Origin of the sequence: Tautonia sociabilis (assembly GCF_003977685.1) — a bacterium.
GTDB lineage: Bacteria > Planctomycetota > Planctomycetia > Isosphaerales > Isosphaeraceae > Tautonia > Tautonia sociabilis.
The window spans coordinates 1-57,671 of the sequence record NZ_RYZH01000021.1; the positions used below are offsets into that span (position 1 = coordinate 1).

A 57,671-nucleotide genomic window follows, 5' to 3' on the forward strand; every position below is an offset into this window, starting at 1 on the left:
GGCCACCCTTCTTCGGGGCCGGGATGACGCGGGCGACCTGGGCCCACTCGGCGTTGGTCAGGTCGGTCGGGTAGCGCTTGGTGGTGTCCATGCCAGAAGGCTAGGTCACCCTTTCTAGACTCGCTGTCAGGAGCGATTCAGCATGTTTTTGCTCAAGAAGACTGGACTGCCCGCCCTGTACTGGCACGGCATGCTCAAGGGCCGGGTCTGACCCTCTCCGGCCGGTCGGCCGGAGGAGGGAGGGGGCGGACGAGGAGGGCGGCGGGCTCGGAGCGGGGCATCGCGGCGATCGCCCCGGGGACCGGCTCCCGCTGGCGCTCCGCCCTCTGGGCTTCGCTTCTCAAGCTCCGCCGACCGATGGGCACGCATCGCCTTCCGAGTCGGCCCTTCGGCTTCCATCCCCCGCGCCCCTGCGGGGCAAGGAGTTCCCCCGTGATCGCCTTGCGGTCGATGGTCCTCGCCGCCGCCCTGCTCGCCGCCTCGCCGGGGATCGTCCCGGAGGGCCTGGACCCGGCTCGGGTGGCCTTGAGCCTGTTGTTCGGCACGATTGTTGGCTTCTCCCTGGGCCTGACGGGAGGCGGGGGGTCGATCTTCGCGGTGCCGCTGCTGGTTTATGGCCTGGGAGTGGTGCCGAACGAGGCGGTGGGCGTCTCGCTGGCGGCGGTCGGGGCGACGGCGCTGTTCGGCTGCCTGCACCGGCTGAGGGCCGGCGAGGTGGAGGTCGGCACCGGCCTGATCTTCGCCGGGGCGGGCATGGTCGGCGCTCCGATCGGCTCCTGGATCGGCGCGAAGCTGCCGGGGACGCTCCTGCTGCTGCTGTTCTCGGGCCTGATGCTCGTCGTCGCCGCCCGGATGTGGCGGAAGGCGACGACCTCCCCGGATGAGTCTCGAGCCATCCGGGCCCGGACCGGCCCGCTCCCCAGCGGAGAGCCCGGCCCCACCTGCCGCCGAGATCCCTCCGGGAGGCTCACCCTCTCCACGCCGTGCGCCGTGTTGCTCTCGGGGGTCGGGCTGATCACGGGGATCCTTTCCGGGCTGTTCGGCGTGGGAGGCGGGTTCGTGATCGTGCCGGCCCTGGTCTTCTTCAGCGGGATGGGAGTGCATCGGGCGGTGGCCACGTCGTTGCTGGTGATCGCGTTGATCGGAGCCTCGGGGGTGTTCTCCTCGCTGGCCGCCGGGCGTCCGCTCGCGATCGACCTGACGGTGCGGTTCGTCCTCGGCGGCCTGCTCGGCATGGGGCTGGGCACCCGGGTCGGCCGCCGCCTCTCCGGGCCGAAGCTCCAGAAGCTGTTCGCCGTCGCGATCCTGCTCGTGGCCGTTTACGTCGTCGCGCGCAGCCTGAGCGGGGCCTGATCGGGGGCTGTTGCGTCGCGTCCGGATCGCCGAGAGCCGCACGTTGGGGAGGAAGGCGTCGGCGTCAGACGGCCTCGCCGGAGTACAGGGCCTCGATCGGCTCCCCGGTGACCAGTCGGATCGGCCGGTTGAACAGGTCGATCACCTCGGCCTCGCCGTCGATCCCGAGCGCCCGGTAGACGGTCGCGGCCAGGTCGGCGGGGGAGAAGGCCTTGGTGGCCGGGTAGGCGCCCGACTTGTCCGACCGGCCGATCACCTGGCCGCCGCGGACGCCCGCCCCGGCGAAGGCGGCCGAGAAGACCTGAGGCCAGTGGTCGCGGCCCACGATCGTCTGCCCGGGCAACAGCGACAGCTTCGGGGTCCGGCCGAACTCGCCGGCCAGCACCACGAGCACCTCGTCGAGCAGGCCCCTCGCCTCCAGGTCGTCCAGCAGGGCCGAGACGCCCCGATCCGTCGGCGGCAGAAGATCCTCGCGCAACCGGCGGAAGATATCCGCATGCGAGTCCCACGTCTGCACGCGCCCCAGGTTCACCTGGACGATCGGGATGCCCGCCTCGATCAGCCGACGGGCCAGCAGCAGCGACTGGCCGAACATGTGCCGGCCGTAGCGGTCGCGCAGGTGGTCCGGCTCCTCGGCCAGGTCGAACGCTCGGCCGACCTGGCCGCTCGCCAGCATCGAGTACGCCTGCTGCCGCTGCTGGGAGAACGACTCCGCCTCCGCCCTCGCGTGCCAGGAGTCGGCGTTCGAGGCCAGCGCCTCGGCCAGTGCCCGGCGGTCCCCCAGGCGCTCGACGCTGAACCCCTCGGGCAGCCGGAGGTTCTCGACCTTGAAGTCCTTGCCGTTCGGGTCCTGGGTGAGCTGCCACGGGTCGTACTTCGGCCCCAGGAACCCCGAGTGCTGCCCCGGCCAGGTGAGGGGGCCTTCCATCAGGTAGGTCGGCAGCATGACGCCTCCCGGCAGGCCGTCCTCCCGGGGGCGCAGGTAGGTCATCGCCGAGGCGTAGCAGGGGTAATCCGTCCGGGAGGCCACCTTGTCGAAGAACGCCCCCGGCTGCTCGTGGCCGGTGAGCACCCAGTGCGTGGCGTTGAGGTGGTTGTTGTGCGAGTGCGACATCGTCCGGACGACGGCGAGCTTCTCCGCCTGCTCGGCCAGCAGTGGCAGGTGCTCGGCGAAGTGGATGCCCGGCACGCTCGAGGCGATCGTCCCGAACGCTCCCCGGATCTCCGCCGGCGCCTCCGGCTTCGGGTCGAACGTCTCGAGGTGGCTCGGCCCCCCGGTCTGGAAGACGAGGATCACCCCCCGAGCCCGCTTCGGGCCGCCGGTCCTCGGGCCCGATCCGGCCCCGTCGGCCCGGGCCCTCCCGGCCAGCAGGCCCGACAGCCCCAGGCCGATGAACCCCGAGAACCCCACCTGCAAAACCTCCCGGCGGACGACCCCGAACGGGTGCTGATGCCCGAAGCGCATGGCGACTCCCCTCCGATCACCGTCCCGGCCCGACCCCAAGGTTTAACCGAGGTTGAGCGTAGCCCGGCCGGACGGCCCGGGCAAGGTGAATCCCCCCCGCCTCAGGATGGAGGGCCGGGGGCCGGTCCTCGTCGGCGACCGAGACGTCGCCAGGACCGGAGGGGACGGGCGAACCGGGCTGGCCCGTGCTGAAGCCGGGCGGCTCGAGGCCCGGCCGATCAGCGGAGCCGGCCTCCCCGGTCGGCCTGCCAGAGGGCGCCGGAGCCCAGGTCGATCAGGGTGAGCCAGCCGCCGCCGTAGCAGTAGGTGTCGAGGCAGAGCACGTGATCCCGGTCGAGGATCTCGCCATTCTTCTGGGAGGTATGGCCGACGACGACCGGCTTGCCCGAGCGGTGCGGCCCCGGCTCGAACTCGCGGAGGGAGGTCCAGAGGAGGAGGTCCTCGGGCTGGCCGTCGAGGGGGGAGTCGGGGTCGTAGTTGGCGTGGACGAACAGGAAGCGGTCGGTTTCGTGCCAGTTTCGCAGGCGGCCGAGGAAGGCGGCGTGCTCGGGGGGGACGGCGTCGAGGCCGCCGTAGGACTCGATCGTCTCGAACCCGCCGCACTCCAGCCAGGTCATCAGGATGGGGGAGGACCAGGGCTCGGCGAAGCGGTCGGGGTCTCGGCAGAAGGTGGCCAGGCCGTCGGCGAACATCAGGTCGTGGTTGCCCCGGAGGGGGACGAGCCGGCAGCGCGACTCCAGGGCGATCAGGCGGTCGATCACCCCTCGGCTGTCGGGGCCGCGGTCGACGTAGTCTCCCAGGGTGACCAGCGTGTCGTCGGGGCCGATGCGGGCGGCATCGAGGACCGCGTCGAGCGCGGCGAGGCAGCCGTGGATGTCGCCGAGGGCAAGAAGGCGTCCGGTTCCGGGCATGGCGGTCTCGGGGATCGTCCCTGGGGTCGGAGGGCGAGGCGGCCCCTCCCCACTTACCCTACGCCTCGAACCGCCGGGGGTGACCGGATTCGCCCTGGAATGGCCGCCGCCGTTGCCATAGCCTAGACGGCCCCGACCCTCGGCGAACTCCCGCCGCCGCGCCAATCGAACGCTCGAACGCTCGAACGCCCGGAGCCGGACCGATGGCCCGCAGCCGACCCAGCGACCCGACCCCCGAGCCCCCGGCTTCGCCTTCTCCCCGGCGGGCTCGGACCGACATGGCCCCCACGCCCCCGGTCGCCGCCCCGAAGGGGAACGAGGAGGTGAACGTGGCCGTCGCCGCCTCGGCCGAATCCGGAGGCGGCACGATCACCGCCCGCAAGGCCGGCGGCCTGCGCGACGTGGGCATGAACGTCGACCCGCTCATCGTCGGCCTGCCGGCGGCGCTGCAGCACCTGGCCAAGGGGGTGAACATCGCCTTCCAGACCGACTACGGCGAGAACTTCCTGGAGGCCGTCTATCAGGCCGCCGTCGTCTTCGACGACGAGATCCGGATCGTCCACAAGGAGTATTTCGGCTTCGGCCAGTCCTGGTTCAGCCAGTTCGGCAAGCTGGTCCGCTCCATGCAGTTGACCTTCGATGGCCCCGACCCCGCCAGCCCCGAGGGCCAGCGCCGCATCCGGGAGCACGGCCCGGCCACCCTCCGGGGCATACTGAACCTGATCGGCCGCAAGCTCGACCTGGTCGCCGAGTACGAGGACCGCGTGCCGGCCTACGTCGAGCAGATGTTCGACCGCCTGGAGGCCTCCGGCATCATCGACGGCTGGAACCGGGAAGACTGGCGGATCCGCACCACCCGGATCGGGCTGGACATCCGGATCACCCCGTCGGAGCACGTCCTCGACGAGCTGGCCGCCCGAGCCAAGGCCGAGGCCGAGGCCCGCCGCGCCGAGGCCGAAGCCCGCCGCGCCGAGGCCGAAGCCAAGCGAGCCGAGGCCCGCGCCCTGACCGTCCAGGCCCGATCGAACGACGAGGAGCAGCGCCCGAGGCCGAAGCGATCCTCGAAGCCGACGCCGAAGTCGAAATCGAAGCCGAAGGGGAAGTAAGCCGGCGAGGGGGAAGAGGGCGGAGGAGGGAATCCGGCGGGCGGATGCCCCTGGCCTTCGGCTCCCGTCGGGCGGTGCCCGGCCTGAGGCATCCGGCCGCTTCCGACGGCCGTCAGCCGTCCCCCTGGATCGCTCGGATCCGTTGCCTCGCGGTGTCGGCCTCGGGGGTGTCGGGGGCCTCGGAGAGCACTCGGCGGTAGAAGTTGAGGGCGCCGTCGGGCTTGCCCTGCTTCTCGAGGGCCTGGCCGATCCGGAGCAGCGAGGCCCCCCGCCGGCGGAGCCCGGCATCGGAGGGAGACGGGGAGGGCTCGGGGTCGTCGGAGGGCTCGGTTCGGGGAGTCGGGGACGGGGAGGGGGACGGCTCGGGAGGATCGGCCCCGGGCCCGGGGTCGGCCGAGGGACGATCGAAGGAGCCGTCGCCGGGGCCCGTCGGGATGGCGACAGGGCGGCCGGAGGGGCGGGAGGCCAGCGCGGCCTTCAGCTTGGCGGCGTACTTCTCCGGGTTGGCGAGCACCTCGTCCCGGCAACCGGAACAGCAGACCGAGAAGGTGGAGCCGCCGGCCGAGACGGTGATCGCGGCGGCTCCGCCGGTGACGATGCACCGCGGCCCGATCGAGGAGGCCCCGCCGGCGGCGAAGTTCTCGCCAGCCCGGCCGAGGTTGGCCCGGACCAGACGGGCATATTGCGGAGAGCCGGGAGCCTTGCGGTCGAACCAGAAGTCGGAGCGGATGCCGTTGGAATTGGGCCGGATCGTCAGGCGGTCATCCCCCTCGGGGCCGGAGCGATCCAGGGTCAGCGCCTTGGTCCTCGGGTCGAGCGTGCCGACGAAGGCCATCGGCTCTCCCCGAGGATCGGTTCCCTCCAGGCGGTAGACCTTCGCGTCGGGGTCGAAGGAGAGTCGGGCGGAGGCAAGGATCGTGCCGCCCTCGATCGAGAGCGTCAGGCCGACGGGCTCGCCGCCCTCGAAGGCCCAGGCCCAATCGTGCGTCTCTCGCCAGCCGCGGAGGGGGTTGTCGGCCGGCACGGCCTGGCCGGTCCAGCGGCCGACCAGCGTCGCGATCGGCTCGAGCTCGGGCGGGACCGAGCCCGACGACTCCTCCCCAGCCGTTTTCTCCTGGGCCCGGGAGGCGAAGGTCAACCCGATCGGGACGAGAACCAGCGCGGCGACGATCGGGAGGCGAGCGATCATGGGACGTCTCCCTCGAAGCGAGCCGAGGCCGCTGAGGCCGTCGCCCTGGCCCGGCTCCCTGGCCAGATGGTCTTCCACAAGGACATCCTACGGCGCTCCGTTCCCTGGGGACAGGACGAAGCCGGCCGGCCGCTCCCCCCTTCGCCAGCGGGGGGGGGAGCGGCCGGCCGGTGGATTGCATCGGAATCGCCCCGGGGGCGAGGGGGTTCATTCGGCCTCGCCGACGGCGTCGGGGGGGCCGAGCCGGGGGCGATCGCCGGGGGGGAGGGGGAAGGAGACGTCGATGTAGCCGATCATCATCTCCTCCCAGGTCTGGTCCCCCCAGGAGACGGGGCTCGAGGGATCGGGGTTGACGGGGTTGTTTGGAGAGTTGTCGAAGTGGGCCAGGCAGTCGAGCCGCTCGCCGGCGCGGAAGGAGATGGGCTGGGCGAGGTAGTAATAGCTCTGCCAGTTGAAGTCGTAGGCCGGCACGTCGAGCAGGATTTCGCTGGTGCCGTCGGCGTAGGTGGCCTCGTAGCGGAAGGACTTGCCGCGCAGGTGCATGTGGGGCATGAAGGCGATCAGCTCGGCGTCTCGGGGGAAGACGAACCGGGAGCGGACGGGATAGTTGGCGGCCTCGTCCCGGGCGTCGGGGCCGGCGCCGGGGGGGATCTGGAACCGGCCGTTGGCGATGCCGATGGTGACGGCCTCGCGCTCGACGGGGTGTCGGGCCAGGACGAGGCCGATCTTTGAACGGTCGACCTTCACCTTGCCGACGGGGGTGTAGTGCAGCTCGAAGAGCAGCTCGGACCCGGCCGGGATGCGTTTGGCGGTGCCGGGGGGGTAGACCGTGGGCATGTCGCCGGGGGCGTAGCCGCAGAGGTGGATGCGATCCCGTCCGCCCCGCTCGCCGCCGGGGGGGATGATGTAGCCGATGATGTGGTGGACGACCGAGCGGTCGGTCGGCCGGGCCTCGGCGGCCTGGACCCAGACGTCTCGGTCGAAGTTCAGGGGGACGCGGAACCGCTGGTAGCGCTCGACCCCCTCGGCCTTGACCGTGTACGGGGCGGGCATCTCGATCACCAGGTCGGGCTCGCCGATGGTCCAGCCGTCGGGGTAGGAGGCCGGGGGGGGCAGGTCGGCCGGATCCCCCTCGGGGGCACCCTGCTCGATCCAGGAGAGCAGGATGGCCCGCTCGGTGGGGGTCAGGCTGCGGTCGTTGGCGAAGTGGCGGCCCTCGGGGAACCGGGGGTCGGCGTGCCAGGGGGGCATGCGGCGGAGGTCGACAACCTCCTGGATGCCGGCGGTGCGTCGGCTGACCTCCTCGTAATTGGTGAGCGGGAAGGGGCCGACCTCTCCGGGGCGGTGGCAGGACTCACACCGGGCCCGGAGGATCGGGGCGACCTCCTTGGCGTAGGTCACCGGGCCGACCTGGTCGATCAGGGCGTCGGCATCGGGGGCGACCTCGGCCCAGGCGGCCTCGAGCTGGGGGCCGGGGGCTCGAATGCGGTCGGCGGCGGCGATCAGGCGGTTGACCCGGGCGTCGATGTCAAGATCCATCAGGTCGGTCACGGACCGGCGGGCCTGATCGCGCTCAATCGGGCAGCCGACGACCGAGGAGGCGGTCGTCTCAGGGGAGCGGCCGGCGAGGACGGCCTCGATCGCGTCGGCCAGGAAGTGCCGTTCCGGGGCGTCCTTGGCAAAGCCGAGGCCGTACTGATCGTCGATCGCTCCCCGGTAGCGGAGCACCGCCTTGGCGTCGAGCACGAGGACCTCGCAGGTGCGCTCGGCCAGCAACTGATCGGCCACGGCGTTCCCCTCGTCCTTCAGGACCGGGAAGGGGAGGCCGAACTCCTCGGCCTGAGCGGCGATCTCGCCGGCCGACTGGTTGCGGTTGGAGTTGATCGCCAGGAAGACGACCCCCTCGGACTCGAACCGATCGGCCAGGCGGACCAGGCGGGGCATGTAGAGGTCGCCGATCGGGCAGTCGATGCCGGTGAAGACGATCACGGCGGCCTTCTTGCCCCGGAACTGATACAGAGAGACCTCCTCTCCGGTGCGGGCGTCGGGGAGCCGGAAGTCGGCGACGCGGTCGCCGATGCCTCGGCCGAGCACCTCGTCGTCGGCCGTCGCGGTCGGGAGGGTGGCGGGGGCCAGGATCGGGGCGATCGCCAGGGCCGACAGGGCCCATCGAAGCAGGCGAAGGGTCACGGGAGGCTCCAGGATCGGGACGGGGGAAGGCGGGACTCGGAACGCCGGACGCCGGATGACATTGACCGAAAAGAACTTCGGGAATCCGGCCGCTCGAACCGGGATGCGGCATCCGATCGTCGAGACGGGAGCGGGTCGACGGGGGCCGCCGACCAGAGGCGTCGGAGCTGGGCTTCTCCCGGGACGCCGGACGCCTCGGGACTACCCCGGAGCAGGGGGGTCCGGTTTCGCCGAGGGGGGAGGTTCCGTCGGCGTCCCGGGGTCGGGAGGGGGGCGGCGCCGGCAGAGGGTACCATCGCGGCGAATCCGGGGGAAGTCGATCGGTGGGGAGCGTCGGCGGTTGAGAACCGCGTTCCGGGGGCGGTCCCGGTCGCGGGGGGCGGGAGGCGGTCGGGCGTCCCGAGGGGGGGATGGCGGGCCGGCGGGCCGGAGACGTCTGGTCAGGCGAGGCAGACAGGGGTATAGTCGAGCTTATCTGTCGAACCCCGGGCCAGGTGATCGGACCCCGGTCGCCTCCCCGGGGACGATCCGAAACGGCCGTCAGCCAGGGTTCGCCATGCGCCTGGAGGCAGTGGTCCTGCCCGAGCTGGGGACCGACCCGGACGAACCGATCGTCATCAGTCATTGGTTCGCGAGGCGGGGCGACGAGGTCTGGGAGGGCGACCGGCTGGTCGAAGTCCTGGTCGGCCCGGCGACCTTCGACGTCCCGTCCCCCCGCTCCGGCCGCTTGGCGGAGATCCGGAGCCGGGAGGACGATCGGATCTGGCCGGGGACGGTCCTCGCGCTGCTGGCCGTGCCGGACGACGCCCCCGACGGCGGGCAGCCGCCGCCGGACGACGACCCCGGACGCCCCCGATGATGAGTCCCTACTTCGAGCGATCCGCCGGCGTCATCCCGTACCGGATCGCCGAGGGCGGGGAGCCGCTGTACCTTGTGCTGCACTCGGCCACGGTGCGCAACCCCCGCGCCCGCTGGGAGTTCCCCAAGGGAGGCATGGACCCCGGCGAGAACACCAGGCAGACCGCCGCCCGAGAGTTCCAGGAAGAAACCTCCCTGGTGCACTGGTCGTTCCGCGAGGGGTTCGAGCGCAGCCTCTCCTACACCTACCTCCGCCAGGGGAGGAAGGTGCTCAAGACCGTGGTCTACTATATCGTCGAGGTCCACGACCCCTCCCCCCTGGCCTGCTCGGCCGAGCACATGCCCGACCCGACCGGCCACTGGCACCACTGGGGAACCTTTGAGCAGATCTCCCGGCTCCTCTATCACGCCAAGATCCGCCAGCTCTTCGCCGAGGCGCACGAGTGGATCACCGGATCGCTCCCGCCGGGGTACGAACGCTGAGGCCGATTCGATTGGCTGGCTCGGTTGGCTGGCTGGCTGGCTGGGGGAGGTTCAGGTCGACTTCCGCGCCGATCGCCGCTCGGCTAGAGTGGGGCCATGAGCACGACGCCCCCGCCGATCGCCGGCCGTCCCGGCCGGTTTGTTTGCCTCGAAGGGCCCGACGGCGCGGGCAAGTCGACCCAGGCCTCCCGGCTGGCCGAGACGCTCCGGGACCGAGGAATCGAGGTCGTCTCGTGCCGGGATCCCGGAGGCACGCCCCTGGGAGACCGCCTCCGGGCGCTGGTCAAGGAGCATGGGGACGTGGCGATCGGCCTGAGGGCCGAGATGCTCCTGTTCATGGCGAGCCGGGCGCAACTGGTGGAGGAGGTGATCCTCCCGGCTCTGGAGGCGGGCCAGGTGGTCGTCTGCGATCGCTTCTTGCTCAGCAATGTGGTGTACCAGGGGTACGCCGGCGGCCTGGAGGTGGAGGAGATCTGGCGGGTCGGCCGCGCGGCGACCGGGGGCCTGATGCCGGACCTGACCCTGCTGATCGATGTGCCGCCGGCGGTCGCCCGATCGCGGACGGGAGGCCCCCGGGACCGGATCGAGGACCGGGGGGAGGCGTACCGGGCTCGGGTCCGGGAAGGGTTCCTCCAGGCTTCGGCGACGTACCCGGCGCCGATCGTCGTGGTGGACGGAGCGGCGGGGGTCGACGAGGTGGCCCGTCGGATCGAGAGCGAGGTGGGGCGTGTCCTGGGGTCCGATCCGAGGTCATGATCGGGTGGTCGAGGGGCTGAGAAAGGCCGCCTCGGGGGGCCGGTTCCCGCATGCGCTGCTGTTCGTGGGGCCGGAGGGGATTGGCAAGCGGACCTTCGCCCGCCGGCTGGCCCAGGCCTTGTTGTGCGAGCGTCGGCCCGAGGCCGAGCTGGACCCCTGCGGCGAGTGCCCAAGCTGCCGGCAGGCCGCCTCGGGGGACCACCCGGACTTGTACGAGGTGGCCCGGCCCGAGGAGAAGCACGAGCTGCCGATCGCCGTCATCCGGGCGCTCGGGCACGACCTGAGCCTGAAGCCGATGCGGGGGTCGCGGAAGGTCGCCATCGTCGACGACGCCGACGCGATGAACGAGGAGGCCGCCAACGCCTTCCTCAAAACACTGGAGGAGCCCCCGGAAGGAGCGGTGCTCATCCTGGTCGGGACGTCGGCCGAGCTGCAACTGGACACGATCGTCTCGCGCTGCCGGGTCGTCCGGTTTGAACCGCTGCCGGAGGAGGACCTGGCCGCGATCCTGGTCGATCTCGGGAGGGCGGACAGCGCCGACGAGGCGGCGAGGCTGGCCCGGCTGGGGGAGGGGAGCGTCTCCCGGGCCGTCGGGCTAGCCGACCCGGCCTTGATCGACTTCCGGCGCCGGCTGGTGGACGAGCTGGCGGCGCCGGGGCCGCTGGACGCGCCGGACCTGGCCCGGAGGCTGGAGGAGTTCATCAAGGAGGCCGGCAAGGAGAGCCTCCCCCAGCGGACCCGAGCCGGGGCGATCTTCCAGGAGCTGGCCCGCTTCTACCGGGCCGTGCTCTGGCAGGCCGCCGGCCTGGAGCCCCCCGCGCCGGATCCGATCGACCGGAGGGCGGCCGAGGCGGTCGCCTCCCGGCTGGAGCCGGAGGATGTCTTCCTGCTCGCCGAGCGCTGCCTGGAGGCCGAATATCATCTGAGGCGCCGCGTCTATCTCCCGCTGCTGCTCGACGCCTTCACCCGGGATCTCGGCCGGTTGGGCTCGGGGAGGCGTTGACCGGGAGAAACAGACGGCCTCGGGACGGGCCTCGCCAGGCATGGTCGGGCGAACCGCCCGGGGAGTCCCGTCGTACCGACCAGCGGCTTCGGGATCGAGCGAGGAATGTGACGCGGGATCGCGTCCCATTCCGATTGACCGGGAGGGGGGACGGAACGGCCCCGGGGATCGACCGCGATCGTCGAGGCGCAACCCGTCTCCCGGCTCAATGTTCCACACCGTGATCGGGCGTTTCGGGAAATCGACCACAAGAATCGCCCCTCCCGGACGTATACATTGTTGATGCCCAGCCGCGACCGATCGTCACCAGGCCGAGAACCTCCCGAGGAGTCGCGGTGTCATTCAGAGACGAGCCGAGCGGCCCACCCCGCGTGGGGATGGGATCGTTGCGGCCGCACCGTGTGAAGGACCATTCCCATGTCACCGAATCTCCCCCGATCGAGCCGGGCCGACTCGCCGGCCGCCGCCCTGCAAGGCCTCGCCTCGCGGGCGTACCGGCTGCTGAGGCAGGGCCGCCCGGAGGACCGGGACGAGCTTCGCGACCTGCTCGACGAAATCGGCCGATCGCGCCGGCTGTTCGAAGGCATCGCCAGCGAGGATCTCCGGCACTGGTTCGACCGGCTTGAGGCCGAGGTCGCCGGGTCGCTGGAGCCGATCGACGAATTCCGCCCGAGGATCGAGCCCTCGAATCGGGCTCGAGTCGGCGTCGCCTGACGCCCAGCTCGCCCCGGACCTCCCTCCGGAGCGGTGGGACACCCGTCCCGCCACCTTGCTTGCCCTCGCTCCTCGCCCCGCCCGCCTCCCCCCCCCCCGACTGATGGCCTCTCCCGAGGCCGAACGCCCCGGCCCGGACAACCGGCCGGCCGATCAGAAGGTTCCGCTCGACCGCTCCCCGAGCGCAACGCCCCGGGTACGAGCAAGGTCGAGGGAGGCGAGCAAGACCGCGACGGGCGGGCTCGGATTCTCGATCGACGCCTCGGCGGCCGGCTCAACCCGACCGCCGAGGCGTTGTTCGTTTTCCCGGACGCGGCCCTCGATCCCGGATCAGGGCGCGGGGGAGCGTTGCGCCGCGAGGTAGGAGAGCAGGTCGGCCACCTCCCGCTCCGTCAGCGAGGAGAGCAGCCGCTCGGGCATCAGGGAGCGGGGCTGAGGAGCCAGCAGCTCGATCTGGGAGGCGTCGACCCGAATCGTCTGGTTCTCGGCATCCCGGAGGACGACGACCTCGTCGGTCTGCTCGAGGACGACGCCGGAATGGATCACCCCCTCGACCGTCTCCAGGATGTAGGAGACGTAGGCCGGATCGATCACCTTGGACGGGTCGACGATGTGGTCGAGGAGTTGGCGGCGGTCGGGGTACTTGGCGCCGATGCCGTCGAGGTCGGGGCCGACGGCCTTGCCCCGGCCTCCGATGCGGTGGCAGTTGGTGCACTGGGAGGCGTTGCTCTCGAAGACGAGGCGGCCGCGGTCGGGGTCGCCGGCCAGGGCGAGCAGGGCGTCGGGATCGAAGTGATCGCCGAGGCGTCGGACGCGGTCGGACTCGGGGACGAGGCGCTCGAAGAGGTCGCGGACCTCGGCGATCGGGTGCTCCCGGGTGAGGGCGACGATCTGGTCGACGACCGGGTCGGGCACGGCCCCCTCGTCGATCCGGCGGAGCAGGGCCATCGCGCCCCGGATCTCGGTCGTGGCTCGGCGGCAGGCGTCGAGGCGTTCCTCGGGAGAGGCGGAAGCGCCGAGGCAAAGAAGCTCGATCGCATCGGCGATCTCCGAAGGGAGCTGGGCGAAGGGGTCGGCGGGGGCCGAGGGACGGCCGTCGTCGCCAAGGTGGCTGATCCAGCGGTAGATGAGGTCGATCCCGAGGGGGTCGACCTGGCTCGGGCCGACTCTCGGCATCCGGCCGGCGCCGAGCTTGGCCATGCGGAAGTACAGGACGGAGCGGAAGGGGTCGCCGGGGTCGATGATCCGAGCGTCGGCGATGCCGAACGAGCCCTGCATGGGGAGGGCCGCGATCGTCCCCGTCTCGCCGATCTCGCGGTCGGCGGTGAGCCAGATGGCGGCCGATCCGCCGGCGCCGAAGCGGTGGCAGTGGGCGCAGTTGACCTGAAGGTAGGAGCGGGCTCGGGCGTCGAGGTCGGCGGCCTCGTCGGCGGGGTTGGCCAGCCGAGGGAGGGCCTCGGGAGGTTCGGGGAGGGGGTCGGCGAAGTAGCCGAGGCGTTCGAGCCTGCGAAGCTGATGGGCGGATCGGCAGTCCGGGCCGCCGGCGACGTTCATCTGGAGCGTGTTCGCCGTCAGCGGAGTGGCCGACTGCCGACCGAAGAGCAGCCCCTCACCCGCCCAGGGGTTGTGGCAGAGAGCGCACTCGGATCGGGGGGCGATCCGCCTCGTGATCGTCCGGGAGCCGCCGGGAGAGGAGGGGTCGGCGACGGCGATCGAAACGGTCTCCCCCTCGGGGGGGACAAGCGTGGCGTCGGTCTGCTCGTCGTTCCAGCGGTAGGAATAAGCGCGCCAGGAGCCGTCCTCCAGGTGGAGCACCTGCGTCTCGACACGGCGGCGATTGCCGGGGGAGAGGTCGACGGAGACGGTGCGGGCGAAGACGGAGCCCTCGGGGAACGTCCAGAGGCGGTCGCGATCGAAGCCGATGCGGTCACGCCCAGGCACGGCCATCAGGCGATCGGCCATCGTGCCGTCGTCCCAGAAGGGGGCGTTGATCTCGTAGGCCAGAACGCCGGGGGCGGGCTCGTGGTCGGCGACGGAGGAGAAGAGGCCGGTCTCGCTCAGCAGGAGGGGGAACCGGCGGTTGGCTCGGCCGGCGTCGGGGTTGGGAACGAAGCGATAAATCATATTGGTCTGCTCATAATCGAGCAGGAGCAGCTCCCCGTCCCGGTCCTCGCCGAAGGCGACGAGGCGGAGCGGCGTCTCGGCGAGGACCTCGTGGCGGGTGACGGAGCGGCCGTCGGCCCAGAGGCCCCAGATGGTGCCGGTCTGGAAGTCGCCGTAGACGTAGGCGCCTTCCAGCTCGGGGAAGCGGGAGCCTCGATAGACGAAGCCTCCGGTGACGGAGGCGGCCTCGGAATGCGGATGCTCGACGACCGGAGGGGTGATGGGGGCGGGGCCCTTCGGGCCGTCGGGCAGGACCGGCTGGGAGCCTTCCCTCAGGCTCCAGCCGTAGTTGCCGCCGCGCTCGATGAGGTGGACCAGCTCCCAGAGCTCCCAGCCGACGTCGCCGAGCCAGAGGGCGCCGGTCTGGCGGTCGAAGCTCATCCGCCAGGGGTTGCGGAAGCCGAAGGCCCAGATCTCGGGGCGGGCGCCCTCCAGGGTGACATACGGGTTGTCGGGAGGGATGCGGTAGGGGAGGCCGGGGTCTTGACCGTCGACGTCGATGCGCAGGACCTTGGAGAGCAAGGTCGTCATGTCCTGGCCGGCGAGGAAAGGATCGGGAGGGGAGGGGGCGGCCCCGTCTCCGGAGGAGATGTAGAGAAAGCCGTCCTCCGGGCCGAACTTGAGCGCGCCGCCGTTGTGGCCGCCGGAGTACCAGGTCAGCAGCACCCGCTCGCTCGACGGGTCGGCTCGGGGAGGGTCGCGGCGGTCGACGCGGAACTCGGAGACTCTCGTGCCGTCGTCGAGCTCGTTGCCGACGGTGTAGCAGACGAAGACGCGGCCGTTCCGCTCGAAGTCGGGGTGGAAGGCGAGGCCGTAGAGGGCCCCGAACCGGGGATGGAGCGCCCCGAGGTCGAGCATCAACGCGGCGGCCTCCGCCCCCGGATCGTTCGGGAAGGTGAGGACCTTGCCGTCGATCTGGGCGACGGCCAGGAGGTCGGTCTCCGGGACGAAGACGAGATCCAGGGGCCGGTCGAAGGTCAGCCCCGGGAAGGCGGCCTCGACGACATAAGGCCGGGGAGGCTCGGGGGAACCGACGACCCGGGAGGTCGTCCAGGGGGTCCGGCTGGAGGGGATCGGGGAGGCGGGAGTCGCCCCGGCGTCGTCGCCAACCGGAGCCGGGCCGGCGATCAGGGCGGCGGCGAGGAGCCAGGGGGAGGACCCGATCGGCCAGATCAACCAACGCATGATGGCGGCCTCGCTCGTCGGAGACGATCGGAACCAGGGAGGGGAGGGGAAGCGGTCGCCCCCGAAGGATCGGGCGGCCGTCGTCGGGGGCGACGGGAGCGGGGGGGACGGACACCGGGGACCGTCGACGGATGATGCCGGATGCGAGCGGCTGACGCCAGGTGATGCAGTCGAGTCGACCGACAACCGGCGGCGCCTCGAGGTCCGAGCATCCGGAGGGAAGGGGGACGGGACGAGGGATCGACGAGGGTTCCCCCCCTCGGGGACCGGACCGGGGACGGACGGCGGAGCGGCCGGGGATGCGGGAGGAAGCGAGGAGGAGGGAGGAGGCGGCGAGGCTCCTCCCCATCGAGCCTCGGGGAGCGGGATGCGGACGGGTCGGACGCCGGGTGGCGGCTCATTCGAGTCCCTCGACCAGAGGGGAGAGACGGGAGACGGCGGCGAGGCTCTCGGGATCCTCGGGGGAGGCCTCGAGGATGAGGCGGTGCCAGGCGATCGCCTCGCGGAGGCGGAGGAATCGCTCGCGCTGGTCGGCGATGCGGCGGTAGAGGGGGACGAGGGACGGGTCGGCGAGGTCGGAAACGGCGTTGGCCTCGTCGTAGAGGGCGCGGACCTCGTCTCGGGCCTGCTCGGCGGCCTCGATGCGGGCGTCGAGCCGGGAGGCCTCGTCGAGCTGGCCGGCATTGCGGAGGGCCCGGGCCAGGCGGTAGAGGAGCCGGGGGTCCTCGGGGTCGGCCCCGACGGCGACGCGATAGGAGGCGATGGCCGACTCCCAATCGCCGAGCTCCTGGGCCACTCGGCCGAAGTGGCGGGCAAAGCGGGGGGAGCCGGCGATCGGGGGAGGGAGCAGCTCGATGGTGCGGGCCATCAGGTCGATCTCGCCGGAGTCGTCGAGGCCGGTGAGCAGGGCGTCCCAGGAGTCGGGGTCGTCGGGGTGGCGCCGGACCTCGTCTCGGAGGAGCGAAAGGCCCTCGGGGGCCCTGCTGTCGCGGACGAGGCCGAGCCCCAGGGCGAGAGCGGCGTGCAGGTCGTCGGGGTGTCGGCGGACGACCGGCTCGAACTGGGAGACGACGGCGCCGGGGGCCAGAGGCATGGCGTCTTGCCGGACGAGTTCGAGGAGCAACTGCACGCGGTCGATCGGATCGGGCTCGACCTGGTGCAGTTGCAGGGCGAGCCGGCGTCCCTCCCGGGTGCGGCCCTGAAGGTAGTAGAGGTCGAGCAGGGCCCAGCCGGCCTCGGGGACGCGGGGGTCGATCCGGAGGGCCTCGAGCCAGGAGGCCTCGGCGGCCTGGGTGTTGTAGCGGAAGTAGTCGGCCTTGCCGCGGTAGAGCTGGACGAGGGCGGCGGTGCGGTCGTCGGCGGGGCGGACGCGGTCGAGGTGCTCGGCGGCGCGATCGGCGCGTGCTTCGAGGAGGGCCTCGGCCCCGTCCCCCTCGGGAGCGGGGCGATAGAGCAGCAACTGGGCGGCCCGCAGGTGGGCCTCGGAGCTGGAGGGGCGGGCCCGGAGGTGGGCCTCGAGCAGGGCCTCGGCCTCGTCGAAGCGGCCGGCGGAGGCGAGGGCGTCGGCCTCGTCGAGCGACGGGGCGGGCCGGATCATCATCCAGCCGGCCCAGGAGATGCCGGCGGCCAGGGCGGTCCAGCCGAGGGCGGATCCGATCAGAGAGAGGGTGCTCCGCCGGCTCATCCGGCCCGCTCCTCTCCGGCGACGACCGGGGTGGGGTCGTCTTGGGGGACGCGGTGGGAGCGGCCGAGTTCGGGCTCGAGCAGCTCGGACCTCCCGCCTCCCGGCCATCGGACGACGACGCGGTCCACGCGGTCGAGGTCGCCAAGGCCGACGAGGATCCTCGGGTCGCTGGAGGAGAGGTAGCTGCCGCCCCCCTTGATGAGCCTCCGGATGACCCGGCCGCCGGCGTGGACTTCGACCGAGCCGCCAATGGCGGAGCGGTGCCCCGAGGGGACGGGCTCGATCCGGATCCAGTTCCCCCCCTCGGATTCGTTGAGCAGGAGGGCAGGGGGGCTGTCCATCCGGCTGACGACGATGTCGAGGTCGCCGTCGTCGTCCAGGTCGCCGAAGGCGGCGCCCCGGCAGGCGTGGGCGCCGGCGAAGAAGGGGCCGGCGTCGCCGACGAGGCGGTAGCGGCCGTCGCCGAGGTTCCGCCAGAGCTTGGCGGGCTCGGCGTAGGGGGCGTCCTGGCCGAGCAGGGGGAGGTTGTCGTCGACGTGGCCGTTGAAGGCGACCATGTCGGGCCAGGAGTCGTTGTCGAAGTCGGCCAGGGCACAGGCCCAGCCGACTTCGGGCATGCTGTCGTTGACGATGCCGGCCCAGGCGGAGACGTCGTGGAAGATGGCTCGACCGAGGTTCCGGTAAAGCGTGTTGTAGTCGCCCCGGAAGTTGGTCACGAGCAGCTCGGGCAGGCCGTCGCCGGTGACGTCCTCGGCGTCGACTCCCATGCCGGCCTGGTCGAAGCCCGATTCGGACCGCGAGGCGCCGGAGAGTTCGGAGGCGTCCTCGAAGGTGCCGTCTCCACGATTGAGGAATAAGAAGTTCGGGCAGAGATCGTTGGCAACGTACAGGTCGGGCAGGTCGTCGCCGTTCAGGTCGGCGGCGACGACGCCCAGGCCCCGGCCGTCGTCTCGGAGGATGCCGGCCGATTCGGAGGCGTCCTCGAAGGTGCCGTCCCCCCGGTTGCGGAGCAAGAAGTCTCGGGAGGGGGAGATGGAGAGGGGGGAGCAGTAGGTGCGGACCCCCAGGGCTCGGTCGCCGCAGTAGCGCTCGGCGTCGGCCTCGGTCCAGCGGCCGTAGCAGGTGACGTAGAGGTCGAGGAGGCCGTCGCCGTCGAAGTCGATCGGGGAGGCTCCGGAGGACCAGGCGTCGAGGTCGGCCCCGGAGCCGGCGGGGGAGGCTCGGAAGGTGCCGTCGCCGTTGTTGAGGTAAAGCACGTTGGGGCCGAAGTTGGCCAGGTACAGGTCGGGGGTGCCGTCGCCGTCGAAATCGCCGGAGCAGACGCCGTGGTTGAAGCCGTGGTAGCCGACGCCGGCGGACTCGGTGACGTCCTCGAATCGGCCGCCGCCCAGGTTGCGGTAAAGGCGATTGCCCTTGGAGGAGGAAGGAGCGTCGAGGGGCAACTCCCGGGTGGTGGCGAAGTAGACGTCGAGCCGGCCGTCGCCGTCGAAGTCGAGCAGGGCGACGCCGGAGCCGTTGGCGGTGGGGAAGTACTTCTCGGGCGAATTGCCGCTGCGGTGCTCGAAGTCGATGCCGGAGCCGTCGGTGGCGTCCCGGAAGCGGATGGTGCTGGACTGCTCGGGAGGGGGCTCGAACTCGGGCAGTTCCGGCAGGTCGACGGCCATTGATCCCATGCCCGAGCCGAGAGCGGCGGGGTGCGGTCGGGGGCCGGTCGCCGCAGGCAGGTCGAGCGAGCCGTCGGCGACGGTCGAGGAGGAGGAGAGGTCGCTCGACGGGTCGGGCGAGCACGCCGGACCGAGGACCAGCAGCGCCACTGCCGAGACGATCGCTCGGGACCGGAGCCAGGCCCGGCAGGGGGGGCGGGGGGATCGGTGCATGGTCGGCATCGTCGCGGGCGTCAGGGGATCGGGGAGGCGTCCGGGGCCTTGAGCCGGTCGGCGAGGAGCCGGTGGCGCTCGGCCTCCTCGAGGTGGCCAAGGCGGCGGTGGGCGAGGGCCAGGCTATGGTGCGGCTCCGGGGCGCCCGGGGCGAGCTCGGCGGCGCGGTCGAGCAGGCGGACGGCCTCGGCGGGGTCGCCCTCGATCAGGGCCAGCCGGCCCAGGTTGAGCCACGGGCTGGGCATGGTCGGATCCCACTCGGCCGCCGTCCTCCAGCAGCGAGCGGCCTGGTCGAGCATGCCGTCCTGTTCATAGGAGCGGGCCATGAGATCCATGAGTCCTGCGTCCCGGGGGTGCTCGCTGAGCGCTCGGCCGAGATGGCGCCGGGCGTCGGCCGCTCGGCCGAGCCGGATGAGGTCGCGGCCCAGGTAGCCCCAGAACATCTCCCGGGGATTGAGCGGCATTTGCTCCAGCCCGGGGTCGAGCTGCAGGACGCGCTCGAACGCGGCGACCGACTGCTCCGGAACGCCCCCATTGTAGGCGATGACCCCTTTGAGCGTGTAGCCGATGACGGCGCCGTCGGGGATCTCGATCAGGCGGTCGGCCAGCCGGGAGGCCTCCCGAACGCGGTCGAGGGTGATCTCCAGGGCGGCCAGGCGGCGGAGGGCGAGCACATCGTCGGGGGAGCGGGCGAGCAGCGCCCGATAGGCCTCGGCGGCCTCGGCGTTCCGGCCGGAGGAGACGAGGGCGTCGGCCCGGGCGTGGAGATCCTCGACCGAGAAGGGGGGGCCGGCGCGCTGGTAGAGGGCCTCGGCGCGATCGACCTGACGCATCCGGCTGAGGCTCCGGGCGGCCAGCAGCAGGGCGGGGCGGTCGTCGGGCCAGCGGCGGAGGTGGTCGAGGGCGAGGCGGTGAGCCAGGGCGAAGCGCCGATCGTCGTAGGCGGCGCCGCCGAGGCGGAGCGACCGGGCTCGCTGGATCCGGTCCTGGATCAGCAGGCCCGAGGCCGCCGCCAGGGCGATCCCGGCGAGGGCGAGCAGGGCGATGACGGCTCGTCTGCGCATGGGGGTCGGGGCCTGGCCTCGGCGGCGGTGTCGACGCCCCCGACTCCTGCCCCGCTCCACTCCCAGCGGGGCGGGGCAGGGCAGGCCGAGAGCGGGGCGATCGATCAGAACTGGTCGGCGCTGATCACCTCGCCCCGGTTGATGGTGCCGAGGGCCGCCCAGGTGATCGGGTTGACCGTCGACTTGACGAAGCGGACCGTGCCGTCCATGAACAGAACGTTCACGCCGCCGGGGTGCTGCGAGCTGGCCGCGAGGGCGTTGACGGCCGCGGCCGTCGGCTGGCCGATGCCGGGATAGTAGCAGGCACGGCGGTTGGGGGTCTGGGTGTGCGAGTAGGTGCACGACTGGCCCGACGGCCACCAGTCTCCCTTCCACGTCCAGTTCCGGGCCGGCAGGCCGTTGGCGCCGGTCTGGGGCTGGTTGTTGCAGACCTGGCCGTGGAGGAGGTCCTGGTTGAGCTGGCCGGCGTACTGGTTGGCCTGGGCGCTGGTGGTGTAGGTCTGGCCGAGGCCATCGGACGAGGAGTCCGGCGGCAGGCCGTCCCCCTTGACCCACTCGCTGAAGATGGCCGTGTTGCTCGTGCCGTCGCGGAAGGAGGCGATGGTGACGACCCGCTCGGCGTTCAGGGCGCTGGCCACGGTCGAGTCGATCTGGCCGACGGCCCCGGCGGCCTTCCAGGCGGGGAAGTAGGCCGGGCCGTTGAGCGAACCGGCGCTGGGGCCGGTGTAGGGGTTGGTGCCAACGTTGTACGGGTAGCTGTGGCCGCCGATCAGTTGCAGCGGCCCTCCCGGGTAGAACTGGATGCCGGTGAGGTTGCCCACCCCTTCATCCGAAGGGCAGAGGAAGGAGTTGATCTGGTTGGCGACCGCCGAGGCGTTGGCGACGCACCAGTAGTCGCCGTCGGCGGTGGAGTTGTTGAAGCTCTTGATCAAATTGCCGCCGGGGCCGCCCCAGCGCTCGCCGAAGTCCCAGTTGATGGTGTTGTAGATCTGGGTCTGTTCCAGGAACGGCAGCAGCCGGCAGTGGATCGACTGCCGCTGGCCGGCGTTGCTGCCCCCCACACCGCTGGGGGCATAGCAGACCATCGTGGGAGGCAACGAACCATTGGCGCTCTCGTAGTTGGCCATGGCCAAGCCGAGCTGCTTGAGGTTGTTGGTGCACTGCGCGCGTCGGGCGGCTTCCCGGGCGCTCTGCACCGCCGGCAGCAGCAGCGCGATCAGCACACCGATGATCGCGATGACGACCAGCAGCTCGATCAGCGTGAACCCTTTCCGAACGCGAGACATGGGTACTGACCCTCGTCTGGTGGGATCGGTGCGTTCGACACTCGCTCTGGTTTCCGGGCCGGGGCCGGCGGTCCGCGCCGGGAGCGTCCCCGGACCTCGGCGTGACGGCGACCTGCCAGGCCGCCCCTCGGGAGAGGAGAGAGGGGCCGAGACGGGCTCCCACAACGGTCGGGGCTCACGAGGCGCGTTTCGAGGCGTCCCCCCCTTGCTGTTGCTGCTGGTAGTATTCCTCCATCGACTTGGGCGCATCGGGGGGCGCCTCGCCTCCCATGGCGTCGATCCCCTCGTCATTCGGCTCGCCGCCGCAGCCCCCCCCCGCCCCGAGGGCCAAGACGACGACCCCGACGAGCAACACGCCCCGCGAGCGAACCATCAGCCGCATGGATTCCTCCCGGTTCTGGGGAAATGTGACGGATGTCACCCGGAGCCCCCCCGGATCGAGCCCATCGCGCGACGCCGCTGCTCGACACGACACCGGCGCTGCTCGGGCGAGGCGATCGATGATCGGATCGCGCAAGAGATCAGGCGAATAGCCGGATCCCGATGGCCCGATCTCTCACGTCCCGCTTGCTCCAGAGACGGCGAGATCGCCTCCCCGAGTGCTCCGGTGCCCCGACGGCCGTCTATTCGGAACGGGCCGACGAAGGAGCGACTTCGCAACCCCCGGGGCGCATGAAACCCTGATGCCACGCCTGGGTTGGGCGATCAGATGATCGATATGAAGGGTTTTGCTGGCGTTTGGGTGACCGTTCGTAGTTGTAGAAGTTCCGGCTGAAAAATCAAGGGGCGACCGCGGAAATTCCCCGGGGATCCGGCAAGTCCAAGGGAGACGGCCGCCGAGGCGAGGTGCCGGACACCGAGCGGACGGGAGGGGATGCGTCGGTTCCGCATCCATGGAGGATCGAGAAGATCTCCACGCGCCGGATCGTCCTTCGCGTCATGAGGAGCCCGAGCCAGCAGGGGAGGAACGCGATCGGGACAACCGGACGTTGTCGGCCGACCAGGCCGCCAGCGCGGACACGGTCAGGGCCACGACCAGGTGAACGAGCAGGCGGGCTCCCCACTCGGTCCCATAGGGGTGGGTCGTCCGGGCGTTGGGAAAGGCCAGGGCACCGCCAATCTCGGAGAGCACGACACCGAAGGCGGCCCCCAGCAGGCCGCCGAAGGCCGTCTGCGCCCCGCGACGCCAGCCCCCCTCGCCCAGGCCCAGCGCCAGGCCTCCGGCGAGCCCCGCGGGCGCCCACATCCCCGCATGAAGCAGCAGCGGGCGGAGCAGATCCTTGGAGAAGGTGTCTGTCGACGCCGAGAACCACTGGTGGAAGACCTGGCAGAGGACCGCCGTGGCCGAGGCTCCGGCCGCCGCTCCCAGGAGCAGGCCCACCGCCGCCGCGGTCAGGCCGCGCGACCGGGATCGCCCGGCGATCCCGCCGGCGGCCCCCAGCGCCCCTCCCAGCAGCGCCGCCAGGGCACCGTAGGAGACGGTCGCCGTGCGGGTCGTGGCCTCCTGCAACTGTCTCCGGACCTCGGCGGTGGAGGTTTCGATTCGCTGGCGGGTCTGCTCGTTCATGTGGAAGGCGGGGGTGAAGCGAACCAGCGCTAGTTCACCCGCCCCCCAGGAGAGCAGGCCGGCCATCAGGCCGGCGGGGAGGGCCACCGCCCACAGCCTCCGGGCCGGCCGCGGGGCGGCGGGCGGCGGGGCGGATGCACTCTCGGCGACGGGAGGCGTCCCGGCCCCGAGATTGACTGAATCCATGGTCACACCTCGGCGTGATGATGCCTCGAAGCGACGACCCTCGCGGGAGCGAGGAGAAGGGACCTGGATCCTAACGGCTGTCCGACCGAGAGGCCATCACCTGGGGAGACGCTCCCTCCTCCTCGGCCGGGGAGGGGGATGGGCTCGGCGGCGTCCCCGGGGCTTCCGGCCGACGGGGGACGGGCCCCGGCCGCTCGCGATCGACCCGGCGGATCATGCCGGAGACCGCCAGGTCGGCCAGCACCGGGAGGAGCCCGAAGAACGCCCCCGCCAGCCGGACCGGCCAGATGACCCGGCGCGAGACAGCCAGGAGGGGCCGGGGGGCGTCGACCAGGCCGGCGATGCGACGAGCGGCCTCGGACAGCGGGGCCATCATGAGGCCGGGAGGACGGTCGCGCATGGCGTTGTAGACGAACCCGGCGGGCGTGGGGCCGAGCAAGCCGCGATCGCCCCCCTCGAGGCGGCCGACGGCGTCGAAGAACTCCGTCTCGACCGGCCCCAGCTCGACGAGGCAGACGCGGACCCCCAGGTGCCTCAGCTCTCTCCGGAGGGCGTCGGTCCAGTAGGAGAGGCCCGCCTTCGTCGCGCCGTAGGCCCCCAGGGACGGGTTGGGCAGGCGGACGATCCCCGACCCGATGTTCACAACAATTCCCTTCGATTCGATCAGCATCGGCAGCGCCAGCCGAGCCAGCACCAGGGGAGCCGTGAGGTTGACCTCGACCTGCCGGCGAAGGGCGTCGGGGTCGCTCCTGCCGAAGAAGTCGGGCAGACCGATCCCGGCGTTGTTGATCAGGACGTCGAGCGTACCGAAGTGGCGGGAGACCGCCTCGACGATCCGGGCAGGCGCTCCGGGGTCGGCCAGGTCGTCCGGGAGGCAGGCCGCCGTCCCTCCCCGAGATCGGATCTCCTCGGCGACACGTTCCAGGAGATCCGCCCGGCGGGCGACCAGGGCCAGGCGGTGCCCCCGCCCGGCCAGCTCCCGGGCGACGGCCGCTCCCAGGCCGGCCGACGCTCCAGTGATGAGGACGACCTTCGAGGCGGTCGCGTTCATAGCGGCTCCGGGGTGAGCTAGGGGTCGGAGAGCCCGGGAATCGATGGCCAATGGCGAATGACGCTTGGCGGATCGCCGCCGACGGGGCGAGGGAGAAGGCGGGGGCGATGGCGATGACGGGAGGGAGAGCGCGCTGGCCGCAGGATCGACGCCGGAGGCGGTCGAGGTCCCGGGGCCTCCCCCATCGGCCGTCACCCCACGACAAGACCGTCCCGGAGGCGGATCTCCCGGTCGGCCTCGGCGGCGACCTCGGCGCTGTGGGTGACAATCACCAGGGTGACTCCACGATCGGCCCGGAGCCGGGAGAGGAGGTCGAGGATCTCGCGCTGGGAGGCGGAGTCGAGGTTGCCGGTGGGCTCGTCGGCCAGGAGCAGAGACGGCCCGTTGGCCAGGGCCCGGGCGATGGCCACGCGCTGGCGCTCTCCGATGGAGAGTCGGCGAGGCGGGTGCCCGGCCCGGTGCGAGAGCCCCACCTCCTCGAGCAGGCGGCGGGCCCGGCCGGCGCGATCGCCGACCGGGATGCCGGCGGCGAACATGGGAACCTGGACGTTCTCGAGCGCGGTGAGGGTCGGGATGAGATGAAACGCCTGAAAGACGAAGCCGACCTCGGAGGCGCGATAGGAGTCGAGATCGAGGTCCGAGAGCGGCCGGCCTCGGAAGACGACCTCGCCGGCCGAGGGGCGGTCGAGGCCCCCGAGCAGGTGAAGCAGCGTGCTCTTGCCGCAGCCGGAAGGGCCGGTGATGGCCATGAACTCGCCGGGAGCGACGGCGATCGAGACCCCGCGGAGGGCTCGAACATCGCCGTCGGGGTAGGTCTTGACCAGCCCCTCGCCCAGGAGCAGGGGGGGGATCTCGGTCGGTTCGGATCGACGATCACTCATGGCGGAGCGCCTCGGTGGGTTCGAGCCGGGAGGCCCGCACGGCCGGATAGAGGCCGCCGAGCAGCGTCAGGCCGAGGCCCATCGCCAGGCCGATGGCGAGCACCAGGGGAGAGAGGTTCGGCTCGATGAACCCCCGGGAGGTGGGGGCCATCGTGATCCCCCTCGCCCCCGCGGCGGCGAGCACGGCGCCTCCGGCCACGCCGAGCAGCCCCAGCGCGCCGGCTTCCCCCATCAGCAGCAGGATGATCCGGCTCCGACGCCAGCCCAGGGCCCGGAGCAGGCCGATCTCCCCCGTCCGCTCGGCGACGGCCATCGCCATCGTGTTCAGCAGGCCAATCGAGCCGAGCACCAGGGCGATGGCCGTGGTGGCGGAGGCCATCGCCCGGGCGAGCCGAAGCTGGATGTTCTCCTTCACGTAATCGCCAGAGGGCACGGCCGCCACTCCCTGGTGGCGGCGCTCGATCGTTCGGCCGAGCTCCCTCGGGTCGACTCCCGGCGCGGCCACAACCACAAAGCCGGTGACTTGCCCCTCTCGGCCCATCATCCGCTGGAGTTCGGCCAGGGGCATGACGAGCCCGCCGTTCTCAAACAGGCTCGCACTCTCATAAATGCCGACGACTTCGAAGCGCTCGCCAGCGATGTCGATCGGCTCGCCGACGGACTTCCCCAGGTTCATCGCCAGCACTCGGCCGAGCAACACGACGCGGCGGTCTCCCGGCCGGAGCGGGCGGCCCTCGAGAATCCGAAGCCCCTCGATGAGCAGGCTGCCGGGCTCCCAGCCGCTGGTCAGGACGCTGACAAGATTCGCCTCCTCGAACGAGACGGCGTCCATCAGCGATGGGGCCACCTGGGAGACGCCGGGGATCGCCCGCAGCTCGTCCTCCAGCGAGGCGTCGAGGTTGCTGGAGAGCTGGTCGCTGATCCCCGCCCGGACGACGATCAGGTCGATGCCCCGGGATCGGTAGATCGCCAGGAACGAACGCTCGAAGCCCCAGGAGATGCCGGTTAGCAGCATCACCGCCGACACGGCCACCGACAGGCCGAGCGCCGTCAGCGTCGTCCGGGCCGGCCGGCCCCGGAGGTTCCGGCTGATAAAGCGGAGGTATCCCATCACCCTCTCCCCGACCGGGGCTCAGCCCGGAACGCGACCGACGACCACGTAACCCATGCCCCGCCAGATCGTCCGGTACTCGCAATCCGGGAGGACTCGGCGGGCGATCCCCTCGACGTCGAGTGTCCGATACCGCTGAACCATCTCGGCGAAGTCGTCGCCGAGCCTCATCAGGCGGGAAACCATCCAGCGCTCCACGCCGGCCAGGCCCAGCTTGCGGAGCGGGAGGTAGTCGGTCAGGTCGGGCACCTCGTCGGCGACGACAATGGTGCCGCCCGGCCGGACGGCCCGGACCATCTCGCGGAGGGCCTGCTCGGGATCGTTGAAATAATTGAACGCGCCAATGCTCAAGGCCGCGTCGAAGCGATCGTCGCGGACCGGGAGCGATTCCGCCTCGCCGAGCACGAGCGTCACGTCTCGGTCCGCGATCCTCGGCTGACAGTTGCGAAGCTGGACCGAGGAAACATCGATGCCGACGACCGACCAGTCCCGGGGAAGCCAAGGCAGGTAGACGCCATCCCCGATCGCCACGTCGAGCAGCCTCAGACCGGGGGCCTCCGGGAGATGCCGCAGGATCTGGCCCCGGGCGCGACGCTCGCCGCCGAGGCAGACAAAGGTGAACCACTCCCAGAAGCGGAACTTCGGCCAGAGCGGCCCGTCGTAGAAGGTCCGGGCGATCTCGTTGTTGTCCGAGCTGCCCTCTCGGACGACGACGACTCCGTCCCGGATCGCGTACTCGAACCCGCAGGAGTCGCAGCGGATCGGCCCGTCCCCGCTGGCGGCCCGGGCGTCGCCGCCGCAGGAAACGCAGCGCCAGAGCTCGTCCTGCCGCCGATCGACCGGAAGATCGATGGTCATGGTCATGATCACCCCTCAAGAGGCTTGAGACGTTCCCCGGGCCGGTCACCGATGGACGACGCAGTAGCCAAGGCCGCCCCAGATGCGACGCCGATCGGCCCCCGGCAGCTCGGCGAGAACGATCTCGTCGAGGTTCCGGGGCAGCTCGAAGACCATCTCGATGAACTCGCGCTCCAGGCCGAGCAGCCGGAGCCAGTGCAGGTCGAGGCGAGGGACGCCGATCAGGTGGCCGATCCCCGCCCGGCAGAGCCAGGGGACCTCGTCAGCGACGACCACCGGGCCGCCCGGCCGGGTGACCCGCCTCATCTCCCGGAGAGCGGCGGCGTGGTCGCCGAACATGGTGAACCCTCCCACGCACAGGCTTGCATCGAAGGTCGCGTCCGGGAAGGGGAGCGCCTCGGCCTCGGACCTCGCCAGCCGGCCGGCCATGCGGGGGAAGCGGCGGAGGCAGTCCTCCAGGCGACGACGGGTATGGTCCACCCCGAAGACGTCCCAGCCGGCGGGGAGGAATTCGAGGTTGTCTCCGTCGCCGATGCCGACCTCCAGCAGCCGGGCGGTTGCCGAGGCCGGGAGGTGCCGCAGGATCGGCCGCCGAGCCCGGCGATTCCCTCCCTGCAAGGCGAGGAAGCGCCGCTCCCAGGGACGGAACCGCTCCCAGGAAGGGCCGCCGTAGAACGCCTCGGTGATCCGATTCCGCCCGGAGAGCGGGCCGATCGCCTCGACGATTCCCCCCAGGCTCGGGTACGCCCGACCGCAGGACGGGCACGACGACTCGCCTCCGACCATCGTCGCGCAGCCGATGCAGCGCAGCAGCGGGCCGATCGCGGAGGAAGCCCGGGAAGGGGATGAACGGTGGTCGGCCATCGGCCCTGCCATGACGACACCAGGAATCGAATCGATCAGAAGTCCACCGTGAGCGCCCGAGGGCCGGCGCGGTCCATCATCCGGTCGTAGACGCGGTTCGGCAGGCGGCGGAGCAGGCCCATCCCGAGGGCGGCGCTCATCGGGAACGCAAGGTCGCGCGGCCGTCGCTCGATCGCCCGGACGAGCTGGGCGGCGGCCTGCTCGGGCTCAAGCATGGGAACCGGGCGGCGGAACGGCGTGCCCTCGGTCATCGCCGTGCGAACGAAGCCCGGGTAGACCGTCGTCACGGAGACCCCCCGACGCTTCAGGGCCGGGCGGAGCCCTTCGAGGTAGGTCGTCAATGCCGCCTTCGAGGCCGAGTATGAGGCCATCCACGGCATGCCCCGAACGCCCGCCACGCTGGAGATGCCGACGACGTGGCCCCCTCCCCGCGCGATCATCCCGGGCAGGACCGCGGCGATCGCGTTCGCCACGCCGACCACGTTCACGTCGAGCATCGCCCGCAGGGCGGCCGGATCAAGGTCGGGCAGCAGGGTCAGGCTGCCGATCCCCGCGCAGGCGACCAGCGTCCCCGTCGGGCCGACGGCCGACTCGACGCCGAGAACCGCCTCCCGCATCGCGTCGAGGTCGGTCACATCCGAGACTCGAAAGGAGAGGGCGCCCTCGCGCTCCCCGATCTCTCCGACGACCCCGGCCAGCGCCTCCGCGTCGCGGTCGATCAGGCCGAGGGCGTATCCTCGGCTCGCCAGCGCGAGGGCCGTGGCCCGGCCGATGCCGTGAGCCGCCCCAGTGAGAAGGATCGCCCCGGAAACCCGGCCGCTCATCGGACGCCTCCCGGCACCGGAGGAGAGCCGATCGACTGGAGGAACTCGCGAAGCGCCCCCAGGAATCCGTCCGGATTCTCCTGCGGGGCGCGATGCTTCGCGCCCGGGACGAGGGCCAGGCGGCAGTCGGGCAGATGCTCGACCAGGTAGTCGGCCGTGGCGAGGAAGGGGGAGGCCTCGCCGTAAAGGGCCAGGGTGGGAACGGCGATGGAGGAGAGGCGGTCGGCGGTCAGGCCGGCGTCGCGCTTGGTGTCCTCGCCGCAGGAGGTGCGGCCGAGGCGGAGGAGACGCTCGGTGGCGGGCAGGCCGACGGCTCGCCGGAAGCGGAGCATCCCCGAATCATCGAGGTGGAGCACCTGATCGAAGAACTTGCCGAGGTCGTACCAGTGTTCATCGGAGAGTGTGACACCGGCCCCCGCCGCCTCCTCTCGGAACGCCTGCCAGTGGCCCCAGCGGCTGACGTCTTCCAGGTGCCGGAGGGCGGGGAAGTACGGGTCGGACAGGACGAGGGCCTCGACGCGGTCGGGGGCCAGCAGCGCCGCGTGGGCGGCGATCACGGCGCCGAAGCTGTGGCCGACGAGGCGGGCCCGATCGGCGCCGATGGCGTCCATCAGGCCGAGCAGGTCGGCGGCCTGATCGGCGGAGGAGTAGCCGGAGGGAGCGACCTCGCTGTATCCGTGGCCGCGAAGGTCATACGCGGTCACGCGGTGGTCGATCGCCAGCTCGACCATCGCCCGGCAGAGGTACCAGATGGAGAGGTCTCCCGTGACCCCGTGGATCAGGATCACGTCCGGGCCGTCGCCGGCCTGCTGAAGATGCAGGGTGAGCCCGTTGACCGGGATCTTCGGCATGGGTGAATCTCCGATCAGCCGCCGAGGTGTCGGGCCAGGAACGCCGCCAGCTCTCCGACCCTCAGGTCGCGATCCTCTCTCCGGCCGAGTTCGGCCATCAGCTCGCCGAAGGGGAGGGGGCGGCCGTAGCGATCCTGGAGGGCCTCGCCGAGCACGACCGCGTCGATCGAGGCCAGGCCAAGGTCCTCGAAGAACCGGGTTTCCGGCCCGATCGGGCCGGAGTACTCCCGGCCCTGGAAGTCGGACAGAACTCGGCCGAGGTCGTCAAGGATCTCGGATTCGCTCATCGCCGATCGCTCCCCATCACGACCCACGCATAGACATATTCACCCCGGATGGCCGATCCCACGGCGATCGGCCCGCCCGCCAGTCCGGGGCACCTCGACTCCAGGTCGGGGCCGAGGAGGGCGGCGAGCCGGCCCGAATCGGGGTCGACGTCCACCACCGCCACGCTCGACGGGCCGGCGATCATCCCCAGGCCGGTCGCTTTGCCGAGGGCCTCCTTCGCGCACCAGAGTCGGGCAATCCACCCGGCCCGATCCTCCCGCGGGAACCGATCCAGCAGCGACCGCTCGGCCGGGGAGAACGCGAGGTCCTCGAAGCTCGGCGATCTCGGCACGATCGGCTCGACGTCGATCCCGACGAACGCGAAGGGATCGCGGCAGGAGAGCCCGACCGCCACTCCTTCAGTATGCGCGATGGAGACGGCCGGCAGGTCGTCCCGCTCCGGCTCGAGCCGGGAGCGGAGCCGGGGCCGGCCGGTCGGGTCGGGCTCGATGGTCAGGTCGGCCGGATAGACGGCAGGCCCACCCTCGGCGAGCCAGAGTCTCCGAGCGGCCTCCTTGGCGGCGATCCGCCCCCAGAGGCGGAGGGTCCTCCGCTCCTCGGGCCCCACCGGGCGCAGGCAGCCGGCCCGTTCCTCGGGGGAGAGCTGGATCTGCTCCAGCACGTCTCGCCAGATCGGCCTCCCCATGTCCAGCGGCGGCTGCAACCAGACGGCCACCGCGTCCGGAGGGGCTCCCGGCAGGTCAAGCGGCTCGCCGACGAGAACGCGGTTGGGCATCCGAAACACGTCTCGATAGCGAGGGGGCCAGTAGAATCGCCAGTCCTCCCAGTCGGTCAGGCGCATCCAGACAAGGCCGTCGGGCCGGACCAGCTCGGCATCGACCCGGACCCGGAGCCGGTCGACCTCCTTGATGACGATCCGGCACGACACGTCGGTGCCCTCCGGCGGGTCGTCGCCGAAGATCGCCAGCTCCCCCAGGCGGAGCGGGAAGAGGACGTCTCCCTCGGCCAGGCGCTCCAGGCCCCAGAGGCCGAGGAGGTGGGTGAAGGCGTCGAGGACGATCGGATCGGTGATCGGCCTCGGGTCGTCCGGCTTCCTGCGCAACGCCCGGCGGGGGAGCACCCGGATCGTGCCCTCGATCCCCCGATCGGACACCGAGCCGACCCCCACCACCGCTCGCAGGGCCGGCCCGTGGAACAGCCACTGTTCGCCATACATGGATTCAGCCGTGAACCGGCTCGGCTCGGCGTCGGGGCCGAGGTCGAAGGGCATCGGATCGGGCGGTTCCCGCCGGGTCGGGGCGAAGAGGGCGACGGCCTCGACCTCGGATTGGTCGCGATCGATGGGCTCGCCCCCGGCCGGTCCGCGATTGGAGAGCAGGGCGAGCACCTCTCCGGGGCGGTCCGGGTCGGGCTCGACCGCGACGTCGAGCCGGATCGGGTCGGCTTCGTATCGGATCCAACGCCTGGCCCTCACGTCCCGAAGGCCGACCAGTGCCTCCCCCGGCCGGAGCCGGGCGGCCGCATCGGCAAGCATCTCCGCCATGACGGTGAACGGCAGCACCGGCAGGCCCTTCAGGTCGGGATCGACCTCGGAGATCCGCCTCCCTCCGAAGGTGTGGTGCTCCGCGACCGGGTCTCCCGTCGCTTCCAGGACGATCGACGAGACGATCGGCCCGCCTCCGGTCGAGTGTCCCCGGGCCGGCTCGAGATCGGCCGTCGAAAGAAGCGGGAGCGTTGCGACCGCCGGGGCCTCGGCCTCGGACCAGGGCGAATCGTCCCGGGAGACCAGGCCCGATCCCGGGGAGCGCCCTCCCGCTCGAGCCGCTTCGCGGAGAGAACGCCGGGAGGGCTGTCGGATCGGCTCCTCCTCGGGCTCGCCGCTTCCTTCGAGGCGATCGGGAGGGGTCGGGCCGGCCATCGCGATCGATTCCCGGACATCGGCCGAGGCTCGTGCCCCGAGGCGGGAGGCAAGCCGGTCGGAGAGGATCATCGCCGGGAAGTCGAGCCGGAGCGGGACGGTGACGGGGAGGGGGGCGGGATCGGCGTCGAGGTCGACGAGGGCCGGACGCCTCCGGGCGTAGAGCACGCCGGGATCGAGCGCGAGTCCTCGGGCGAAGAGGGAGGCGACGAGGTGGTTGAGCTGGGTCAGGCCCGATCGCCGGGGCAGGTTCGCGGCCACGGCGAAGGCGTCTCGTCCCCGGAGCGAGTCCTCGACGAAGCCAGCGAGGTTGCCTCGGGCGCCGACGTCGACGAACACGCGGATGCCGTCGGCGTGCATCGCCTCGACCGTCCCGCGGAACTCGACCGGCCTCGTCCACTGCGAGACGGCCAGGCGGCGGACCTCCTCGGCATCGCCGGGCATCCGGCCGGCGGTGCAGCACGAATAGACCGGCACCGAGGGAGGCCCGACTTCCAGCGTGTCGAAGAACGATCGGATCGGACCCACGGCCGGAGCGAACGCCGGGGAATGATAGGCTCGGGCGAACGGCAAGTCCTCGGTCGCCACGCCGGAGGCTCGCAGGCGGGCCTCGACCGCCCGGACGGCGTCGAAGGGGCCAACGAGCACGACCTGGTGCGGGCAGTTGTCGGCGGCGATCGCCACCGAGCCGGCCTCTCCTCCCAGCTCGGCCTCGACTCGGGCCCGGTCGCAGGCGACGCCGAGGAGGAGGGCCTCGGGGATCCTCCCCGATCGCTCGAGCCCGGCGAAGACGGCCGCCAGCTCGCCGAGCCGGTGCTCGAGCCGGTCGTCCTCGGGAATGGCTCCCGAGGCGACCAGGGCCGGGAACTCGCCGCTGCTGTGGCCGCAAACGGCGTCGGGCCGAAGCCCAAGCCGCATCAACAACTGATAGAGCGCCCATTGCGAGGCGAGGACGACGTGCACCGCCGTCCCGGCCTCCCAGAGCCCGGGGTCCCCGTCCGGCCCGGCCCGGTAGAGCCGGGAGGCGGGCGGGGCGATCGAGCCGGACTCCCGGGCCATGCGGTCGATCCGGTCGAAAAGAGCGCGGACCTCGGGGAAATGCAGACAGAGGTCGGCGAGCATGCCTGGATACTGAGAGCCCTCGCCGGGGAACAGAAACGCGAGGCCGCCAGGCATTCCGGAAGACCGTTCCCAGTAGTAGGTGCCTCGGGCATCCCGGATCGCGGCGCGCCCGGGTTCGTCGAGGCGTCGGGCGGCCGATTCGAGCCGATCGATCAGGTCGGCGATCGATCGGGCCACCAGCCCGAGCCGGGCCGGCGCGCCGGATCGGACGGCCTGACCGTTGAGCGTCGCGGCCAGGTCTTTGAGCTCCAGGTCGGGACGGCCCCGGAGTCGATCGGCGATCCGTCGGGCGCGATCGGCCAGGGAGCGGCGGTCGTCGGCCCCGAGGAGGATGGCTTCGTCAGGCCACCGCAGCAGGGCCCCGGGGGTGTCGCCGTCGGACGACGGGTGCTCTTCCAGGATGGCATGGGCGTTGATCCCGGCGAAGCCGAAGGCATTGACGCCGGCCCGTCGGGGGGAGGGACCGCCCCCGACCCAGGGCCGGGTGACGGGGTTGAGCTCGAAGCGGCCGCCGGAGCGGGAGAGCCGGGGATGGGGCCGACCCGTCCCTCCGCTGGCGGGCAGGGCTCGGTGATGAAGCGAGAGCGCCGCCTTGATGAGGCCCGCCATCCCCGCGGCGGGCATCGCGTGGCCGACCAGCGCGGAGGAGGCGCCGAGCACCCGGCCCTCGCCCGGCCCAGCGGGGGGGAAGACGGCTCGCAGGGCGAGCAGCTCGGCCCGATCGGCCGCGGGGATGCCGAGCCCATGCCCCTCGATGAGCCCGATCGAAGCCGGATCGACCCCCGACCGCCGGTAGGCCCGGCGGATGGCCCGGACGTGGCCCCGAGCGCTCGGCGAGGACAGGCCGGGGCCCCGGCCGTCGCTGGCCAGCCCGACCCCCTTGAGCACGGCGTAGATGCGGTCGCCGTCGCGCTCGGCGTCGGCCAGGCGCTTGAGGACGACCACGCCCACCCCCTCGCCGGGCACCAGGCCGTCGGCCTCCTCGGAATACGGCCGGGGCACCCCCGACCGAGAGAGAATCCCGAGCCGGGAGAAGACCATCGGAAAATCGACATCCGCCTCCGCGTAGACCCCTCCCACGATCGCCAGGTCGGCTCGGCGGGAGGCCAGCGAGCGCGCTCCCAGATCAAGGGCGACCAGGGCCGAGGCGCTGGCCGCGTCGACGACGAGGCTCGTCCCTCCCAGGCCAAGCCGGTGGGCGACCCGGCCGGCGGTCGCGTTCGTGAGCTGGCCGGGGATCGTCGCCGACTCGAAGGGAGGGAGGGAGGAGCGAAGGTCTTCTCGAACCGCGTCGAGCTCGGCCTCGGTCCACTCGGGATGAAGCGCGCGGAGGATTGCCAGTGTTTGCGCCAGCACGCGACCATGCTGGAGGCGCGTCAGGTTCCCCCGGTTGAAGTAGTTCCCCCGGCCGATGACCACCTCGACCCGACTGCCGTCCGGAACGCCGCCGCCGAGGCCGGCGTCCCGCAGGGCGGACAGGGCGGCGTCGAGCACGAGGAACTGCTCCGGCTCCCCCCCCTCGACCGTCCGGGGCATCACGCCGAGCGCCGTCGCGTCGAGGAGGATCGGCTCGGCGAGGTATCCGCCGCGACGGCCGGAGACGCGGTCGGGATCGCTCGAATCGGGATCGCAGAAGAGGTCGGCATCCCAGCGTCCGGGGGGGACGTCTCGGATCGACGGGCGGGCGGCGAGGACGTCCTCCCAGAAGGCGAACAGGTCGGGGGCGCCGGCGAACCGGCAGGCCATCCCCACGATCGCCACGTCCAGGGGGCGCGGGCCTCGACTCATCGCGCCACCCCCTGGGGGGACTCCTCGGCGATCGGCCCGGCGGCGGGGAGCGGCCCGTCCAGCGTCCCGAGGTCGCCCGACAGGATCACCTCGACCTCTCCCTTGCGGCCGTACTCCAGCTCGTCCAGCAGGGCGGAGCAGCCCGACGGCGGGTCGATCATCCCCAGCCCGCGACGGCCGAGGTGCCCCTCCAGGTCGGACACCATGCCGATCCCCGACCAGGGCCCCCAGTTGGCCGAGAGCACCCTCCCCGGCCATCGGCGGTCGAGCCAGAGGGCCAGCTTGTTCAGGGCGTCGTTGGCCGCGGCGTAATCGGATTGCCCCTCGTTGCCGAATCGTCCGGCGATCGAAGAGAAGAAGGCGGCGAACTTCAGGGCATCACCCCGGAGCGATCGGATCACGTTCATCGCGCCGCCGACCTTGGTGCCGAAGACCCGATCGAAGGATTCCGGAGACTTCTCGCGGAGCAGCTTGTCGTGGATCACTCCCGCGCCGTGGATCAGTCCCACCGGCTCGCCGAACCGCTCTCGCCAGCCGGAGATCACGGCCTGGAGCGTGGCGGGAGCCCGGACATCGGCCCGGGCGTAGTGCGCCTCGGCGCCGGCGTCTCGGATCGCCTGGAGCGAGGAGCGGATCTCTCGGGAGCGGACCAGGGCGAGGTAGGCCTCCTGAAGATCGGCCGGGGAGACGTGTCGGCCTCCCCGGGCGAGACGGCGGTGCAGGGCCTTCTTCAGGTCGGCCGCCGAGACCAGGCCGGCCGTCTCGGGGTCCTCCTCCCCCTCCGGCACCGGGCTCGATCCGACGAGAAGAAGCCTCGGCCGCCAGCGTCGGGCCAGCTCCCTGGCGACGGCGGCCGAGATCCCCCGGGCGCCTCCGGTAATTAGAATCGGGTCACCTTCACCAATCTCGATACAAGAATGTCGACGGTCGAGCGCCCGCTCGACGGCCCGAAGCCGGATCCGGCGGCCGGCCAGGTAGCCGACCTCGGCCCAGCGGTCGTCGAGGAACGCCTCGGCCGCCAGCCGGTCGGCGAGGACCTCGGCCGGCTCCCTCGGATCGAGGTCAACGACCCGGCTCCGGACCGCCGGCCACTCTCTCGCCAGGGTCTTGACCAGCCCGGCGACCCCTCCGTGAGCGGGGACGACCGGGGCCCCGATTGAGTCCACCGAGGCGAACGCCCCTCCCATCGCCGTCGCGGCGATCAGGCAGGAGCCGCCGCATCGGGAGGAACGTTCGAGGTCGTCGGCCGACGCCCGGGCCAGCAGGAACAGGCGCCGGAGGGCCTCCCCGGGTCGGGCGGCCGGGGCGATCCGGGCCGGCTCCGCATCGCCGAGCGGTTGCACATGAATAATGCCCGAGATGGGTGCACTCGCGCGCACCCGGTCCAGACGGTCCGAGATCGACGACGGCGAATCCAGGTCGGCCCAGCCCGGATCGACCACCTCCACCGGGTGTCCTCCAGCCCTCAGCGCGTTGGCGAGCCTCCGAAAGACGCCTCGACCGTCCTCGGTGACGAGGACGGCACCGCCGGAGGCGAGCCCCGACCGGATCGATGGGGGGTCGGCGGGGATGGGCTCCAGCACAAGCCTCCGCAACCGGGCCGGCGATGCGGCGGGAGGACGGCGATCGGGACCGGGCCGCTGGGCGTCGCCGATCGGGTCAACGCCTGCCGAGCCCGCCTCCCCTTCCCGGTCGGGATGCTCGCCACCGCCGACGCTCGAGCCGTTGGGAGCGAGCCGCTCCGCGCCCCTCTCCTGTTCGGCCCGGCCGGCCGTCCCTCGGGCAGGTCTCCCCGACTCCGCTCCCCCTCCCGCCGAGAGGGCCGACTCGACCCGAGCGACGATCTCCCCGAGCGTCTTCGCTCGGGAAAGGGAGTCCATGAGGCTGGAGCCGGAGCGGGCCCCGAGGCCGTCGACCGAATCGCGCAGGGTACCGAGAATCTCCACGCGCTTGATCGAGTCGATGCCGAGATCCGCCTCCAGGTCGAGCCCCATCCCGAGCATCTCGATCGGATAGCCGGTGCGGTCCCGGACGATTCGCAGCAGGACCTCCGAAACCGACGCGCCCGGGGAGGCCGATTCGGCCGTCGGGAGGGAGGAATCGATGGGAACCCCCGACGACGAGCCCTGTCCGTTCGACCCGGCCGGTCCAGGTCGTCGATTCTCGGGGCGTTCCCGGGGCGTCCGAGCCTCCCGGTCGCCGGCCGACGGCGCGGGGGCCGGGGTCGGAGTTGGGGTCGGAACCGGCTCTGCTGGGACTGGGGCGGATCCCCCGGCTCGGAGCCGATCCTTCGGCCTCTCGTCGCTCTCCTGGAGCGGCAGGTCGACCGGGCCGGGAGGAGGGGCCTCCGGGGAGACTTCGCCTCCGTCGAACCGATCGAAGCGATCGAGCACGTCGTTGCCGTCGAGCTCGATCCGCGATCGCCGCGCTCCCTCCGAGGGCTCGGCCGGGGGCCGGCCGGAGAGGTAGGCGATCATGGTCGCCTTCTGGACCTCGAGGAAGGACCGCATCGTCTCCTGGAAGGACTGGAAGGCTCGGGCCACGTCGTCCGTCGGAGCGTCATCGCGGAAGGCCTGGGATCGAAGGCGATCGAGGGCTGAGGCGTGCCCATTCCGGGCGCCGGGTTCGGTACCGGGGCGAGGGCTCATCGGCTCGATCCGGGAAGGGTTGGCGCGGGGCGATCGTGTTGAATCCGGGAGGGAGGAGGTCGCCAGCCGGGACGGCTCGCGAGGAGGATGCCCGTTGCGGGCTCCATCCGCGTGCCCGTTCGCGACGGCCGGATGCGGGGCCGGAGGAGCGTCGGCCTCCCCCCCAGCCGAGGCGAAGCGTCCCCCGTTCGAGCCGGGCCTCCCCTGCTCGACGCTCGGGCACGCCGCCGGGGACGAGCGATCCGGCAGACCGAGGAGTTCCGGGGCCATGCCCAGCCGGGCCGGCTCGGGGCCTCCGATCGGCCGGGCTCGGCTGCCGTTGACCAGCCAGGTGGAGGGGGAGTATTCGGGAGCCCCCAGCGGCAGCCGATCGAGATCGATCGGCCTCGGCCCGCGACGCCCCGTCAGCCGGGAAGGGCGGGTCACAGCGACGCCAGCGACGAGGAGCCGGGCGACCGCCGAGAGCAGGGTCGGGATGCCGGGGCGGCCCGGGGCATCGCAGGAGGCGGCCAGGTGGGGGCGATCGGCGAGGATGGAGCGGACCAGAGCGGAGAGCGTCACCCCCGGGCCGCACTCGATGAAGACGCGGACCCCCGAGGCATACATCGCCTCGATCATCTCGTCGAACCGGACGGGAGCGGCGAGGTGATCCCCCAGGCGACGGGCGATCTCGGCCGGGTCGGCCGGATGCGGAGCGGCGTCGAGGTTCGAGAAGACGGGCAAGGCCGGGGGAAAGGCGATCGCCTCCGAGGCGAGCCGGGCCATCGGGCCGGCGGCGGAGGCGACGATCGGCGAATGGAAGGCAGCGCCGACCGGCAGGTCGACACAACGGACGCCGGCGCCTCGGGCGCGGTCGATCGCCCGGTTCAGGGCGTCCCTCGATCCGGCGATCACCGACTGTCTCGGGCCGTTCCGGTTGGCGAGGACGACGCCATCGAGGTCGGCGATCAGGGAGGAGGCACGGTCGGCATCGCAGAGCAAGGCGGCCATCGCGCCAGGCTCGGGCCCGGCGGCCTCGGCCATCACGCGGCCCCGGGCCTCGGAAAGCCGGGCCAACGCGCCGACGTCCATCGCGCCGGCGGCATGCAGAGCGACCAGTTCGCCAAAGCTGTGCCCGCCGGCCGCTCCCGGCTCGATTCCGAGGGCCGAGAGCAGGCGAAGCATCCCGACGCTCGCTGCGCCAACAGCCGGCTGAGCGGCGGTCGTCTCCGAGAGGGCGAGGCGGGCTCGTTCCCGGGAGGCGTCGTCGAGCGTCGTCGGGGGAAAGACGCGAGGGCCGATCGCCGGGCGGCCGTCCTCGAGCAGGGCCGCGTCGAAGGCCTCGAACCCGAGGCGAACCTCCTCGAACGCCAGGGCCAGGTCCCCCAGCATCTCCAGCCGCTGGGCCCCCTGGCCGGGGAACAGAACGGCAACGCGGTCTCGGGCGAAGGATGGCCGGTCGGCAAAATGGACGCCAATCGGGTCGTCGATCGAGCGGTCGCCTCGGGCGATTCGCTCCCGGGCCGATCCGAGCTTGCCTCGCAGGTCGTCGAGCGAAGAGGCGACGATCGCGAGGGTCGGGGCGTCGTCGGCCTCGGGATCGACGCGATCGAGCAGCGCGTGGGAGAGATCCAGGAGCCGAGGCGACGCACCGGCATCGAGGGCCGTTCGCAGCCGGTCGATCCGGTCGATCAGCGCCGATCGATCAACCGATCGCCAGACGAACAACTCGGCGGGCCAGTCGTCCATCGGGTCGGGCCGGGGAGCCGGATCGGCCTCGTACGACTCGAGGACGGCGTGGAAGTTGGTCCCGCCGAAGCCGAAGGCGCTCACGCCGGCGAGGCGGGGGGCATCGCCCGGGGAGAGCCAGGGGCGGGCCCTCGTGTTGACTCGGAGCGGGCCGTCGTGGAGGTCGGCCTTCGGGTTCACCTCGTCCACGCCGATGGTCGGGGGCAGGACGCGATGATAGAGCGCGAGCGAGGCGTTGATCAGGCCGGCCAGCCCGGCGGCGCACTTGGTGTGGCCGATCATCGACTTGACCGAGCCGACAACGGCCGACGCCGGCGGGGCGCCGTCCTCTCGGAGGGACTGGGCCAGGGCATTGACCTCGACCACATCGCCGACCGCCGTGCCGGTGCCGTGGGCCTCGAAATAGCCGACGGCCGAGGGACGGACGCCGGCCTTGGCGTAGGCCCGGGCCAGGGCGAGCCGCTGCCCCTCGCCGTTCGGGGCGGTCAGCCCCCGGGCCCGGCCGTCGCTGGAGCTGCCAATCCCCTTGATGACGGCGTAGATGCGGTCGCCGTCGCGCTCGGCGTCGGCCAGGCGCTTGAGGACGACCACGCCCACCCCCTCGCTGATCACGATGCCGTCGGCCGAGGCGTCGAACGGACGGCAGCGCCCCCGGGGAGAGAACGCATGCGTCTTACTGAATGCAAGGTACGTGAACGGATTCTGAACCGTATCCGCTCCTCCGAGGATCACCATGTCGGCCGCGCCCGTTTCCAGCTCCCGGACGGCGAGGCTGGCCGCCGCCAGCGACGAGCCGCAGGCGGCGTCGACCGTGTAGTTCGCCCCGCCGAGGTCGAAGCGGTTGGCCACTCGGCCGGCGGTCACGTTCAGCAGGAAGCCGGGGAAGGAGTCCTCGGTCCACTCGGGCAGCAGGGGAAACGCCCGGTCGATCGCCTCCCGGGCGGCCTCGGGGGCGACCGATTCGAGCATCGGCAAGTACGAGCGGAAGGCGTAGCCCATCGCCACCTGGGCGGCCCCCCCTCCCATGCCGAGGACGACCGCCGTCCGCTCCCGGGGGAAGGGGCGGTCGGCATAGCCCGCGTCGTCGAGAGCGGCCCGGACCGCCTCCAGCACGAGCAACTGCGCGGGCTCGATCGACGGCAGGCTCGATGGCGGCATGCCGTAGCGGATCGGGTCGAACGGGACGTCGGGGAGGAAGCCTCCCCACCGGGAGACGACCTTGTCGGGGGCCCGGGGGTCGGGGTCGTAGTACGGCCGCCAGTCCCAGCGGTCGGGGGGGATCTCGACGATCGCGTCGACTCCCTTGAGCGTGTTCCCCCAGAAGGACCTCAGGTCGCCCGCGCCGGGGAAGATGGCGGACATGCCGACGATGGCCACGTCGGAGGGGGACGAGGCCGGGGCAACCGCCGTCCCCTCGGTGCGCTCCAGTCGGGCCGAGGCCCCCTCGCTCAGCTCGGCATGCAGCTCGGCAATGGTGGTGATCCGATCGCGCAGGGCGGCGACCTGGCCGATCATGTACAGGCCGCGCTCGTACTGCTCGGCCTCGCCAAGCGAGACGAGGGGGGAGCCGGCCCCTCCGACTCGATCCACGCCCTTGCTTGCCGCCCGGAGCCTCCCGACGTTTAGACGCTCCAGCTCCTCCCGGATGGCCTCGGCGGACGCGCCGGCCTGGAGAAGCCGTCGGCGCTCGGCAGCGAATTGCTCGGTGAAGGGGGAGGGGACGGCGCGGACCTCGTGCCCCGGACCGGTGGGCAGGAGAACCGTCTCCCGGCAGCGCAATGCCTCGGCCTGGAACCGGGGGGCGATCGCGCCGCAATCGACCGCCTCCCTCGTGAACAGGTACGCCGTCCCCACAAGCACGCCGACCTTCACCCCGAGGTCGGCCAGCGGAGAGGCCAGCGCCGCCACCGCGGACGCCGACCTCGCGTCGTGCACTCCCCCGGCGAACAGGAGATGGATCTCGGCCGGCTCGGCGACGGTCCCGCCGTCGATCGCCTCCAGGACCGTCGAGACCGCCTGTTCCCACAGGACCAGGCTCGACCTCGGCCCGACGTGCCCCCCGCACTCTCGGCCCTCCAGCACGAAGCGCCGGGCGCCATCCCGGAGGTATCGGCCGAGCAGGCCGGGCGACGGCGCGTGCAAGAACGTGCGAATGCCGATCTGTTCGAGCGTCTCCGCCTGATCCGGTCGGCCTCCGGCAATGAGGGCGAACGGAGGACGGACGGCCCGGATCGCTTCGAGTTGCTCGGCCCTCAGCGATGGGTCGACGAAGCCGAGGACGCCGACGCCCCAGGGAAGATCGCCCAGCCTGCTTGCCGTCTCGGAGAGCAGCGCGGCGGCCTCGGGCCCTCGGAGCATGGCCAGGGCGAGCATCGGCAGGGCGCCGCCGTCGGCCACCGCCGAAGCGAACGCGGCCGAGTCGCTCACTCGGGTCATCGGCCCCTGGACGACCGGGTACCGAGTGCCCAGCGACCGGGCCATCGGCGATCCCGGCGCGAGCGGCTGGGTGGCGATCGCCAGCGATCGGCCCCGGTCGATCGCCTCCTCGACCGCGCGGACGATGCCGCCCACGGTAACGAAGCGCCGGGCCATCGTCGCGGCGAAGGCGGCATCCTGGCCGATCGGCCGGGCCTGCCCGGCCCCCCATCCCACCAGCTCGGCGACCGCCCGGGTCCAGGCCGCTCCGCCGAGTTCGGCGGCCTCGCGCAGCCGGGCGATTGCCGTCGATCCCGGCAGGACATCGACCCGGATGGAAGGGCCTTCCTGGGGACCGATCGCCGAGGTTTCGCCGCCGTCGAGGCGGGTGAGGCGGTCACGGTCGCCGGCCGGCAGCGGCAGCTCGCGGGCCAGGAGCACCGCGCCATCGAGCACCACGCCAGAGGCCCCCGTCGCCACGCAGGCCGCCGCCGAATGGGGGCCGATCCCCCCCCGAACCCAGACCGGGGGGCCTCCAGGGGCATCAGCCAGCACCCCCTGAAGGAGGACGAACGACGACTCGTCGCCGCACGGCCCCCCGGCCTCGAGCCCCGAGACGATCACGCCGTCGGCGCCGGCCTCTCGGGCTGCGGCGGCCGACCAACGATCCGGCACCTCCGCCAGGGCGATTCGGCCTCGACGCCGGATCCGGCCGATCGCCGCCGCCCAGTCCGTCCGGCGATCCCCCCGGCAGGCCACAACCGCCAGCCGATCCGGCCACGGACCGTCGTCGATCCGATCGGAGGCCATCACCGCCCCGAACGGTCGGTCGGCCTGCGAAGCCAGGCGAGCCGACGCTCGCCGAGCGGCCTCGCCGCCGATCGACGAGAGGTCGAGCATCCCCAGCGCCCCCGCCCGACCGGCCGCCGCGATCAGCCCGGCTCCCTCCCCCCCTCCCGGGGCCACCACGAGCACGCGAGGCACGCAGATGTTCATCGAGACGGCGCTCCCCCAGGCGACACCCACCGCGTCGGGACGCCGCCTCCTCTCGCGTTGCTCATCACCTCGGACACCGCCTTGACGCCGTCCGGCTCGCCCCCGAGGATCGGCCCGCGACCGGGAGCGGCCCGGGGCTTCGGCGAAGTTCCCGACGCAACCGGCGATCTCCTCCGACCGCCCAGCAGGTCCGCTTCGGGCCGTCCGTCGCGATCAAGGGCTCCTTCACGCCAGGGATTCCCGAGGAGTTGCCCTCAATCGATCGATGCTCCAGCCAGAAGAGACGACCGTCCTTCGAGCGCGGATGCCAGGAACCGCCCGAGCCGGGCGCCGACCCAGGCGTTCGCCGAATGTCCCTGATCTCGTCCAAGAGAACTCTACCCCCAAATCGCAATTTGGGAAATCTGGGGCGACTGAATGGCATGGGAAATGGTAGACTGCTCTGAACGTGGCGGTCAGAGCGATCATTCCGGTTGTTCCGACCGCGTCGCGTTGGAGTTCGGGAGGAATGGAGTCACGTCTCGAGAGGAGCCAGGAGGGGATGAACATCAGCGCCGGGAGACGATCGACGCGATGGTCCGCCCTGGCCTGCCTGGCCGGGCTGGTCGTTTGCGGGGAAGGGGGCGGGGCCGTCCCGAGGGAAGAGACGGGGCCCTTGCCGGAGCTGGTCCGGCTGGAGCCGGGGGCCGAGGTTTCCCAGGGGCCGCCGAGGGGCTGGAGCCATCGGGTGATGCGGTCGGTTCCCCGGCTGTCGACGGGGGATCTGGCCGACCTTCCCGAGTCGGCCGGGGCCACGGCGACGCGGTTCCGGACGGTGATCGCGGCCGAGGTGGTGGCCGACCCCCGGTCGGGGGCCCGGCTGGCTCGGGTGGGGCTGGGGAACGCCGTGCCCGTCGGCGAGCTGGAGCTGGTGGTAACGCCGGAGGGTCCGAAGGCAGTGCTCCGGAGGCTGGGCGTCGTCGACCGGGTTGTGCTGCTGGCGGCTCAGGCGAAGCTCGACCAGGGCGTCCTGCTCGCCCGATCGCCGACCTTCGCGCTCTCGAGGAACCCGACGGTGCTGGTGGTCGACGGGGAGCACCGCGAGACGGCTCTTTGCTATGCGATCCTGGTCGACCCGGACACCGGCGCGCTGACGACCCTTTGCTGGCCGATCCCGGGTCCGGGAGAGCCGCTGGAGTCGGTCACGCTGCTGGCCCCGGGCCTGAGCTTCGACGCTCCGATCGACGTCCGGGCCACGAGGAGGGTGGGCCCGGTGGTGGTTTCTTGGTCCTTCGCGCTGGGCTCACCGCCACCGGGGCGCCGGATCGATCTGCCGGGGCCGATCGCCCGAGTGCTGGCTCGGCCCGATGCGAACGCCCCCGAGGCGGTGGAGCGCGCCCTCCGGTCGCTGCTGGACCGGGCCCGGTGAGCTTCGGGGCGATCAGCGGCCCTCTCGCCGCTGATTGAGCTCGCGGCGGATGCGGCGGATCTGGTCCTGGGCGATCAGGGTGAACTTGGACCGGAGGATCGGGGCGCCGTCGAACCAGTCGGTCGGCTCGGCGAAGGCGAAGTGCAGTTCGACGAGGGCGATTTCCGGCCGGTCGAGCATCCGGGTGAGCTTCGCGTAGCCGATGCCGCCGGCGAACGGCAGAGAGGGGCCGAACCGCTCGTTGGCTCCCCGACCCTGGATCGTCCGCCAGCGGTTGGGCCATCGATCGTGGCCGTCGAAGCTGGGGTCGGTCCTCGAGGCGACGACGACGGACGCCCCCGACCTTGAGGCCATCACCCGGGAGGTCGACTCGACCGAGATCCGGTCCAGCAGCCGGCCCTCGGAATGGAGGAACCGCTCCCGGGGGGCGTCCGGATCGTCGTCGCCGGCCCCCTGAGGGTCGATGGCTCGGGCCTCGAACCGCATGTTCGCGGCCTCGAACGGGCCGAAGGCGTCGATTCCGAAGAGCTCGGCGACGTCGACCTCGTCGAGGTCGACGCGGAGGGCGAAGTAGAGGTCGCCGGCGCGGACGGTGGCTCCCTCGACGTCGACGTCCCGGAGCGAGAGCAGAAACGGCGCCGACACCGAGTCGCGCAGGAAGTTCTCGACGGCCCGATTCGAGCTGGCGAGGTTGCGGAGCGCCTCCCGCTGCTGGTCGGCCGACTGCCCGTCGGCGAAGGTGGGGGCGGGGAGCCGTTCGACCCGGCCGCCGACGGCCAGGCCCTCGGCCGTCACCGCCTGGAACACGGCGTTCTCCTCGTGACCAGGCCGGGCGACCGGGCCAGGGGGGGTGGTGAGCAGAGCGAGGGCGACGGGGAGGAACATGGGGCTCGGGCTCTCCTCGATCCGGGGTCGTCGGGAAGTGCAAGCCGGGTAGCGGTCCTGCCGATAACGAACATTGTATCGCCCGCCTCCCCGGCCGGGACCGGCCGGCCGGATCGGGAGGCGGGCACCCGGAGCGTTCGGCCCGCCTCGGCGGCCGGGGAGGCGATCACCGTGTCCCGAAACCGGCATTCCCGCCCCTGCTCGGCGCCGAGGGCCTGGCTGGCGGCCGTCCTGCTGGCGGCAACGGCTGGGGTCGGCTGCGGGCAGGTGCCGGTGGTCGGCCGGTTCGACACGCAGTCGACGTTCCGGGGCCACACCGACGTGGCGGCGACGGTCTCCGCCGTGGTGGACGGGCCGATCGAGCTGTCCCTGCCCACCGTACCCGACCCGGGACCGATCGTCGCCGTGCCGATCCGGGCCGGGGCCTCGGCGCCGGGAGGGCCTCGGGTGGCGATCGTCGACGTCGACGGCTTGCTGCTGAACCGCAGCCCGACCGGCCCGTACTCCGCTGGCGAGAACCCGGTGGAGGTCTTCCGGGAGCGGCTCGAAGCCGTCGCCGCCGACCCGACCATCCGAGCCGTCGTGGTGCGCATCAACAGCCCCGGCGGTTCGGTCACGGCCTCGGACATCATGGCCGAGGAGCTCGACCGCTTCCGGGAGCGGACCCGGCTGCCGGTCGTCTGCTGCCTGATGGACCTGGGAACGGCCGGCGCGTACTACCTGGCCGTCGGCGGCGACCGGGTGCTCGCCCATCCGACCACGATCACCGGGGGCATCGGCGCGCTGCTCAACCGCTTCGACCTCAGCGACGCGATTGGCCAGATCGGCGCCGTCTCCGAACCGATCACCTCCGGCTCCCACGTCGCGATGGGGAACCTCGGCACCGACTTGCCCGAGGAGACCGAGGCCCTGCTGCAGTCGATGGTCGACGGCTTCGCCGCCCGGTTCCGGGGGCGGGTGGCCCTGCGTCGGCCTCGGATCACCGCCGAGGACTGGGAGGTGCTCGACGACGGCCGCGTCGTGCCGGCCTCGGAAGCGATCGAGCGGGGGCTGATCGACGGCATCGGCTACCTCGACGACGCGATCGCTGAGGCCGAGCGGCTGGCCGGAGTGACCGGGGCGGAGGTCGTGCTGCTGAAGCGGAAGGGGGACCGCGCCCATTCGATCTACAGCGTCACGCCGAACCGGCCGATCCAGGACGAGCTGTTCCCGGTCAGCTACCCGGGGCTCGACCGGTCGAAGCTGCCGACCTTCCTGTACCTCTGGTCGCCAGACCCGACGCTGTTGACGATCGGGGGGCCGTGATCGGGCCTCCTTGCCGGGGAGATCGGCCGAGGGCCATCCGGCCCTCGATCTCGTCCTCCTCGGCCGAGGCCCCTCGGCGATCGCCTCAAGAGGGGGGCGGGGGGGGGACGAGCCGGAGGATCTCGGCCGTCAGCGCTCCGATCATCAGCGGCTTGGTCAGGTGGGCGTTGAAGCCGAACTCCTGGCTTCGGCGAAGGTCCTCGTCCATGCCGTAGCCGCTCATGGCGATCCCGACGAGATCCGAACGGCGGGCCCGCAGGGAACGGATCAGGTCCAGCCCCGAGCCGTCGGGCAGGCCGAGGTCGCTGACCAGGACGTCGAAGTCCGCCCCGATGGCCAGCTCGATCGCCGACCGGACGTCCCCGGCGGTCTCAACCCCGAACCCCTGCCGGCGCAGCAGCCGGGCGACAATGCCCCGCGTGTCGGCGTCGTCCTCGACCAGCAGGATCCGGATCCGGTCCCTCCGGCTCGGGGCGGCCGCCGCCGGAGCCGCCGGAGGGAGGTCGATCCCGACGGGGGCCGGGCAGGTCGGCAATTCGACCCGGAACGTCGTTCCGAGCCCCCGGCCGGCGCTGGAGGCGGCGATCCTCCCGCCGTGGGCGTCGACGATCGCCCGGCAGATCGCCAGCCCCAGGCCAAGACCGCCGTAGCGGCGAGCCGTCTCGGGCCCTCCCTGCTCGAAGGCGTCAAAGACCCGGGGGATGAGGTCCGGGTCGATGCCGATGCCGGTGTCGGCCACCTCCAGCTCCAGCCAGGGCAGGCCGTCGAGGCGAGGGCCCGGCAGGAGTTCCCGGGTCCGGACGGTGATCCGCCCCCCCTCGGGCGTGAACTTGACGGCGTTCTTGACCAGGTTCCAGGCGACCTGCTGCAGCCGGACCGGGTCGAACGCGACGAAGCGGCGGTCGGCCTCCAGAGCGACGTCCAACTGGATCGATTTTGAGCGGAGGTCGGCCTCGCAGACCTCCAGCGCGTCTCGAATCGGGACGTGGGCGTCGATCACCTCCGGGCGGACCGCCAGCCGGCCGTGCCGGATGCGGGTCAGATCGAGCAGGTCGTCGATGAGCCGGGCCTCCAGCTCCGCGTTGCGTCGGATCATCGCCAGCGTCGGCCGCATGTGCCAGGGGGTCGCCGGGTCGTCGAGCAGGGCGTCGGCGCCGGCGAGCACGGGGGTCAGAGGGTTGCGCAGCTCGTGGCTGAGCACGGCGAGGAAGTCGTCCTTGGCCCGGTCGCTCGCCTCGGCCTCGATCCGGGCGGCGCGTTCGTCCTCGGCGAGCCGGCGCTGGGTGACATCGCGGAGGACGACGACCCAGCCGGCCGTCCTGGACCGTTCGTCCAGTCGGGAGGCCCGGGCCTCGAACCGACGTCCCGGATCGGCGGCGGGGCCATCGAGCTCGACAGCTCGCCCTTCCAATTGCTGGACCTCTTCCAGCAGGGACGCCAGCGCCGTCCACCTGGAGAAGGCCGAGGCCGCCTCCCGACCGATCATCCCGGCAGCCTCGGCCCCGGCCAGGGCCGCCGCCGCCGGGTTCAGCTCGACGATCCGACCGGCGGGCTCGATCACCACGACCGGGTCGGCCATCCCCCGGATGACCACCTCTCGGGCGACTGGCCTCAGGTCGAGCAGGTGGAAGCGCTGAAAGGCCGGCAGCATCGCCAAGCCGGTCACGAGGAAGGCGATCGCCACCGTATCCACGTGGATGAACCCGAAGACCCGGCCCATGTCCAGGATGTTGACCACCCAGGGCAGCAGCACGCCGAAGAGCATGACCCCGGCCTGCGCCCGGTAGATCCCCTCCGAGTTGGCCACCGCGTCGGCCAGCAGGACCGCGGCGATCGCCAGCAGGAGATAACAGTAGCCGAAGTGAAACCAGAAGGCCGGGCCGTACTCCGGCACCGCGATCGCGAAGGCCCCATACGACTGCTCGAACGTCCGGCTCCGCAGAACCTCCCAGTAGAGCCCATGCAGGGGGCTGGTCCAGGCCAGCGCCAGCGGCAGGACCGCCGGGGCGGCGAGGGGGGCGAACCGTCGGGCGGTCAGCCAGCGGTCCTGCCCGGTGAAGCGCAGGACGAAGGCCATCAGGCCAAGGATCGTGGCCACCGCCGCTCCGGCCCGGAGCATGAAGCAGAGCCGTTTGACCGGCAGGTCGACGATGAGCAGCTCGGCCGCCTCGAAGGAGGCCCAGCCCGCCTCGCCGGCCATCATCGCCATCAGCGCAGGGCCGCCCGGCGACCCGCCCCGCCGCCAGGCCATCCCCGCCACCACCGCGGAGACCACCGAGGCTGCCAGGAAGGGGATCGCCTCGGGGTTGGCCTGAAACGTGATGGTCGCGAGCCTCATCGCGTCGTCGCCCGAGGAGGGGGGAGCAGCCGCGCTCTCACCCAGATCCTCGCCTTCCCAGCTTAGCGAGCCGATCGGCCCCCTGTCGATCGCACCCGAGCCCCCGCTTGCCCGCTCGCCCGCTCATCTCGGGCCGAGGTTCGCCTGGCTGGGGCGTCCGTCATCGTGTATGGTCAGAGAGGTGTTGAGATCCCCCGCCCTCGGGAGGGCCCGATCTGGTGCGGCCGATCGCGATCCTGTTGCTGATCCCGCTTCTGGTCCTCTGCCCCATCGCGTGCGGGGTCTGGGGGCCGGCCTGCGCCCCGGATCTCCTCGGGGCCCAGCCCGACGGCACCGGGCACTCGGATCGCGGCCCCGACCGGGATTGCGTCCCCGGCCCCGTCGGCATTCCCCAGGATGCCGACGATTGCCTCTGCAAGGGGGCCATCCAGCTCGATGGCCCTCGAGGGCACGACGGCGACCAGGCCAACCTCCTTCCCGCCCTCGACAGCCCGCCGTCCGATCACCGGCCGTCCCTCTCGCATCTCCTCTCCCATCGAGGCTGGGCCGGTTCCCCGACCGGCTGGGCCTCCCGGCTCGGCGCGATCCGCGTGCGCGCCGTGCTCCAGAACTTCCGCTGCTGACCTCCCCCCTCGAGTCGGAAGGGGACGGGGTGCCGCCTCCGCTGGCCTCGGGCCGGCCCGCTCCCCGTCACGGCCTTCCCGGCCCCGACCTCCTCGCTGCCGACGCAACCAATCGCCCGCCGCCGGCCCCCGGCGGCGCCGGCGACCGCCCGACCGCGCCTCTCCTCACTCGCGGGGATCGAACCATGAAGCGGACCTTGTTTGTCTCGACGTCCCTGGTGGCGGGGGCGATCGTCCTCGGCCTCGTCGTGGCCGCCACCGGCCCCGATTGGCTTCCCCCCTGGGCCCGGATCGACCCCGGCCGGCTTCCCCCCTGGGCTCGCCTCGGAGCCTCGGCCCCGGCGGAGCCCGACGACTCGGAGGACTACGGGCTGTATTGCCGGGAGCACGGGGTGCCGGAGATGTTCTGCACGCTCTGCCATCCCGAGCTGGCGGAGCAACTGCTCCCCTGCGCCGAGCACGGCAACATCCCCGAGGAGATCTGCACGCGCTGCCACCCCGATGCCCAGGAACGCTACGACCTGGTCCTGTGCCCCGAAGGGCATGGGCTGCCGGAGCACTTCTGCTTCCGATGCGGCAACGCCCCCGGCTCCTCGGCCGCCCTGCCCGACGACGGCTGGTGCGCCCCCCACAACGCTCCCGAGCCCCTCTGCCCCGAATGCCCGCCCGACCCGAACGGGACGCGCCCCCTGGCCTGCCTCCAGCCCCTTCCCGACGTGAGGCTCGCGTCCGAGGACCTGGCCGGGAAGATCGGGCTGAGGACCGCCCCGGTGGCCGAGGAACGCCATGCCCACCACGTCGAGGCCAACGCCGAAACCGCCTACGACGGCAATCGCCACGCCGAGATCTCCCCCCGGGTCGCCGGCTTCCTGCGATCGATCCGAGTCGACCTCGGGGCCGAGGTCCGGCCCGGAGACGTCCTGGCCGTGGTCGATTCGGCCGAGGTCAGCGGGGCCAAGTCGCGGTTCCTCGCCTCCAGGGCGGCGCTGGAGTTGGCCCGGACCGAACACGAGCGGACCCAGATGCTGGTCAGCCGGAACGCCGTCGCCTCGAAGCAGGCCCTTGAGGCCATGACCGCCCTGAACCAGGCCGAGGCCGCCGCGCTGGACGCCTCCCAGACTCTCCGCAACCTCGGCTTTGACGACGAGGACCTGGCCCGGATCGAGGAAGAGAAGAACACCTCCAGCCTGCTGGAGGTCGTCTCTCCCATCGCCGGCGCGGTCATCTTCCGCCACGCCGTCCTCGGCGAGGCGGTCCAGCCGACGACCAAGCTCTTCGGCGTTGCCGACACGAGGTCCATGTGGCTCTGGATCGACGTCTACGAGCGGGACATCGACCGGGTGCGGGTCGGCCAGGAGGTGAGCTTCCAGCCCGCCGGCACCGGCCGGGGAGCCGACGCCCCGTCCTTCGAAGGCACCATCACCTGGGTGGGCTCGGAGGTCGACGAGACGACGCGCACCACCAAGGTCCGGGCCGAGCTGGAGAGCGCCACCGGCCGGCTCCGCGCCAACCTCTTCGGCCGGGCTCGGATCCGGGTCGAGCCCGAGCATGACGCCCTGGTCATCCCCCGAGACGCCCTCCAGCGGCACGAGGGGACCGACCTGGTCTTCCGCTCGATCGGGGCCGGGCGCTTCCGCCCGCAGCGGGTCGTGATCCGCCCCACCGACCGTCCCGGCATGGCCGAGGTCGCCTGGGGGCTGGAACCCGGACAGGAGGTGGTCACCGACGCCGCCTTCCTGCTGAAGACCGAGATCATGAGGGGCGCCATCGGCGCCGGCTGCTGCGAGTGATCGCCCCGCCGAGGGAGCCCCCCCATGCTCAGCGCGCTGATCGAGTTCAGTCTGAAGAACCGCTTCGTCATCCTCCTCCTGGCGGGCCTGCTCGTCTTCGTCGGGGTACGCTCCGCCCTGGAGCTGCCGCTGGACGCCTTTCCCGACACGACGCCGGTCCAGGTGCAGATCAACACGGTCGCCCCGGAGCTGTCGCCGGAGGAGGTCGAGCGGCTGATCACCTTCCCCGTCGAGTACGCCATCGGCGGGCTGAAGGGGCTGCGAGAGGTCCGCTCGGTCTCCAGGTTCGGCTTCTCGCAGGTGGTGGCGATCTTCACTGACGAGACGGACATCTACTTCGCCCGCCAGCAGGTCAACGAGCGGCTCGGCGAGGTCGAGCTGCCCGAGGGGGTCGATCGCCCGGCGATGGGGCCGGTCGCCACGGGCCTGGGGGAGATCTACCACTACCTGCTCCGGAGCGACAACCCGGAGGTCGATCTGACCGAGTTGCGCACCTTGCAAGACTGGGTCATCCGCCCCCGCCTCCGACGGGTGCCGGGCGTGGCCGAGGTCAACGCCTGGGGCGGCTTCGTCAAGCAGCTCGAAGTGCGGGCCGACCCCGACCTGCTGGCCAAGTACGGCCTGACGTTCGATGACGTGATCGCGGCCCTTCGCTCCAACAACCAGAACGCCGGAGGCGGCTATGTCGTCCGCTCCGGCCAGGCGAGCCTGGTGCAAGGCGTCGGGAGAACGACGACCGTCGAGCAGATCGCCGACGTCGTCGTCGCCGCCGAGGACGGGGTGCCCGTCCGGGTCGGCGACCTCGGCGAGGTCGGCATCGGCCACGTCCTCCGCCGGGGAGGCGTCACCGCCAACGGCCAGGGCGAGGCGGTGCTCGGCCTGGCCTTCATGCGGATGGGGGAGAACTCCCGGGAGGTGACGCACGCCCTCGACGAGGCGATGCGAGACGTCAAGCAGGCCCTTCCTCCCGGCGTCGAGATCGAGGTCCTCTACCGGAGGACCGACCTGGTCGACCAGGTGTTGCACACCGTTCGAGACAACCTCGCCCACGGGGCCATCCTGGTCATCGCCGTGCTGTTCGCCTTCCTGGGGAACCTCCGGGCCGGGCTGATCGTCGCCGCGGCGATCCCGCTCTCGATGCTCTTCGCGGTGACGATGATGCAGCAGGTCGGCATCGCCGGGAGCCTGCTGTCGCTCGGCGCCATCGACTTCGGCCTGGTCGTCGATAGCTCGGTGGTCATGGTCGAGAATTGCGTCCGACGCCTCGGCCGGGCCCGATCGGGCCGGAGCACGGCCGAGATCATCCGGGAGGCCGCCGTCGAAGTCCGCAAGCCGACCATGTTCGGCGAGCTGATCATCATGGTTGTCTACCTGCCGATCCTCACCCTCCAGGGGACCGAGGGGAAGCTCTTCCGGCCGATGGCGATGACGGTCATCTTTGCCCTGCTTGGCTCGCTGGTGCTCTCGCTGACGCTGACACCCGTGCTCGCCTCGCTCGGGCTGTCGCGGAGGGCTCGCGAGCGGGAAACCCTCGTCGACCGGTTCACCCGTCGGCTCTTCCAGCCGGTGCTGCGCCGGGCGCTGAACCACCCGGTCCTGACGCTGACCTTCGTCGGATCGGTCACCGTGGCGACGACGATTCTCGGCCTCCGCCTTGGCTCGGAGTTCGTCCCCCGGCTGTACGAGGGCACGGTCGCCATCAGCACGGTTCGCCTGGCGGGGGTCGACCTGGACGAGTCGCTCCGCTACGGCTCTCACATCGAGCGACTGCTCCAGGAGCAGTTCCCCGACGAGATCGAGAACATCTGGAGCCGCACCGGCACGGCCGAGGTGGCCACCGACCCGATGGGACTGGAGCAAACCGATGTGTTCATCACTCTCACGCCCCGACAGCACTGGAAACGCGCCGAGACCCAGGAGGAGCTGGTGGCTCAGATGGCCCGAGTGACCGAGGTGCTGCCGGGGATGCGGGCGATCTACACGCAGCCGATCGAGATGCGGATCAACGAGATGATCGCCGGCATCCGCGCCGATCTCGGGGTCAAGCTCTTTGGCCCCGAGCTGGAGGTGCTCAAGGCGAAGGCGGCCGAGATCCAGCGGGTGATCGAGCAGGTTCCCGGAGCCGCCGACGTGACGACCGAGCAGGTCACCGGCCTCCCGGTGCTCCGCGTCGAGGTCGACCGCGAGGCGCTGGCCCGGCTCGGCGTGTCGGCCGAGCAGGTGCTCGACGCCGTCCGGGCGACCGGGGGCCTCCAGGTCGGCGAGGTGCTCGAACCCGACCGCCGCTTCCCGCTGGCGATCCGACTGCCGGAACGGTACCGCGACGACCCGGCGGCGCTGGACCGGATCCTCATCCCCACCGCCTCGGGCCAGCGGCTTCCCCTGACGCAACTGGCCCTCCTGGAGGAGGTGGAGGGCCCCTCCTCGATCAACCGCGAATGGGGCCTGCGCCGGATCGTCGTCCAGGCCAACATCCGGGGGCGCGACCTCGGCTCGTTCGTCGACGAGGTGCGCGATCGGATCGCCCAGGAGGTCGAGCTGCCTCCGGGCTACTCCGTCGCCTTCGGCGGCCAGTACGAGAACCTGATCCGGGCCGAGCGTCGCCTCTCCCTGGTGGTGCCGCTGGCGCTGGGCCTGATCCTCAGCCTGCTGTACCTGTCCTTCGGCTCGGTGAGAGACGCGCTGATGATCTTCACCGGCGTGCTGTTCGCCCGGGTCGGCGGCGTGCTGGGGCTCTTGGTCATGGGCCTGCCCTTCACCATCTCGGCCGGCATCGGCTTCGTCGCCCTGGCCGGCGTCTCGATGCTCGACGGCCTGGTCCTGGTCAGCTCCATCCGAGACCGCATCGCCCGGGGGGTGCCGAAGCGATCGGCGATCGAGCAGGCCCGGGAAGCCCGACTGCGGCCGGTGCTGATGACCAGCACGGTCGCGGCCCTGGGGTTCGTGCCCATGATGCTCTCCACCGGCATCGGGTCCGAGGTCCAGCGCCCGCTGGCGACGGTGGTCGTCTTCGGCGTCGTCAGCGACACGGTGCTGACGATGCTCGCCCTGCCGGTGCTCTACCTGCTCTTCGGCAAGGGCCCCGATCCCGAAGGCGATCGGCCCGATCTCGGCCGGGCCGATCGCGAGCCGGAACCGGCGGCGGCGTGACCGCATCCCCGGCGGGACCGAGCGGCCGGGGCCGCCACCGGGACGTGTCAGCCGCCCCGGCCTCCGGGAGCGCGGAGGAGGGTCGCGGAAGGGTCCTCGGCGCCGGATCGACCCGAATCGCCTCCGGATTCCCCCGGCCCGACGATCCTCACGCGATCCACGCCCTGCCGCCACCAGTCGCCAAGCGGCCCGCGATCGACGCTCCGCCGGGCATTCGCCGCGGTCGCCCGAGACAGCTCCAGGTCGGCGACGAGCACCTCCTCATCGAACATCGACGCCTCGGCGATGATCGTCCCGTCCGGGTCGATCACCCGGCTCTGGCCGTGGGAGCCGGAGAGGTCGTCATTGGCCGGGGCGTTGGCCTGGACGACGAAGACGGTGTTCTCGACCGCCCTGGCCTGGATCTGCGCCCGGTAGGGGCCGATCTTCCGCTCCTGCCGGATGCCCGACTCGTGCGAGATGTAGAAGACGACCCGGGCCCCGGCCAGGACAGGAAGCCGGACCAGCTCCGGGTAGCGCTCATCGTGGCAGATGATGACCGAGCACGGCACGCCGGCCAGCGAGAAGACCGAGAGGTGGTCCCCCGGGTCGGGCCAGGGTTCGGCGAGCTGGACCTTGTGGTAGCGTTCGACAACCCTCCCCGAGGCGTCGATCACCAGGGCCGAGTTGAACAGCCGATCCCCCTGTCGCCAGGGAGAGCCGACCACGGCGGCAATTCCCGCCGATCGGCAGGCATCGGCCACCCTCTGCTCGGCTCGGGCCAGCTCCTCGGCGGTGGCGGCGGTGGCCGAGTCCTCGAAGTAGCCGGTCAGGGCGCATTCGGGGAAGACGGCGACGTCGACCCCGCTCCCGCCAAGCCGGAGGAGGTGCTCCCGGATCCGATCGACGTTCTCGTCCAGGCCTCGAGTCGACCGGAGCTGCACCGAGGCCACCCGGATCGTTGTCGGAGGAGGAGCGTCCTCCGGGCAGGAGATCGAGACGGCGGCGGTGATCGCGGCGAGGATTCGGATCGAGGCCATCGCAGGCTCCTCCGGCCGGGGGGATGGGCGTTGGCCCCCAACATACCGCCGAGGGAGCCGTCTCGCAGCACCTCGACGGCCATCGAGGCCGGGTGGCCCGGTGGGGCCGGGAGCCTTACAATCGGTTCGGACATTCCGAGTCGGCCGCCCGGGACGGAGCCGGCGCCGCCGGCTCCCCGACGGAGGAACGCGACATGAACCCCCGACTGCTCGCCCCCCTGACCGCCTCGGCCCTGGTCTGGGCCCTGTCCGCTGGCTGCTCCCCCTCGGAGCCCGCCGGCCCGACCGCCTCGACGGGGGCCGAGTTGCCCAACGACGTCTTCGCCGCCGAGGTCGAGCTGACCCCGGAGCAGATCGAGGCCATCAACCAGCTCCCGCCGGCCGACGCCAAGGTCGCCCTGGCTCAGAAGGTTTGCCCCGACTCGGGAGAGCCGCTCGGCGGGATGGGCGTGCCGATCAAGGTCGACGTCAACGGGATCCCGGTGTTCGTCTGTTGCGCCGGGTGCAAGGACGGCGTGCTCGCCGACCCCGACGCCGCGCTCGCCAAGGTCCCCCAGGGCTCCGCCAGCCCGACCGAACCCGAGGCCCCGGCCCCCGAAGGAGAGGCGGAGGCGGAGGGCTCCTGACCCCCGATCGGACGGTTCCGGTCGGCCGGCGGGAGGGGATTCCACCGCCGGCCGACTCCCGGGAAGAACCACGGGCCGCCGCCGACCTGGAGGTCGACGGCGGCCCGTTCGCGTCCGATCACCTGGAGTCGGCCAGGGCCGGCTCAGATGTCGAAGTAGAGGTAGAACTCGTAGGGGACCGGCCGCAGGTTGACCTGCTGCAGCTCGCGCTCGCGCTTGTAGCTGATCCAGGTCTCGATGACGTCCGGGGTGAAGACGTCCCCCTTGAGCAGGAAGGCGTGGTCCTTCTCCAGGTTGTCGAGCACCTCGGCCAGGGAGCCGGGGGTGCTCTTGATCTTGACCGCCTCCTCCGGCTCGAGGTCGTAGAGGTCGCGGTCCATCGGCTCGCCCGGATCGATCTTGTTCTGGATGCCGTCGAGGCCGGCCATCATCAGGGCCGAGAAGGCGAGGTACGGGTTGCACGACGGGTCGGGGCAGCGGAACTCGATGCGCTTGCCCTTGGCGCTCTTGCTGTAGAGCGGGATGCGGATGGCGGCCGATCGGTTCCGCTGGCTGTAGACGAGGTTGACGGGGGCCTCATAGCCGGGGACCAGGCGGCGGTAGGAGTTGGTGGTCGGGTTGGTCAGCGCCAGCAGGCTCGGGGCGTGCTTGAGCAGGCCGCCGATGTAGTAGCGGGCGGTGTCGGAGAGGCCGGCGTACTTCGTCTCGTCGTAGAAGAGGTTGGTACCGTCCTTCCAGAGGGACTGGTGGGTGTGCATGCCCGAGCCGTTGTCGCCGAAGATCGGCTTGGGCATGAACGTCGCGGTCTTGCCGTGGCGTCGGGCGACGTTCTTGATGACGTACTTGTAGTACAGGACCTTGTCGGCCATGGTCCGCAGCGTGTCGAACCGCATGCCGATCTCGCCCTGGCCCGAGGTGCCGACCTCGTGGTGGTGCAGGTCGATCGGGATGCCCAGCTTCTCCATCTCCAGGATCATCTCGGAGCGGATGTCCTGCAGCGAGTCGGCCGGCGGCACGGGGAAGTACCCCTCCTTGTGCCGGATCTTGTAGCCGAGGTTCGGGCCCTCGTCGCGGGCCGAGTTCCAGATCGCCTCCTTCGAGTCGACCTTGTAGAAGCCCGTGCTGGCCGTCTGCTCGTAGCGGACGTCGTCGAAGACGAAGAACTCGGCCTCGGGCCCCCAGTAGCTGGTGTCGGCGATGCCGGTCGACTTCAGGTACGCCTCGGCCTTGGTGGCGATGTACCTCGGGTCCCGGCTGTAGGGCTCCAGCGTCACCGGGTCGAAGACATTGCAAATCAGGCTCAGCGTGGGCACGGCCATGAACGGGTCGAGCTTGGCCGTCTCCGGATCCGGCTTCAGCAGCATGTCCGATTCTTGGATCTGCTGATAGCCGCGGACGCTCGAGCCGTCGAAGCCGAGGCCGTCCTCGAACAAGTCGTCGGTCAGGTTGCGCACCGGGATGGAGAAGTGCTGCCAGACGCCGGGCAGGTCGATGAACCGCAGGTCCACGATCTGGACACCGGCGTCCTTGGCCAACTTCTGAACGTCGGCGGGGGTCGTAGCCATGCTGAGCGGGGCTCCATGTGGGCGTGGGAGAGGATCGACAAGATTCGGTGCGCGCGTTCTCCCTCACGGCCGCCGGCGATCAGCCGACGCCGCGTTCTGAATTCCTGGCTTGGGAAGGAGAGATACCCGATCGGGCCCCGCCGTGGCAAGGGCCCAGTCCGGCAAACCATTGCGCCGGTGATCGCCGAACGGCGTCACTGGTCCGTTCTTCTCATGTGTCCGGCGTCGGGATCCGAAAATCAGGTTGATCGGGTCATACGGCCCGCCCGGGTCAGGAGACGCGGGCGGGCAACGGGACGGGTGCCAAAGGAAGCGGCATCCCGACCCGGTCGGGGCCTCTCCCCCCGAGAACCCGGGACGTACCCGCGCAATTGGTCCCGGACAGGAGGTCCCACGACCGTGAACCGGATTCCCATCGCACGACCGAGGCGAGCCGGCTGGATGGCCGCCGCGGCCCTGGCATGGTTCGGGGGCTCGGGAGAGGCCGAGGGGCAGGTCAGCGCCATCGACGGGGTCCCCCCGCTACCCCCGGCGGTCCCCGACACCGCTCCCCCCTTGCCCCTGGGCGAGTCGTTGAGC

General features: G+C 71.7%; 39 protein-coding genes (1 of these 39 running past the window's edge). 14 read left to right on the top strand and 25 right to left on the bottom strand.

What is annotated here, in order from left to right; translation table 11 throughout:
• The first annotated feature begins 432 nt into the window (after positions 1-432).
• The gene (locus TsocGM_RS12070; protein ID WP_199756768.1) at positions 433-1,353 is read left to right on the top strand and encodes a sulfite exporter TauE/SafE family protein; all 921 of its coding nucleotides are present in this window, start codon (positions 433-435) and stop codon (positions 1,351-1,353) included.
• A 64-nt stretch (positions 1,354-1,417) separates the two neighbouring features.
• On the opposite strand, the gene TsocGM_RS12075 is transcribed toward TsocGM_RS12070, so the two are convergent.
• Together TsocGM_RS12075 and TsocGM_RS12080 are read right to left on the bottom strand one after the other, a co-directional pair.
• Complete coding sequence (locus TsocGM_RS12075; RefSeq protein WP_126725628.1) at positions 1,418-2,818, bottom strand: DUF1501 domain-containing protein; 1,401 nt, start codon at positions 2,816-2,818, stop codon at positions 1,418-1,420.
• A 218-nt stretch (positions 2,819-3,036) separates the two neighbouring features.
• Positions 3,037-3,729 carry a metallophosphoesterase gene (locus tag TsocGM_RS12080; RefSeq protein ID WP_126725629.1) on the bottom strand — a complete coding sequence of 231 codons (693 nt, stop codon included), beginning with the start codon at positions 3,727-3,729 and terminating at the stop codon, positions 3,037-3,039.
• 203 nt (positions 3,730-3,932) lie between these two features.
• Here TsocGM_RS12080 and TsocGM_RS12085 point away from each other — a divergent pair, with 203 nt between their 5' ends.
• Positions 3,933-4,835 carry a hypothetical protein gene (locus tag TsocGM_RS12085; RefSeq protein ID WP_126725630.1) on the top strand — a complete coding sequence of 301 codons (903 nt, stop codon included), beginning with the start codon at positions 3,933-3,935 and terminating at the stop codon, positions 4,833-4,835.
• Positions 4,836-4,947: 112 nt separating this feature from the next.
• Here TsocGM_RS12085 and TsocGM_RS12090 read toward each other — a convergent pair whose 3' ends face one another.
• Complete coding sequence (locus tag TsocGM_RS12090; protein ID WP_126725631.1) at positions 4,948-6,024, bottom strand: tetratricopeptide repeat protein; 1,077 nt, start codon at positions 6,022-6,024, stop codon at positions 4,948-4,950.
• 207 nt (positions 6,025-6,231) lie between these two features.
• Positions 6,232-8,214 (bottom strand): redoxin domain-containing protein, encoded by a 1,983-nt coding sequence (locus TsocGM_RS12095; RefSeq protein ID WP_126725632.1) that lies wholly within the window; start codon positions 8,212-8,214, stop codon positions 6,232-6,234.
• A gap of 556 nt (positions 8,215-8,770) precedes the next feature.
• On the opposite strand from TsocGM_RS12095, the gene TsocGM_RS12100 reads away from it, so the two are divergent.
• The 5 genes from TsocGM_RS12100 to TsocGM_RS12120 all read left to right on the top strand — a co-directional run bounded on the left by TsocGM_RS12100 (position 8,771) and on the right by TsocGM_RS12120 (position 12,028).
• Positions 8,771-9,073, top strand: coding sequence for a biotin/lipoyl-containing protein (locus TsocGM_RS12100; protein ID WP_126725633.1), 303 nt, complete (start codon positions 8,771-8,773; stop codon positions 9,071-9,073).
• Positions 9,070-9,555, top strand: coding sequence for an NUDIX domain-containing protein (locus TsocGM_RS12105; RefSeq protein WP_233578792.1), 486 nt, complete (start codon positions 9,070-9,072; stop codon positions 9,553-9,555). Before TsocGM_RS12100 ends, TsocGM_RS12105 begins: the two co-directional genes overlap by 4 nt.
• A gap of 96 nt (positions 9,556-9,651) precedes the next feature.
• The gene (gene tmk / locus TsocGM_RS12110) at positions 9,652-10,311 is read left to right on the top strand and encodes a dTMP kinase (RefSeq protein WP_126725634.1); all 660 of its coding nucleotides are present in this window, start codon (positions 9,652-9,654) and stop codon (positions 10,309-10,311) included.
• Positions 10,283-11,314 (top strand): DNA polymerase III subunit delta', encoded by a 1,032-nt coding sequence (gene holB / locus TsocGM_RS12115; RefSeq protein WP_126725635.1) that lies wholly within the window; start codon positions 10,283-10,285, stop codon positions 11,312-11,314. Before tmk ends, holB begins: the two co-directional genes overlap by 29 nt.
• A gap of 417 nt (positions 11,315-11,731) precedes the next feature.
• The gene (locus TsocGM_RS12120; RefSeq protein ID WP_126725636.1) at positions 11,732-12,028 is read left to right on the top strand and encodes a hypothetical protein; all 297 of its coding nucleotides are present in this window, start codon (positions 11,732-11,734) and stop codon (positions 12,026-12,028) included.
• Between the two features lie 330 nt (positions 12,029-12,358).
• Here TsocGM_RS12120 and TsocGM_RS12125 read toward each other — a convergent pair whose 3' ends face one another.
• The 17 genes from TsocGM_RS12125 to TsocGM_RS12205 form a co-directional block, all read right to left on the bottom strand.
• Complete coding sequence (locus TsocGM_RS12125) at positions 12,359-15,376, bottom strand: PQQ-dependent sugar dehydrogenase (RefSeq protein WP_158633513.1); 3,018 nt, start codon at positions 15,374-15,376, stop codon at positions 12,359-12,361.
• A gap of 397 nt (positions 15,377-15,773) precedes the next feature.
• Positions 15,774-17,060: a tetratricopeptide repeat protein gene (locus TsocGM_RS12130; protein ID WP_126725638.1), complete on the bottom strand. Its 1,287-nt coding sequence runs from the start codon at positions 17,058-17,060 to the stop codon at positions 15,774-15,776.
• Positions 17,057-18,937 (bottom strand): CRTAC1 family protein, encoded by a 1,881-nt coding sequence (locus TsocGM_RS12135; RefSeq protein WP_158633514.1) that lies wholly within the window; start codon positions 18,935-18,937, stop codon positions 17,057-17,059. Before TsocGM_RS12135 ends, TsocGM_RS12130 begins: the two co-directional genes overlap by 4 nt.
• Before the next feature lie 20 nt (positions 18,938-18,957).
• On the bottom strand, positions 18,958-20,001 hold the full coding sequence (locus TsocGM_RS12140) for a tetratricopeptide repeat protein (RefSeq protein WP_126725640.1): 1,044 nt from the start codon (positions 19,999-20,001) through the stop codon (positions 18,958-18,960).
• 104 nt (positions 20,002-20,105) lie between these two features.
• Positions 20,106-21,287, bottom strand: coding sequence for a DUF1559 family PulG-like putative transporter (locus TsocGM_RS12145; protein WP_126725641.1), 1,182 nt, complete (start codon positions 21,285-21,287; stop codon positions 20,106-20,108).
• Between the two features lie 175 nt (positions 21,288-21,462).
• Complete coding sequence (locus TsocGM_RS12150) at positions 21,463-21,669, bottom strand: hypothetical protein (protein ID WP_126725642.1); 207 nt, start codon at positions 21,667-21,669, stop codon at positions 21,463-21,465.
• Between the two features lie 555 nt (positions 21,670-22,224).
• Positions 22,225-22,941: a hypothetical protein gene (locus TsocGM_RS12155; RefSeq protein ID WP_126725643.1), complete on the bottom strand. Its 717-nt coding sequence runs from the start codon at positions 22,939-22,941 to the stop codon at positions 22,225-22,227.
• A gap of 169 nt (positions 22,942-23,110) precedes the next feature.
• Positions 23,111-24,091 carry an SDR family NAD(P)-dependent oxidoreductase gene (locus TsocGM_RS12160; protein WP_126725644.1) on the bottom strand — a complete coding sequence of 327 codons (981 nt, stop codon included), beginning with the start codon at positions 24,089-24,091 and terminating at the stop codon, positions 23,111-23,113.
• Positions 24,092-24,282: 191 nt separating this feature from the next.
• Entirely contained in the window at positions 24,283-24,972 is a 690-nt protein-coding gene (locus tag TsocGM_RS12165; protein ID WP_126725645.1) for an ABC transporter ATP-binding protein, read from the bottom strand.
• Entirely contained in the window at positions 24,965-26,083 is a 1,119-nt protein-coding gene (locus TsocGM_RS12170) for an ABC transporter permease (protein WP_126725646.1), read from the bottom strand. Before TsocGM_RS12170 ends, TsocGM_RS12165 begins: the two co-directional genes overlap by 8 nt.
• Positions 26,084-26,104: 21 nt before the next feature.
• Positions 26,105-26,947, bottom strand: coding sequence for a class I SAM-dependent methyltransferase (locus tag TsocGM_RS12175; RefSeq protein WP_126725647.1), 843 nt, complete (start codon positions 26,945-26,947; stop codon positions 26,105-26,107).
• A 39-nt stretch (positions 26,948-26,986) separates the two neighbouring features.
• A complete protein-coding gene (locus TsocGM_RS12180) occupies positions 26,987-27,817 on the bottom strand; it encodes a class I SAM-dependent methyltransferase (RefSeq protein ID WP_126725648.1) in 831 nt (276 codons plus the stop codon).
• Between the two features lie 23 nt (positions 27,818-27,840).
• Complete coding sequence (locus TsocGM_RS12185; protein WP_126725649.1) at positions 27,841-28,629, bottom strand: SDR family NAD(P)-dependent oxidoreductase; 789 nt, start codon at positions 28,627-28,629, stop codon at positions 27,841-27,843.
• Positions 28,626-29,480, bottom strand: a complete 855-nt coding sequence (locus TsocGM_RS12190) for an alpha/beta fold hydrolase (RefSeq protein ID WP_126725650.1) — start codon at positions 29,478-29,480, stop codon at positions 28,626-28,628. Before TsocGM_RS12190 ends, TsocGM_RS12185 begins: the two co-directional genes overlap by 4 nt.
• A gap of 14 nt (positions 29,481-29,494) precedes the next feature.
• A complete protein-coding gene (locus tag TsocGM_RS12195) occupies positions 29,495-29,767 on the bottom strand; it encodes an acyl carrier protein (RefSeq protein ID WP_126725651.1) in 273 nt (90 codons plus the stop codon).
• Positions 29,764-34,596 (bottom strand): type I polyketide synthase, encoded by a 4,833-nt coding sequence (locus TsocGM_RS12200; protein ID WP_158633515.1) that lies wholly within the window; start codon positions 34,594-34,596, stop codon positions 29,764-29,766. The genes TsocGM_RS12195 and TsocGM_RS12200 overlap by 4 nt, the downstream gene beginning before the upstream one ends.
• A complete protein-coding gene (locus tag TsocGM_RS12205; protein ID WP_126725653.1) occupies positions 34,593-42,383 on the bottom strand; it encodes a type I polyketide synthase in 7,791 nt (2,596 codons plus the stop codon). Before TsocGM_RS12205 ends, TsocGM_RS12200 begins: the two co-directional genes overlap by 4 nt.
• 541 nt (positions 42,384-42,924) lie before the next feature.
• Here TsocGM_RS12205 and TsocGM_RS12210 point away from each other — a divergent pair.
• The gene (locus TsocGM_RS12210; RefSeq protein WP_126725654.1) at positions 42,925-43,791 is read left to right on the top strand and encodes a hypothetical protein; all 867 of its coding nucleotides are present in this window, start codon (positions 42,925-42,927) and stop codon (positions 43,789-43,791) included.
• Between the two features lie 12 nt (positions 43,792-43,803).
• Here the strand turns inward: TsocGM_RS12210 and TsocGM_RS12215 are convergent, their stop codons facing one another.
• Positions 43,804-44,676 carry a hypothetical protein gene (locus TsocGM_RS12215; protein WP_126725655.1) on the bottom strand — a complete coding sequence of 291 codons (873 nt, stop codon included), beginning with the start codon at positions 44,674-44,676 and terminating at the stop codon, positions 43,804-43,806.
• A 171-nt stretch (positions 44,677-44,847) separates the two neighbouring features.
• Here TsocGM_RS12215 and TsocGM_RS12220 point away from each other — a divergent pair, with 171 nt between their 5' ends.
• Entirely contained in the window at positions 44,848-45,981 is a 1,134-nt protein-coding gene (locus TsocGM_RS12220; protein ID WP_126725656.1) for a S49 family peptidase, read from the top strand.
• A gap of 85 nt (positions 45,982-46,066) precedes the next feature.
• Here TsocGM_RS12220 and TsocGM_RS12225 read toward each other — a convergent pair whose 3' ends face one another.
• Complete coding sequence (locus TsocGM_RS12225) at positions 46,067-48,319, bottom strand: histidine kinase N-terminal 7TM domain-containing protein (RefSeq protein ID WP_126725657.1); 2,253 nt, start codon at positions 48,317-48,319, stop codon at positions 46,067-46,069.
• Positions 48,320-48,537: 218 nt separating this feature from the next.
• Between TsocGM_RS12225 and TsocGM_RS12230 the strand changes: the two genes are divergently transcribed.
• The 3 genes from TsocGM_RS12230 to TsocGM_RS12240 all read left to right on the top strand — a co-directional run bounded on the left by TsocGM_RS12230 (position 48,538) and on the right by TsocGM_RS12240 (position 53,882).
• Positions 48,538-48,942: a hypothetical protein gene (locus TsocGM_RS12230; protein ID WP_126725658.1), complete on the top strand. Its 405-nt coding sequence runs from the start codon at positions 48,538-48,540 to the stop codon at positions 48,940-48,942.
• Positions 48,943-49,127: 185 nt separating this feature from the next.
• Positions 49,128-50,732, top strand: coding sequence for an efflux RND transporter periplasmic adaptor subunit (locus TsocGM_RS12235; protein ID WP_126725659.1), 1,605 nt, complete (start codon positions 49,128-49,130; stop codon positions 50,730-50,732).
• A gap of 24 nt (positions 50,733-50,756) precedes the next feature.
• Positions 50,757-53,882 carry an efflux RND transporter permease subunit gene (locus tag TsocGM_RS12240; RefSeq protein WP_126725660.1) on the top strand — a complete coding sequence of 1,042 codons (3,126 nt, stop codon included), beginning with the start codon at positions 50,757-50,759 and terminating at the stop codon, positions 53,880-53,882.
• A 47-nt stretch (positions 53,883-53,929) separates the two neighbouring features.
• Here TsocGM_RS12240 and TsocGM_RS12245 read toward each other — a convergent pair whose 3' ends face one another.
• Positions 53,930-54,901 (bottom strand): carbon-nitrogen hydrolase family protein, encoded by a 972-nt coding sequence (locus TsocGM_RS12245; protein ID WP_126725661.1) that lies wholly within the window; start codon positions 54,899-54,901, stop codon positions 53,930-53,932.
• Between the two features lie 194 nt (positions 54,902-55,095).
• Here TsocGM_RS12245 and TsocGM_RS12250 point away from each other — a divergent pair, with 194 nt between their 5' ends.
• Complete coding sequence (locus TsocGM_RS12250) at positions 55,096-55,527, top strand: hypothetical protein (protein WP_126725662.1); 432 nt, start codon at positions 55,096-55,098, stop codon at positions 55,525-55,527.
• Between the two features lie 143 nt (positions 55,528-55,670).
• Here the strand turns inward: TsocGM_RS12250 and glnA are convergent, their stop codons facing one another.
• The gene (gene glnA, locus TsocGM_RS12255) at positions 55,671-57,092 is read right to left on the bottom strand and encodes a type I glutamate--ammonia ligase (RefSeq protein ID WP_126725663.1); all 1,422 of its coding nucleotides are present in this window, start codon (positions 57,090-57,092) and stop codon (positions 55,671-55,673) included.
• A 399-nt stretch (positions 57,093-57,491) separates the two neighbouring features.
• Between glnA and TsocGM_RS12260 the strand changes: the two genes are divergently transcribed.
• Positions 57,492-57,671: the 5' end (the start) of an outer membrane beta-barrel protein gene (locus TsocGM_RS12260; RefSeq protein WP_233578794.1), read on the top strand. The gene runs 1,275 nt beyond the window's last position; only the first 180 of its 1,455 coding nucleotides appear in the window; it begins with the start codon at positions 57,492-57,494; its stop codon lies off the right edge, out of view.

Excerpts from the sequence above, each read along its gene's own strand:
- TsocGM_RS12125 (WP_158633513.1), bottom strand. The coding sequence starts at position 15,376 with ATGCGTTGGTTGATCTGGCCGATCGGGTCCTCCCCCTGGCTCCTCGCC.
- TsocGM_RS12225 (WP_126725657.1), bottom strand. The coding sequence starts at position 48,319 with ATGAGGCTCGCGACCATCACGTTTCAGGCCAACCCCGAGGCGATCCCC.
- TsocGM_RS12085 (WP_126725630.1), top strand. The coding sequence starts at position 3,933 with ATGGCCCGCAGCCGACCCAGCGACCCGACCCCCGAGCCCCCGGCTTCG.
- TsocGM_RS12130 (WP_126725638.1), bottom strand. The coding sequence starts at position 17,060 with ATGAGCCGGCGGAGCACCCTCTCTCTGATCGGATCCGCCCTCGGCTGG.
- TsocGM_RS12145 (WP_126725641.1), bottom strand. The coding sequence starts at position 21,287 with ATGTCTCGCGTTCGGAAAGGGTTCACGCTGATCGAGCTGCTGGTCGTC.
- TsocGM_RS12090 (WP_126725631.1), bottom strand. The coding sequence starts at position 6,024 with ATGATCGCTCGCCTCCCGATCGTCGCCGCGCTGGTTCTCGTCCCGATC.
- TsocGM_RS12105 (WP_233578792.1), top strand. The coding sequence starts at position 9,070 with ATGATGAGTCCCTACTTCGAGCGATCCGCCGGCGTCATCCCGTACCGG.
- TsocGM_RS12175 (WP_126725647.1), bottom strand. The coding sequence starts at position 26,947 with ATGACCATGACCATCGATCTTCCGGTCGATCGGCGGCAGGACGAGCTC.
- TsocGM_RS12200 (WP_158633515.1), bottom strand. The coding sequence starts at position 34,596 with ATGAGTCGAGGCCCGCGCCCCCTGGACGTGGCGATCGTGGGGATGGCC.
- TsocGM_RS12135 (WP_158633514.1), bottom strand. The coding sequence starts at position 18,937 with ATGCACCGATCCCCCCGCCCCCCCTGCCGGGCCTGGCTCCGGTCCCGA.
- TsocGM_RS12240 (WP_126725660.1), top strand. The coding sequence starts at position 50,757 with ATGCTCAGCGCGCTGATCGAGTTCAGTCTGAAGAACCGCTTCGTCATC.
- TsocGM_RS12215 (WP_126725655.1), bottom strand. The coding sequence starts at position 44,676 with ATGTTCCTCCCCGTCGCCCTCGCTCTGCTCACCACCCCCCCTGGCCCG.
- glnA (WP_126725663.1), bottom strand. The coding sequence starts at position 57,092 with ATGGCTACGACCCCCGCCGACGTTCAGAAGTTGGCCAAGGACGCCGGT.
- TsocGM_RS12075 (WP_126725628.1), bottom strand. The coding sequence starts at position 2,818 with ATGCGCTTCGGGCATCAGCACCCGTTCGGGGTCGTCCGCCGGGAGGTT.
- TsocGM_RS12250 (WP_126725662.1), top strand. The coding sequence starts at position 55,096 with ATGAACCCCCGACTGCTCGCCCCCCTGACCGCCTCGGCCCTGGTCTGG.
- TsocGM_RS12235 (WP_126725659.1), top strand. The coding sequence starts at position 49,128 with ATGAAGCGGACCTTGTTTGTCTCGACGTCCCTGGTGGCGGGGGCGATC.
- TsocGM_RS12080 (WP_126725629.1), bottom strand. The coding sequence starts at position 3,729 with ATGCCCGGAACCGGACGCCTTCTTGCCCTCGGCGACATCCACGGCTGC.
- TsocGM_RS12205 (WP_126725653.1), bottom strand. The coding sequence starts at position 42,383 with ATGAACATCTGCGTGCCTCGCGTGCTCGTGGTGGCCCCGGGAGGGGGG.
- TsocGM_RS12185 (WP_126725649.1), bottom strand. The coding sequence starts at position 28,629 with ATGAGCGGCCGGGTTTCCGGGGCGATCCTTCTCACTGGGGCGGCTCAC.
- TsocGM_RS12160 (WP_126725644.1), bottom strand. The coding sequence starts at position 24,091 with ATGAACGCGACCGCCTCGAAGGTCGTCCTCATCACTGGAGCGTCGGCC.
- TsocGM_RS12190 (WP_126725650.1), bottom strand. The coding sequence starts at position 29,480 with ATGCCGAAGATCCCGGTCAACGGGCTCACCCTGCATCTTCAGCAGGCC.
- TsocGM_RS12100 (WP_126725633.1), top strand. The coding sequence starts at position 8,771 with ATGCGCCTGGAGGCAGTGGTCCTGCCCGAGCTGGGGACCGACCCGGAC.
- tmk (WP_126725634.1), top strand. The coding sequence starts at position 9,652 with ATGAGCACGACGCCCCCGCCGATCGCCGGCCGTCCCGGCCGGTTTGTT.
- TsocGM_RS12245 (WP_126725661.1), bottom strand. The coding sequence starts at position 54,901 with ATGGCCTCGATCCGAATCCTCGCCGCGATCACCGCCGCCGTCTCGATC.
- TsocGM_RS12170 (WP_126725646.1), bottom strand. The coding sequence starts at position 26,083 with ATGGGATACCTCCGCTTTATCAGCCGGAACCTCCGGGGCCGGCCGGCC.
- TsocGM_RS12140 (WP_126725640.1), bottom strand. The coding sequence starts at position 20,001 with ATGCGCAGACGAGCCGTCATCGCCCTGCTCGCCCTCGCCGGGATCGCC.
- TsocGM_RS12150 (WP_126725642.1), bottom strand. The coding sequence starts at position 21,669 with ATGCGGCTGATGGTTCGCTCGCGGGGCGTGTTGCTCGTCGGGGTCGTC.
- TsocGM_RS12120 (WP_126725636.1), top strand. The coding sequence starts at position 11,732 with ATGTCACCGAATCTCCCCCGATCGAGCCGGGCCGACTCGCCGGCCGCC.
- TsocGM_RS12210 (WP_126725654.1), top strand. The coding sequence starts at position 42,925 with ATGAACATCAGCGCCGGGAGACGATCGACGCGATGGTCCGCCCTGGCC.
- TsocGM_RS12195 (WP_126725651.1), bottom strand. The coding sequence starts at position 29,767 with ATGAGCGAATCCGAGATCCTTGACGACCTCGGCCGAGTTCTGTCCGAC.
- TsocGM_RS12165 (WP_126725645.1), bottom strand. The coding sequence starts at position 24,972 with ATGAGTGATCGTCGATCCGAACCGACCGAGATCCCCCCCCTGCTCCTG.
- TsocGM_RS12180 (WP_126725648.1), bottom strand. The coding sequence starts at position 27,817 with ATGGCAGGGCCGATGGCCGACCACCGTTCATCCCCTTCCCGGGCTTCC.